The sequence below is a fragment of the Streptomyces ipomoeae 91-03 genome, from assembly GCF_000317595.1.
Taxonomy (GTDB): Bacteria; Actinomycetota; Actinomycetes; order Streptomycetales; family Streptomycetaceae; genus Streptomyces; species Streptomyces ipomoeae.
In genome coordinates this window covers 1-48169 of the sequence record NZ_AEJC01000113.1, presented here as the reverse complement: position 1 = coordinate 48169, position 48169 = coordinate 1, and the positions used below count along the sequence as shown (strand labels likewise).

General features: G+C 70.5%; 46 protein-coding genes and 1 pseudogene. 21 read left to right on the top strand and 26 right to left on the bottom strand.

The window, feature by feature from the left end; all coding sequences use genetic code 11:
- Window positions 1-21 precede the first annotated feature (21 nt).
- Both STRIP9103_RS07685 and STRIP9103_RS07680 read right to left on the bottom strand, forming a co-directional pair.
- Entirely contained in the window at window positions 22-360 is a 339-nt protein-coding gene (locus STRIP9103_RS07685) for a P-II family nitrogen regulator (protein WP_009302440.1), read from the bottom strand.
- Entirely contained in the window at window positions 357-1673 is a 1317-nt protein-coding gene (locus STRIP9103_RS07680) for an ammonium transporter (protein ID WP_048819889.1), read from the bottom strand. The genes STRIP9103_RS07685 and STRIP9103_RS07680 overlap by 4 nt, the downstream gene beginning before the upstream one ends.
- 165 nt (window positions 1674-1838) lie before the next feature.
- Between STRIP9103_RS07680 and era the strand changes: the two genes are divergently transcribed.
- On the top strand, window positions 1839-2801 hold the full coding sequence (era, locus tag STRIP9103_RS07675; RefSeq protein ID WP_086019234.1) for a GTPase Era: 963 nt from the start codon (window positions 1839-1841) through the stop codon (window positions 2799-2801).
- A 51-nt stretch (window positions 2802-2852) separates the two neighbouring features.
- Here the strand turns inward: era and STRIP9103_RS07670 are convergent, their stop codons facing one another.
- The 4 genes from STRIP9103_RS07670 to STRIP9103_RS07655 are packed head-to-tail and all read right to left on the bottom strand — an operon-like array spanning window position 2853 to window position 7999.
- On the bottom strand, window positions 2853-3308 hold the full coding sequence (locus tag STRIP9103_RS07670) for a DUF4913 domain-containing protein (RefSeq protein WP_009302495.1): 456 nt from the start codon (window positions 3306-3308) through the stop codon (window positions 2853-2855).
- 4 nt (window positions 3309-3312) lie between these two features.
- Window positions 3313-7290 carry a tetratricopeptide repeat protein gene (locus STRIP9103_RS07665; RefSeq protein WP_009302461.1) on the bottom strand — a complete coding sequence of 1326 codons (3978 nt, stop codon included), beginning with the start codon at window positions 7288-7290 and terminating at the stop codon, window positions 3313-3315.
- Between the two features lie 24 nt (window positions 7291-7314).
- On the bottom strand, window positions 7315-7623 hold the full coding sequence (locus STRIP9103_RS07660; RefSeq protein WP_009302465.1) for a trypco2 family protein: 309 nt from the start codon (window positions 7621-7623) through the stop codon (window positions 7315-7317).
- Window positions 7624-7678: 55 nt separating this feature from the next.
- A complete protein-coding gene (locus tag STRIP9103_RS07655; RefSeq protein WP_009302470.1) occupies window positions 7679-7999 on the bottom strand; it encodes an amidohydrolase family protein in 321 nt (106 codons plus the stop codon).
- A 198-nt stretch (window positions 8000-8197) separates the two neighbouring features.
- On the opposite strand from STRIP9103_RS07655, the gene STRIP9103_RS07650 reads away from it, so the two are divergent.
- Entirely contained in the window at window positions 8198-9019 is an 822-nt protein-coding gene (locus STRIP9103_RS07650; RefSeq protein WP_009302446.1) for a transthyretin-like family protein, read from the top strand.
- Window positions 9020-9031: 12 nt separating this feature from the next.
- On the opposite strand, the gene STRIP9103_RS07645 is transcribed toward STRIP9103_RS07650, so the two are convergent.
- From STRIP9103_RS07645 to STRIP9103_RS07635, 3 genes are all read right to left on the bottom strand, one after another.
- Window positions 9032-10360: a GH1 family beta-glucosidase gene (locus STRIP9103_RS07645; protein ID WP_009302479.1), complete on the bottom strand. Its 1329-nt coding sequence runs from the start codon at window positions 10358-10360 to the stop codon at window positions 9032-9034.
- Window positions 10361-10439: 79 nt separating this feature from the next.
- Entirely contained in the window at window positions 10440-10706 is a 267-nt protein-coding gene (locus STRIP9103_RS07640; protein WP_048819885.1) for a protealysin inhibitor emfourin, read from the bottom strand.
- A 20-nt stretch (window positions 10707-10726) separates the two neighbouring features.
- Window positions 10727-11800: a M4 family metallopeptidase gene (locus STRIP9103_RS07635; protein ID WP_009302452.1), complete on the bottom strand. Its 1074-nt coding sequence runs from the start codon at window positions 11798-11800 to the stop codon at window positions 10727-10729.
- Window positions 11801-12230: 430 nt separating this feature from the next.
- Here STRIP9103_RS07635 and leuA point away from each other — a divergent pair, with 430 nt between their 5' ends.
- Complete coding sequence (gene leuA / locus STRIP9103_RS07630) at window positions 12231-13952, top strand: 2-isopropylmalate synthase (protein WP_009302481.1); 1722 nt, start codon at window positions 12231-12233, stop codon at window positions 13950-13952.
- Between the two features lie 184 nt (window positions 13953-14136).
- Window positions 14137-14877: a tellurite resistance TerB family protein gene (locus tag STRIP9103_RS07625; protein ID WP_009302485.1), complete on the top strand. Its 741-nt coding sequence runs from the start codon at window positions 14137-14139 to the stop codon at window positions 14875-14877.
- Between the two features lie 398 nt (window positions 14878-15275).
- Here the strand turns inward: STRIP9103_RS07625 and STRIP9103_RS07620 are convergent, their stop codons facing one another.
- From STRIP9103_RS07620 to STRIP9103_RS07615, 3 genes are all read right to left on the bottom strand, one after another.
- Window positions 15276-15506: a hypothetical protein gene (locus STRIP9103_RS07620; RefSeq protein WP_009302455.1), complete on the bottom strand. Its 231-nt coding sequence runs from the start codon at window positions 15504-15506 to the stop codon at window positions 15276-15278.
- Window positions 15503-15811 carry a hypothetical protein gene (locus STRIP9103_RS49820; RefSeq protein WP_141583308.1) on the bottom strand — a complete coding sequence of 103 codons (309 nt, stop codon included), beginning with the start codon at window positions 15809-15811 and terminating at the stop codon, window positions 15503-15505. The genes STRIP9103_RS07620 and STRIP9103_RS49820 overlap by 4 nt, the downstream gene beginning before the upstream one ends.
- Before the next feature lie 186 nt (window positions 15812-15997).
- Window positions 15998-16714, bottom strand: a complete 717-nt coding sequence (locus tag STRIP9103_RS07615) for a GntR family transcriptional regulator (RefSeq protein WP_009302475.1) — start codon at window positions 16712-16714, stop codon at window positions 15998-16000.
- A gap of 54 nt (window positions 16715-16768) precedes the next feature.
- On the opposite strand from STRIP9103_RS07615, the gene STRIP9103_RS07610 reads away from it, so the two are divergent.
- The 4 genes and pseudogenes from STRIP9103_RS07610 (at window position 16769) to STRIP9103_RS07595 (ending at window position 21113) form a co-directional block, all read left to right on the top strand.
- Window positions 16769-17584 (top strand): class I SAM-dependent methyltransferase, encoded by an 816-nt coding sequence (locus STRIP9103_RS07610; RefSeq protein ID WP_048819883.1) that lies wholly within the window; start codon window positions 16769-16771, stop codon window positions 17582-17584.
- A gap of 186 nt (window positions 17585-17770) precedes the next feature.
- Window positions 17771-19874 (top strand): annotated as a pseudogene (locus tag STRIP9103_RS07605) (MMPL family transporter).
- Between the two features lie 200 nt (window positions 19875-20074).
- A complete protein-coding gene (locus STRIP9103_RS07600) occupies window positions 20075-20545 on the top strand; it encodes a DUF7134 domain-containing protein (protein ID WP_009302490.1) in 471 nt (156 codons plus the stop codon).
- 70 nt (window positions 20546-20615) lie between these two features.
- Window positions 20616-21113 carry a GNAT family N-acetyltransferase gene (locus STRIP9103_RS07595; RefSeq protein ID WP_048819888.1) on the top strand — a complete coding sequence of 166 codons (498 nt, stop codon included), beginning with the start codon at window positions 20616-20618 and terminating at the stop codon, window positions 21111-21113.
- A 9-nt stretch (window positions 21114-21122) separates the two neighbouring features.
- Here the strand turns inward: STRIP9103_RS07595 and STRIP9103_RS07590 are convergent, their stop codons facing one another.
- From STRIP9103_RS07590 to STRIP9103_RS07570, 5 genes are all read right to left on the bottom strand, one after another.
- Window positions 21123-22046: a dihydrodipicolinate synthase family protein gene (locus tag STRIP9103_RS07590; protein ID WP_009302467.1), complete on the bottom strand. Its 924-nt coding sequence runs from the start codon at window positions 22044-22046 to the stop codon at window positions 21123-21125.
- 36 nt (window positions 22047-22082) lie between these two features.
- Window positions 22083-23150 carry an oligopeptide/dipeptide ABC transporter ATP-binding protein gene (locus tag STRIP9103_RS07585; protein WP_009302486.1) on the bottom strand — a complete coding sequence of 356 codons (1068 nt, stop codon included), beginning with the start codon at window positions 23148-23150 and terminating at the stop codon, window positions 22083-22085.
- Between the two features lie 62 nt (window positions 23151-23212).
- Window positions 23213-25189 (bottom strand): dipeptide/oligopeptide/nickel ABC transporter permease/ATP-binding protein, encoded by a 1977-nt coding sequence (locus STRIP9103_RS07580; protein ID WP_009302433.1) that lies wholly within the window; start codon window positions 25187-25189, stop codon window positions 23213-23215.
- Between the two features lie 11 nt (window positions 25190-25200).
- Window positions 25201-26160: an ABC transporter permease gene (locus STRIP9103_RS07575; RefSeq protein WP_009302477.1), complete on the bottom strand. Its 960-nt coding sequence runs from the start codon at window positions 26158-26160 to the stop codon at window positions 25201-25203.
- 13 nt (window positions 26161-26173) lie between these two features.
- A complete protein-coding gene (locus tag STRIP9103_RS07570; protein ID WP_048819880.1) occupies window positions 26174-27802 on the bottom strand; it encodes an ABC transporter substrate-binding protein in 1629 nt (542 codons plus the stop codon).
- 278 nt (window positions 27803-28080) lie between these two features.
- Between STRIP9103_RS07570 and STRIP9103_RS07565 the strand changes: the two genes are divergently transcribed.
- Window positions 28081-28821, top strand: coding sequence for a FadR/GntR family transcriptional regulator (locus STRIP9103_RS07565; protein ID WP_181800458.1), 741 nt, complete (start codon window positions 28081-28083; stop codon window positions 28819-28821).
- A gap of 7 nt (window positions 28822-28828) precedes the next feature.
- Entirely contained in the window at window positions 28829-29275 is a 447-nt protein-coding gene (locus tag STRIP9103_RS07560; protein WP_009302494.1) for a protein-tyrosine phosphatase family protein, read from the top strand.
- Window positions 29276-29284: 9 nt separating this feature from the next.
- On the opposite strand, the gene STRIP9103_RS07555 is transcribed toward STRIP9103_RS07560, so the two are convergent.
- Entirely contained in the window at window positions 29285-29857 is a 573-nt protein-coding gene (locus STRIP9103_RS07555) for a class I SAM-dependent methyltransferase (RefSeq protein ID WP_009302500.1), read from the bottom strand.
- A 56-nt stretch (window positions 29858-29913) separates the two neighbouring features.
- Here STRIP9103_RS07555 and STRIP9103_RS53050 point away from each other — a divergent pair, with 56 nt between their 5' ends.
- Entirely contained in the window at window positions 29914-31053 is a 1140-nt protein-coding gene (locus STRIP9103_RS53050; RefSeq protein ID WP_009302478.1) for an AraC family transcriptional regulator, read from the top strand.
- Window positions 31054-31139: 86 nt separating this feature from the next.
- On the top strand, window positions 31140-31691 hold the full coding sequence (locus tag STRIP9103_RS07545) for a hypothetical protein (RefSeq protein WP_141596122.1): 552 nt from the start codon (window positions 31140-31142) through the stop codon (window positions 31689-31691).
- 213 nt (window positions 31692-31904) lie between these two features.
- On the opposite strand, the gene STRIP9103_RS07540 is transcribed toward STRIP9103_RS07545, so the two are convergent.
- Window positions 31905-32561 (bottom strand): M15 family metallopeptidase, encoded by a 657-nt coding sequence (locus tag STRIP9103_RS07540; protein WP_009302454.1) that lies wholly within the window; start codon window positions 32559-32561, stop codon window positions 31905-31907.
- Between the two features lie 361 nt (window positions 32562-32922).
- Window positions 32923-36096: an AfsR/SARP family transcriptional regulator gene (locus tag STRIP9103_RS07535; protein WP_408995638.1), complete on the bottom strand. Its 3174-nt coding sequence runs from the start codon at window positions 36094-36096 to the stop codon at window positions 32923-32925.
- A gap of 455 nt (window positions 36097-36551) precedes the next feature.
- Here STRIP9103_RS07535 and STRIP9103_RS07530 point away from each other — a divergent pair, with 455 nt between their 5' ends.
- From STRIP9103_RS07530 to STRIP9103_RS07520, 3 genes are all read left to right on the top strand, one after another.
- Window positions 36552-36788, top strand: coding sequence for a hypothetical protein (locus STRIP9103_RS07530; RefSeq protein WP_009302483.1), 237 nt, complete (start codon window positions 36552-36554; stop codon window positions 36786-36788).
- Between the two features lie 83 nt (window positions 36789-36871).
- Window positions 36872-37618 (top strand): DNA repair protein RecO, encoded by a 747-nt coding sequence (recO, locus tag STRIP9103_RS07525; protein WP_048819878.1) that lies wholly within the window; start codon window positions 36872-36874, stop codon window positions 37616-37618.
- A gap of 112 nt (window positions 37619-37730) precedes the next feature.
- Window positions 37731-38567, top strand: a complete 837-nt coding sequence (locus STRIP9103_RS07520) for an isoprenyl transferase (RefSeq protein ID WP_009302488.1) — start codon at window positions 37731-37733, stop codon at window positions 38565-38567.
- A gap of 112 nt (window positions 38568-38679) precedes the next feature.
- Here the strand turns inward: STRIP9103_RS07520 and STRIP9103_RS07515 are convergent, their stop codons facing one another.
- From STRIP9103_RS07515 to STRIP9103_RS07500, 4 genes are read right to left on the bottom strand one after another with little or no spacing between them, the layout of a single operon-like run.
- Entirely contained in the window at window positions 38680-39096 is a 417-nt protein-coding gene (locus tag STRIP9103_RS07515) for a Fur family transcriptional regulator (RefSeq protein ID WP_009302435.1), read from the bottom strand.
- A gap of 58 nt (window positions 39097-39154) precedes the next feature.
- On the bottom strand, window positions 39155-40099 hold the full coding sequence (locus tag STRIP9103_RS07510; protein WP_009302498.1) for a metal ABC transporter permease: 945 nt from the start codon (window positions 40097-40099) through the stop codon (window positions 39155-39157).
- Between the two features lie 13 nt (window positions 40100-40112).
- Entirely contained in the window at window positions 40113-40880 is a 768-nt protein-coding gene (locus STRIP9103_RS07505; RefSeq protein ID WP_009302448.1) for a metal ABC transporter ATP-binding protein, read from the bottom strand.
- A gap of 28 nt (window positions 40881-40908) precedes the next feature.
- Entirely contained in the window at window positions 40909-41874 is a 966-nt protein-coding gene (locus STRIP9103_RS07500) for a metal ABC transporter substrate-binding protein (RefSeq protein WP_009302442.1), read from the bottom strand.
- Between the two features lie 204 nt (window positions 41875-42078).
- On the opposite strand from STRIP9103_RS07500, the gene STRIP9103_RS07495 reads away from it, so the two are divergent.
- The gene (locus STRIP9103_RS07495) at window positions 42079-43461 is read left to right on the top strand and encodes a glycine--tRNA ligase (RefSeq protein ID WP_009302482.1); all 1383 of its coding nucleotides are present in this window, start codon (window positions 42079-42081) and stop codon (window positions 43459-43461) included.
- A gap of 114 nt (window positions 43462-43575) precedes the next feature.
- On the opposite strand, the gene STRIP9103_RS07490 is transcribed toward STRIP9103_RS07495, so the two are convergent.
- Together STRIP9103_RS07490 and STRIP9103_RS07485 are read right to left on the bottom strand one after the other, a co-directional pair.
- On the bottom strand, window positions 43576-44043 hold the full coding sequence (locus STRIP9103_RS07490) for an endonuclease/exonuclease/phosphatase family protein (RefSeq protein ID WP_009302439.1): 468 nt from the start codon (window positions 44041-44043) through the stop codon (window positions 43576-43578).
- Window positions 44019-45320, bottom strand: coding sequence for an RNA-guided endonuclease InsQ/TnpB family protein (locus STRIP9103_RS07485; protein WP_048819877.1), 1302 nt, complete (start codon window positions 45318-45320; stop codon window positions 44019-44021). Before STRIP9103_RS07485 ends, STRIP9103_RS07490 begins: the two co-directional genes overlap by 25 nt.
- A gap of 28 nt (window positions 45321-45348) precedes the next feature.
- Between STRIP9103_RS07485 and STRIP9103_RS07480 the strand changes: the two genes are divergently transcribed.
- The 5 genes from STRIP9103_RS07480 (at window position 45349) to STRIP9103_RS07465 (ending at window position 48104) form a co-directional block, all read left to right on the top strand.
- The gene (locus STRIP9103_RS07480) at window positions 45349-45498 is read left to right on the top strand and encodes an Arc family DNA-binding protein (protein WP_009302491.1); all 150 of its coding nucleotides are present in this window, start codon (window positions 45349-45351) and stop codon (window positions 45496-45498) included.
- 326 nt (window positions 45499-45824) lie between these two features.
- Complete coding sequence (locus tag STRIP9103_RS49810; protein WP_009302459.1) at window positions 45825-46085, top strand: hypothetical protein; 261 nt, start codon at window positions 45825-45827, stop codon at window positions 46083-46085.
- A gap of 41 nt (window positions 46086-46126) precedes the next feature.
- On the top strand, window positions 46127-47149 hold the full coding sequence (locus STRIP9103_RS07475) for an aldo/keto reductase (RefSeq protein ID WP_048819876.1): 1023 nt from the start codon (window positions 46127-46129) through the stop codon (window positions 47147-47149).
- A gap of 26 nt (window positions 47150-47175) precedes the next feature.
- A complete protein-coding gene (locus STRIP9103_RS07470) occupies window positions 47176-47766 on the top strand; it encodes a TetR family transcriptional regulator (RefSeq protein WP_009302472.1) in 591 nt (196 codons plus the stop codon).
- Between the two features lie 125 nt (window positions 47767-47891).
- Entirely contained in the window at window positions 47892-48104 is a 213-nt protein-coding gene (locus STRIP9103_RS07465) for a hypothetical protein (RefSeq protein ID WP_009302489.1), read from the top strand.
- Window positions 48105-48169: the final 65 nt, after the last annotated feature.

Below are 48169 nucleotides of genomic sequence, written 5' to 3'. Positions count from 1 at the left end.
CCCTCAGCCCGGTTCGCCGACTCAGAGCGCGTCGGGACCGCGCTCGCCCGTCCGCACCCGTACGACCGTGTCCACCGGCAGGGCCCACACCTTGCCGTCGCCGATCTTGCCGGTCTGGGCGGCCTTCACGATCGCGTCGATGACGTCGTCGGACTCCGCGTCCTCGACGACGACCTCGATACGGACCTTGGGGACGAGGTCGACCTGGTACTCGGCGCCGCGGTACACCTCGGTGTGGCCGCGCTGCCGGCCGTAACCGCTGGCCTCGGTGACGGTCAGACCGTGGACGCCCATCTCCTGGAGGGCGGTCTTGACCTCGTCGAGGCGGTACGGCTTGACGATCGCGGTGATGAGCTTCATGCCTGGGCCTTGGCCTTCTGCGTGGAGGACGTGGACGGGAGGGACGAGGTGACCGGGGCGCCGTGGCCCAGGACGCCGTGATCGTATGCCGTCTCGGCGTGGACCGTAAGGTCGAGGCCGGTGTGCTCGTGCTCCTCGTCCGCGCGGAAGCCCATCGCCCTGTCGATCAGCTTGGCCGTGCCGTACGTCACGAGGAAGGCGTACGCCCCGACGGCGACCACGGCCACCAGTTGCTTGCCGAGCTGGGCGAGCCCGCCACCGTGGGCAAGGCCCTCGGCGCCGCCGGTCATCGACTCGACGGCGAAGACGCCGATCAGGACCGTACCGATGATGCCGCCGACCAGGTGGACGCCGACGACGTCGAGGGAGTCGTCGTAGTTCAGTTTGAACTTCCAGCTCACGGCGTAACTGCAGACGACACCGGCGGTGAGGCCGATGACCAGGGCGCCGAACAGGGAGACCGAGCCGCAGGACGGGGTGATGGCGACGAGGCCCGCGACGGCGCCGGAGGCCGCGCCCAGCGTCGTCGGGTGGCCGTCGCGCTTCTGTTCGACGAAGAGCCAGCCGAGGAGGCCGGTGCAGCCGGCGGCGAGGGTGTTGAGGAACGCGGCGGCGGCCAGGCCGTTGGCGCCGAGCGCGGAGCCGGCGTTGAAGCCGAACCAGCCGAACCAGAGCAGACCGGCGCCCAGCATCACCATGGGGAGGTTGTGCGGACGCATCGCGTCCTTCTTGAAGCCGAGGCGCGGGCCGAGGACCAGGCACAACGCCAGTCCGGACGCGCCGGAGGTGATCTCGACCGGCAGACCGCCCGCGAAGTCGAGGGCGCCGAGGCCGTTCAGGATCCAGCCGTTCGGCCCCCACACCCAGTGCGTGACCGGAACGTATACGAGCAGCGCCCACACCGGTACGAAGACCAGCCACGCCGCGAACTTCGCGCGGTCCGCGATCGCACCGCTGATCAGCGCGGCCGTGATGATCGCGAAGGTCAGCTGGAAGGTGGCGAAGAGGAGGGTGGGAACGGTGCCCTGGACGCTGTCGGGGCCGAGGCCGCTCATGCCGATGTGTTCGAGGCCGCCGATGAGGCCGCCGAAGGCGTCGTCGCCGAAGGCCAGGGAGTAGCCGACGGCCAGCCACACCACCGTGACCAGCGCGATCGACACGAAGCTCATCATCAGCATGTTGAGGACGCTCTTCGTCCTGACCATGCCGCCGTAGAACAGGGCCAGGCCCGGGGTCATCAGCAGCACGAGGGCGGTGGCGGCGAGCAGCCAGGCGGTGTCGCCGGTGTCGACGCCTTTCGCGGCGAGGTTCACGATCGTCTCCAACGGGGCGGGGGCTCGTCAGAGGGTCACCGGCGTGCGTTTCCGGACGCGTACGGATGTGTTTCGGCGATGTTTCGTTGCGCGGGGGTTTCCGAAAGCTCACCGCGCCGGTGCCGGCTGGATCGCTGTACGGCCGGGCTCTGTGGATCAGGGACAATGGGCGCCATGAGCGTTCGTACCCAGTCACCAGAGAAGTCGGCCGAGGCCGCCCACCGCGCCGGCTTCGCCTGCTTCGTGGGGCGCCCCAACGCGGGCAAGTCCACCCTCACGAACGCTCTGGTCGGCCAGAAGGTGGCGATCACCGCGAACCAGCCGCAGACGACGCGGCACACGGTGCGCGGCATCGTGCACCGGCCGGACGCCCAGCTGATCCTGGTCGACACCCCCGGCCTGCACAAGCCGCGCACACTGCTGGGCGAGCGCCTGAACGACGTGGTGCGCACGACGTGGGCCGAGGTCGACGTGATCGGCTTCTGTCTCCCGGCGAACGAGAAGCTGGGCCCCGGTGACCGCTTCATCGCCAAGGAGCTGGCGTCGATCAGGAAGACGCCGAAGATCGCGATCGTCACCAAGACCGACCTCGTGGACAGCAAGCGGCTCGCCGAGCAGCTGATCGCCATCGACCAGCTCGGCAAGGAGCTGGGCTTCGAGTGGGCGGAGATCGTCCCCGTCTCGGCGGTCGGCGACAAGCAGGTGGACCTGCTGGCCGACCTGATCGTCCCCCTCCTCCCGGAGGGCCCCGCCCTCTACCCCGAGGGCGACCTCACCGACGAGCCCGAGCAGGTCATGATCGCCGAGCTGATCCGCGAGGCGGCCCTGGAGGGCGTACGGGACGAACTCCCGCACTCCATCGCGGTGGTCGTCGAGGAGATGCTCCCCCGCGAGGACCGCCCCGCCGACAAGCCCCTCCTCGACATCCACGCCTTCGTCTACATCGAACGCCCCAGCCAGAAGGGCATCATCATCGGCCCCAAGGGCAAGCGCCTGAAGGAGGTCGGCATCAAGTCCCGCAAGCAGATCGAGGCCCTGCTCGGCACACCGGTCTTCCTCGACCTGCATGTGAAGGTCGCGAAGGACTGGCAGCGCGACCCGAAGCAGCTGCGGCGCCTGGGCTTCTGAGCCTCGGGAACGCCTCTCCGGCCGGCCCCTCCGCGCCGGATCCCGGTCGGTTCAGTCGAGGGCCAACGGGTTCCTGGAGTCCGGCCCTCGTTGGTCCCAGAAGAGCCCTTCCGGGGGCGGCTCCATGGGCAGCGGCAGGGAATCCTGATGGCCTTCGGCGCAGTGGACGAACGGCCCGGTGACGGGATCCATGAGGGCACGCATGTTCGGGTCGAGATGGTGGGCCCACCAGGTCGACATCCCCAGGCCGGGATCCCAGCGCAACGCCTCCCAGGCACGCCATACGGAGTCCAGACGGGAGAGCGCCTCGCCGTGCCGGTACCACTCCGGGCACCACACCCGCCCGGAGCCCGGGGCGGGACGCGAGACGAAGTGGACGAGCCGATCGGAGACGAACTCGGCGACGTTCGGGTAGTAGAGCGCCGCCGGGCGGGCGGCGTCCTCCTCGTCCCGCCGGATGTCCTCGGCCGATTCGTCCCGCTCTCCGTCGTGGGCCGGTGATGCCATGACGTCATGCTCCTCTTCGTAGCCGTACTTCGATGGCCTCGGGGTGACGGCCGACGCGTTCCAGCACCTTCGCGAGGGTGGCCGCGGCCCATCTGAGGTTCGCCTGTTTGCTCGGGTCCTGATCCACCAGGCGCCGGTGCAGGCGGATGGCACGCCGCGCCGGTTCCAGCGCACGGGCGGCCCGCCGGCAGTCGTGCCGACCGCACAGACTCAGGGTCTCGGCCAGCCGCATGAGGAGCCACGCCGTGGGGTCCGGTTGCGCGTCGGCGTTCTCGGCCAGCGCCAGGCAGGCCTTCTCCGCCTCCAGCGCGGTGCGCCAGGCCGCGGCCGTCCGCCCCGCCATGGCGCGCCCGTTGGCCAGCCGCAGGAGCGCGTAGCACAGATTCCGCTCCGTCCGGTCGCGCCGGTTCTCGTCGAGCAGCCGGCGCCGAATACGTACCTCGTGCTCCGCGACGCGGACGGCCTCGGGATAGCCGCTCGTCTCCAGCAGCGCACGGGCCAGGTCCATGCAGGTGTCGGCCACGTACACCTCATGCGCCGGGTCGTCGGCCGACAACTCCATGTGCAGCTCGTACGCCTCCCGCAGCAGGGGAACCGCCCGGTCGGCCGTCGCCCAGGACGACGCGTAACTGGAGCCGAGGTCCTGCAGACAGAAGGCCAGGTTCTTGCGCTCCTGCGCGGTGACGAGCGGCAGCCTGCGGTAGAGCTGGAGCGCCTGGCGCAACTGGATGCGCTCCGCGACCCGCCGGTCGTGCCTCCGGTACAGGTAGGAGAAGTCATGGAGGGCGGTGGCATAGCCCTCCGCGTAGAAGTCCGGGCCGTACTCACTGAGGCGGCGCAGGATGTCGAGGGCCTGGTTCTGGGCGGCGAGTGCTTCCTGAGGCCGACCCAGGGCTTCGTAGGAGAGGGCGAGGTCCTGGGAGGTCTGGGACTGATTCCTCAACTGGCTCATGCTGAGCGGGAGTTTCGCGTGCGCGTAGATTTCCAGGGCCTCCGTGTAACCCTCGACCGCTGCCTGGTGGTCTCCCGTGGTCGCCCGGAAAGTGGCGAGTGTGCTGACCGACCGGGCCAGTTCGGGCGCCCCGAGCCCGCACGGATCGCGGGCCAGGGCTCGGCGATGCCGGAGGGCTTCTCCGAGGGACTCCCACGCCGTCGAGTGATCTCCCGCGTCGAACTGATCCCAGGCGAGGTTGTGCACCAGCTGCGCCAGGTCGGGCAGATGGACCCTGGGAAGATCGTCGGCCAGCGGGCGTATCAGTTTCACCGCCTCCTCCACCAGCGGCAGCACCTCGGCACGTGGCCGCGAGGTGTTGCTGTAGTCGACATGCAGGCCTTTCAGGGCGTTCGCGAGGTCGGCGGTGTAGGCGTCGGGGTTCTCCCCTGCCAGGCGGCGAGTCGCCTCGACCGCCTCCTCGCTCAGTGACAAGGCCTCGGTGTGCCGTCGGAAGCGCCAGAGTGTCGCGCCCCGTGCGGTCAGCGCCTTGGGGAGCAGGAGAGGGTCAAGATCGGGACGTCGGGTCACCAACCGGCGCGCGTGTCGGACGGCCTCGGCCGTGTGCTCGTCGGACCTTTCGATCGTGTCGAAGGGGATCGCGCTCGGGTCGAGCCGCCAGACCACCTCCGACTGGTTGATGAGCGCCCGCACCAGGCCTCGCTCATGCTTCTCCGACTCCTCCCCGCCGTCCTCCGTCAACTCGCGGAAGAGCCGCAGCGCCTGTTCCCCGGCGTCGTACGCCTCCCGCAGCCGTCCGGTCATGCGCAGGGCGCGCGACAGAGCCAGCAGCGAGTCGCCGCGCTCCGCGCGATGTGTCGCCGCCCCGGCGTCCACCACGTGTGCGCCGATCGCCACCGCCTCACCGGCGGCCTCCCGGGCCTCCTCCCAGTCACCGACCGCCAGATGCCGCACGGCGAGGTTGTGCAGCGCCCAGGCACGGTCGTGGTACGCCTGTGGGCGGTCGTCCGCGGTGTCGCGGTACAGCCGGCTCAGTTCGCGGGCGACGTCCAGCGCGTAGTCGCGCAGCACATGGGACTGTTCCGGCAGCGTGCCGGAGTGCCTGCGGAGCATGTCGGCGGTCAGGGGCACCTCGGCGGGGACGGAGCGCAGGGCCTCGCGCAGCCGGTCGACGACGCGGTACGCCCGTTCGGCGCGGCCCTCGTTGGCGTGGGCCACGGCGGACCGGGCCAGCACGGTGAGGGTCTGCACCCGCTGGTGGTCCGGGGCCCGGGCGAAGAGCCTCCCGAGCAGCCCGGGATCGTCGATGATCTGCTCGGAGGCCTGGTACTCCGCCAGCCGGTCCGGCTCCAACTGGCCCCAGCGGCGGTCCTCGGCGGGCGGGTACAGATCACGCAGCCAGACGGCGATGTCGGCGATCAGCTCCGACGACGCGCCCGGCAGCAGCCGGGAGAGGGTCGCGTGCGCCTGGTCCTCGTCCCGGGCGGGGCACAGTACGGCCGCCGCCACCGCCCTCTTGAGCAGTCCCTGCTCCCGCGGCCCCATCCCCCAACCGCGGGCGGTGTCCCGCCAGTACTTCTCCTCGTGCTTGAGGAGTTCGGCCTCCAGCGGGACTCCCGGCCGCTCGGGCGTCCGCCCCCGGCGCAGCAGCGTGGCGAGGGCCGCCATCTGCACGGTCAGGGCTGTCTCCGTGCCCCGGCCGCCGTTCGCGTACCCGGTGACCGGGAGGGAGCCCGCGAGTCCGGGCCAGTCGACGTCCTTGTCGTCGGTCGCCTCGGCCAGCCGACGGGAGAGGTCCCGGGCCGCAGTCCGGAACGCCTGCTCCCGTTCGGCGGGGCCGGGGCTGAGCGTGTGCAGCCTGATCTCGCTGTCTCGGAGGTCTCCGATCGCCCTGGTCTGCCAGGAGCCGAGCGAGCGGGCCAGCAGCAACAGGCGTACCGGGTGCCTGACTTCCTCCGCCTGCTCCCACAACCGCCTGACCAGCTCGGGCCGGCTCTCGGCGTAGTCGACCACCAGGAGCAGCGGGTGCTGGAGGGTGCGCAGCCTGTGCAAGCCGCCCGGTTCGTCGCGCACTTCACCGGCCACCCAGCCGAGGTCCCGCAGCCGTGCCATCAGCCGGCGCGCCAGCCGGGTCTTGCCCTGACCGCCCTGCGCGGTGAGCACCCGGACGGAGGGGAGGCCGTCCGCGTCCGTCAGGCACCACCGCTCCAGTTCGGCGAGGGTGTCCTCCCGGCCGTGGAACGACACCACCTCGGCGTCGGCCCGCAGCAGCATGGTGGGCGAGGTCAGGTCCCGTCTGGGCGGCGCCGCCTTCAACAGACGGACGAACCCGGCCGGTTCGGGCTGTGGGTCGATCGAGGTCGCCTCACGGAGCACCTCGCGGAAGTCGGCGCAGTCCAGCAGATCCGCGCTGCTCGTGACCGTGAGCCGAGTGCCGTGGCGTGCTCGGCGGTCCTTTCGCACCACACCGAGCAGCAGGTCCTCGCCCTCCGGGAAGACGGCCGCACCCGACATCCCCGACCACGCGGTGGTGTTCGCGGCGGTCTCGTCGTCGAGCCCCGAGAGGTCGGGGTTCAGCTGTCCCATGTCGTCGACGATCTCGAAGCGCGCGCCACCCAGGCGCCGCACGCGGAAGACCAGTTCCTCGGCGCCTCGACCGTCCCGCCTCTTCTGCTGCCGCGGGAAGCCATGGGCGGCGACCGGGATGTCGCTTCCGCTCGTCACGAACCGGCCCCAGCGCTGCGGGCTGCGACCGCGGGCACCGCCCAGTGATTCGGGTACGGTCCACCCCGGGGCGTCGGCCGGGATCTCCAGCAGGGCGGCGTCCACGATGCCGTCCCGCCGCCGCCACCGCACCCGCGCGGGGGTCCGCACCTCCGACCCCGGGAAGGCGACGGTGATCTCTCCTGGTTCACCTTCCGCGTCTTCCGGTGGCAGCAGATGCTCGGCGGTCAGAACGAGCCGCGGCGCGATCAGATAGCCACTGCCGAAACGGGGCGTGCGGATTTGGACGACCTGCCCCTGCTGCATCGGTTCACCCCCGTACGGCTCGGCCTACTCGACGTCGCCCACGGCCACGTCCCCGCCGCCGCGCTGCTCGGGCTTCAGAAGCAGGGTCACCCGCTGCGTGGACCGGGCCGAGCGCTCCCGACGGGCGTCGGCCTCCACCACACCGAACCGCAGCGCCCCGCCACCGTTCCGCGTCCGCACCAGTTCCACCTCGAACTCCGCGGTGATCTCGCCCAGTACGAAGCGAAGGGGGGAACCCTGGCCCCGGCGCTGCGCTTCCGACAACTGGGTGCGCAGCACCTCGATCGCGTCGGCCAGGTCCAGCCAGTCCTCGTCCTGCCCACCGATCGCCATGCCGTCCCCCCACCGTCACCACGTCATCGTGCGTATACATGGTAAGGACCGTGCGTCACGGCGTCAGTGGGGTGATCGATGTCCGGTGAGCAGGTTCTGAGGAGTGGATGTGGGAATTGTGTCGACGAACGCCTCCCCTGCCCGCTGGGAGGGCGGTGTTGCGGACCGACCCGCTCTGTTCGGTCACCGCCCCCTTCGTCAGCGCGGCGACGGTGTGCGGGACACCGCCGCCGACGACGGTGCCCAGCCGGTCGGACAGGCCGAGGGCGCGGGCTCCCCGGGCGGTGGCGGAGCGCAGGGCCTCGTACGGGCTGACGCCGTGGCGGACGGTCGCGCCGTGCCGGGCGACGAAGGCGAGTTCGGCGGACAGGTCCATTCCGCTCTGTTCGCGATCTGCAGACTCCCCTTCACAAAGAGCGGTCTCTGCAAGGAAGTTGACGCCCCGGGGCGAAGCGGAACGACCCCGTCATACAACCGCGAGTGGTGTCTCGTGAGTCAAACCGGTGCCGTTGGCACAGCGGCCACGCAATGGACGACACGACGACTCACCGACCACCACACCCATGGAGTTCACGTGCGCAAGCATCCGCCGACGGCTCGCCTGACCACGACCGCCGTCCTCGCCCTGGCCGTCGCCGCCGCGGGCATGCCGCCCGCCCACGCAAACGACCGCGCGGCCGGCGACGCCGCGGACGCGGGCTATCGGCTGGACATCTCCGCCGACAGATTCACGACCGACTACGACGAGCGGACGGTCGATCTGACCGGTGTGCTGACCCGGGCCGACGGCACCCCTGTGGCCGACGCGCCGGTCGAGCTCGGGCAGTCCGTGCTCTACAACACCTGGAACCCGTGGGGGGACCCCATCGACCCGACCGAGCGGGAGACCCGGAGCCTCGGGACCGTGCGGACGGATGCCGAGGGGCGGTTCACGCTCTCCGGGGTGCCGGCGGATCGCTGGGAGCAGAAGCCGAGTCTCTTCCTGAATCCCCGCCATGAGGTGGAGTTCTACGCCTCCTACGACCCGGCGGAGGACCCGACGGACCACGACATGCTCTTCGCCCGCGCGGGGGTCGCCGTCAAGCCCGTCGTCAGCGGCATCACGTACAAGGTGAACAAGTCCAGCGTGCGTGCCGGGGACACGCTCGTCGTGACCGGGAAGGTGACCTGGCCCGCCGGACACGGGCCGGTCGCCGGTACGCGGGTTTTCCTGCGGACGTACTTCGAGAGCCAGTACAACGCCCGGACCACGACCGACGCCAAGGGCAACTTCACCCTCCGGGCCAAGATCCGGGGCTACGACAGGGAATTCGTGATCTTCTCGGCACCCGCGGACTACTACATCGCCAAGGCGAGCAAGGCGCTGCCGGTGCGGAACGTCACGCCCACGCCGTAGCCGGGTGCGGTGTCATCGTCCCTCGGCCTGCGCCCGCAGCAGCTCCCGATACCAGCCGTACGACGCCTTCGGTGTCCGCTCCAGCGTCTCGTAGTCCACGTGGACCAGACCGAACCGGCGGGCGTAGCCCTCCGCCCACTCGAAGTTGTCCAGGAGGGACCAGACGAAGTAGCCGCGTATGTCGACGCCCGCTTCCGAGGCCCGGTGCAGGGCACGGACGTGGCCGTCCAGGTAGGCGATGCGGTCCTGGTCGTCGACGCCCTCGTACGAGCAGCCGTTCTCGGTGATCACGACGGGCGGCAGCCGGTCCCCGTAGCGTTCGCGGAGGCCGGTCAGCAGCTCGGTGAGGCCCTCGGGGACCACCGGCCAGCCGAAGTCGGTCGTCGGGACGCCCTCGATCTCCTTCACGGTGAAGGGGAGTTCGGCGGGGATGGTGACGCCGCCGAACTCGATGTCCGCGCCCTCGGGGGCGCCCACCCGGGTCGGGGCGTAGTAGTTGACGCCGTACCAGTCGATGGGCTCGGAGATGACCTTCAGGTCGGACTCCACGTCCTCGCCCGGCATCAACTCGCCGATACCCTCCGGGTATTCGCCCAGCAGGACCGGTTCCGCGAACAGACGGTTCAACAGCAGGTCGTAGAAGGCCGCCGCCTCCACGTCCGGCTGTTCCCCCGACGCCGGCCACGTGGGACCGTGCGAGTTGGCGATGCCGATGTCCGTGGCCCCGGCCGCGCGCAGCGCCCGTACGGCGAGGCCGTGGCCCAGCAGCTGGTGGTGGGCGGCGGGGAGCGCGTCGAACATCAGCTGCTCGCCCGGCGCGTGGGTGCCGAGGGCGTGGCCCAACAGGGTGTGTTCGGCGGGCTCGTTGATGGTGATCCACTTGGTGACCCGGTCCCCGAGCCGGGCGGCGACGACGGCGACGTACTCGGCGAAACGCTCGGCGGTGTCCCGGTTCAGCCAGCCGCCCGCCTCCTGGAGCGACGACGGCAGATCCCAGTGGAAGAGGGTCGGCACCGGCCGTACGTCCGCCGCGACCAGCTCGTCCACCAGACGGTCGTAGAAGTCGAGGCCGTTCGGAGTGTTCACCCTCGGCCAGGAGACGGAGAAGCGGTACGCGCCCACGCCGAGGTCGCGCAGCAGGGCCACGTCCTCGGGGTAGCGGTGGAAGTGGTCGCAGGCCACCGCCGCCGTCGAGCCGTCCTTGATGCGGCCCGCCTCGGCCGAGAAGGCGTCCCACACGGACGGCTCGCGCTCGTCCACGGCGCCCTCGATCTGATGGGCGGAGGTCGAGACGCCCCACAGGAAGCCGGCCGGGAACTGGGGTATCGGGTTCGTCGCCATGGGCGGATCATCCGTACCACCGGTAACGGAAGTCAACGCCCAAGGGCGAGCGACCTGTTACCGGGTTCGGGTGCCAGGGCTACGCCCCCTCTTTCAGTACCCGCGAGACCAGCTTCCGCTGCTCCTCCGTCAGCCGGGGATCCGCGCAGTACACGGTCCTCGCGTCCACCGTGATCTCGTACGAGAAACCGTCCGGCACCCCGAGCGGCGGAGTGCCCCGGCCGGCGGCGAGTGCCCGCTCGGCCAGGGCACGCCATTCCTCGGCATCGGGCCGCCCCGCGGTGTTCACCACCGCGTGCCGCTCGATGCCCGCGAAACCACCCGTGCGCCGCACTTCGATACGCATGGGTCATGTCTAGTACGGAACTACAGCGTCCGCACGCCCACCTGCTCCCAGGCCTTCTGTACGGCCGTCAGCTCGTCGCCCTGCCCGTAGCGGTCCTTGGCCGCCTTCACCGTCAGCGTGGCGAAGTCGACGAACAGGGCCTGCTCCTTCAGCTCGCCGCCCGTGAGGACGTCGTACCAGATCTGCCCGGCCCGCTCCCAGGCGTGGCCGCCGAGGGCCATGGCGGTCAGATAGAACGCGTGGTTGGGGATGCCCGAGTTGATGTGCACACCGCCGTTGTCGCGGCCGGTGCGGACATAGCCGTCCATCGTCGCCGGCTGCGGGTCCTTGCCGAGGACGTCGTCGTCGTACGCCGTGCCCGGGGCCTTCATCGAGCGCAGGGCGGTGCCCGTGACGCGCGGGGCGAGCAGGCCCGCGCCGATCAGCCAGTCCGCCTCGGCGGCGGTCTGGCCGAGCGTGTACTGCTTGATCAGGGCGCCGAAGACATCCGACATCGACTCGTTGAGCGCGCCCGGCTGCCCGAAGTACGTCAGGTTCGCCGTGTACTGGGTGACGCCGTGGCTGAGTTCGTGGCCGATGACGTCGATCGGGATGGTGAAGTCGAGGAAGATCTCGCCGTCGCCGTCGCCGAACACCATCTGCTCGCCGTTCCAGAAGGCGTTGTTGTAGTCCCGGTCGTAGTGCACGGTCGCGTCCAGCGGCAGCCCGTTGCCGTCGATCGAGTCCCGCTGGAAGGACTTCCAGAACAGCTCGTAGGTGGCGCCGAGACCCGCGTACGCGCGGTTGACCGTGGCGTCCTTGCCGGGCTCGTCGCCCTCGCCGCGGACCTTCCTGCCGGGCAGGTCCGTGCCGTGGCGGGCGTCGTGGATCGTGCGATGCGGTTTGCCCGCCTCGGCGTCGTCCGGTGCGGCGACCGCGGGGGCGCCGATGACCGTGGTCAGGCGGCGGCGGGTGCGTTCGAGCGCGTCGCGCTCCAGGGTGCGGCGGGCGGCGTTGGCGAGTGCCGAGTCGTCGGCCCGGGAGAGCTTGTCCAGGACGTGTGGCGGGACGACGGTGCAGAAGATGGGCTCGTGGCCCCCGTTTGTGGTGGTCATCCCCGCACGATTGCACTCCGTTAGGGGCGTGTCACTAGGGGCAACCTTGATTGGTGAAATGTGGCCGTTCGGGTTGCGTTTCGTGGTCGCCGTGTTGCTTGCGGTTGAGTTCGGGCTGCGGGTTGTTGGTGGTTGCTCGCGCCGGCGTGGTGGAGCCACATGTGCCACAGTCCCGCGCCCCTTGAGGGGTGCTCCCCGTGCCCTGTGTGAGCTTGTGCACCTTTTGCTCCTGTTTCCTCCTCGGTCCCGCATGCTGATACAGGACCCCGTGCGGCGCGCGACTCGGCTACTCTGCTTCGCATCATGCGTTTCGGGCTGCTTCTTCTTAGCTGCCGCGGCGAGGGCCTGTAGTCCAGGTCGACTCCCTCCCCGCGGAGCTTTGCGTTGCGTGTCGGCCGTCCATTCGGACATCCAGAGGAGCCCCGCACTCATGGCGAACCGCCAGCAGCCCAGTTCCATGCCGACCCACAAGTACGGTCAGTACGAGCAGGTCGACATCCCCGACCGCACCTGGCCGGACAACCGGATCACCGTCGCCCCCCGCTGGCTCTCCACCGACCTGCGTGACGGAAACCAGGCCCTGATCGACCCGATGTCGCCCGAGCGCAAGCGCCGGATGTTCGACCAGCTGGTCAAGATGGGCTACAAGGAGATCGAGGTCGGCTTCCCGGCGTCGGGGCAGACGGACTTCGACTTCGTACGGTCGATCATCGAGGAGCCGGGGGCCATCCCGGACGACGTCACCATCTCCGTACTGACCCAGGCCCGCGAGGACCTGATCGAGCGGACCGTGGAGTCGCTGAAGGGCGCCAAGCGCGCCACCGTCCACCTGTACAACGCCACCGCGCCCGTCTTCCGCCGGGTCGTCTTCCGCGGCTCCAAGGACGACATCAAGCAGATCGCCGTCGACGGTACGCGGCTGGTGATGGAGTACGCCGAGAAGCTGCTGGGCCCGGAGACCGAGTTCGGGTACCAGTACAGCCCCGAGATCTTCACGGACACCGAGCTGGACTTCGCGCTGGAGGTCTGTGAGGCGGTCATGGACGTCTGGCAGCCCGGCCCGGGCCGCGAGATCATCCTGAACCTGCCCGCCACGGTGGAGCGTTCGACGCCGTCCACGCACGCGGACCGCTTCGAGTGGATGAGCCGCAACCTCTCCCGCCGCGAGCACGTCTGCATCTCCGTCCACCCGCACAACGACCGCGGTACGGCCGTCGCCGCCGCCGAGCTGGCGCTGATGGCCGGTGCCGACCGCGTCGAGGGCTGTCTGTTCGGGCAGGGCGAGCGCACCGGCAACGTCGACCTGGTCACCCTGGGCATGAACCTGTTCTCGCAGGGCGTGGACCCGCAGATCGACTTCTCCGACATCGACGAGATCCGTCGCGTGTGGGAGTACTGCAACCAGATGGAGGTCCACCCGCGCCACCCGTACGTGGGCGACCTGGTCTACACGTCCTTCTCCGGCTCCCACCAGGACGCCATCAAGAAGGGCTTCGACGCCATGGAGGCCGACGCGGCCGCCAAGGGCGTCACGGTGGACGACATCGAGTGGGCGGTGCCGTACCTGCCGATCGACCCGAAGGACGTCGGCCGGTCCTACGAGGCGGTCATCCGCGTCAACTCGCAGTCCGGCAAGGGCGGGATCGCGTACGTCCTGAAGAACGACCACAAGCTGGACCTGCCGCGCCGGATGCAGATCGAGTTCTCGAAGATCATCCAGGCGAAGACGGACGCCGAGGGCGGCGAGGTCACCGGCGCCGACATCTGGGCGGTGTTCCAGGACGAGTACCTGCCGAACCCGGAGAACCCCTGGGGCCGTATCCAGGTCCGCAACAACCAGTCGACCACCGACACCGACGGCGTGGACACGCTGACCGTGGAGGCCGAGGTCGACGGCATCGAGACCACCCTGGTCGGCACGGGCAACGGCCCGATCTCCGCGTTCTTCCACGCGCTGCAGGGCATCGGCGTCGACGCCCGTCTGCTGGACTACCAGGAGCACACGATGAGCGAGGGTGCCTCCGCGCAGGCCGCCTCCTACATCGAGATCGCCATCGAGGACAAGGTCCTGTGGGGCATCGGTATCGACGCGAACACCACGCGCGCGTCGCTGAAGGCGGTCGTCTCGGCCGTCAACCGCGCGACGCGCTGACCAGCCCGACCGGCGGTTTGAAGGCCCCGTTCACCGTGTTTCGGTGGGCGGGGCCCCGTCGTTTACCGGCCAAACCCTGTGTGAGTACCGGGAAGGCCTCGTCCGGAGTACTGACTGCGCCTCGACAATGTGGCTAACATCACGCAAGCGCGGCGATGTTGCCGTGGGGTTACGGAGGTGCGACGTGCAGCCAGGACGGGGACCACGGGGACCGATCGACCGTGTCACCGGGTTGTCGCGCGCCGGAGCGATCGGCCGCGCCGCCGGCCTCTCCCGACTCGTCGGCACCCGCACCGCGTGGACGGGCGTCGGCGACGGCGAGTTCTTCTGCCCCGGCTGCGGAGGCGACCGCAACTACCAGCGCCTCATCGGCCGCCGCCGCTTCACTCTCCTCGGGGTGCCGGTGCTGCCGCGCGGTGAGACGGGCCCGGTCGTCGAGTGCGCCGCCTGCCGCCACCACTACGCGACGGACGCCCTGGACCACCCCACCACCACCCGCTTCTCGGCGATGCTCCGCGACGCCGTCCACACCGTCGCCCTCGCCGTCCTCGCCGCCGACGGCACCTGCGGCCGTACGTCCCTGTCGGCCGCCGCCACCGCCGTCCGCGCCGCCGGCCTCGACGACTGCACGGAGGACCAGCTGGGCGCCCTGGTCGAGGCGCTCGCCGCCGACACCGGCCGCCTCTTCGGCGAACCCTGCGGCGCCGGCCTCGCCATAGAGCTCCACGAGGCCCTGGACCCCCTCGCCCCCCACCTCGCCCCCACCGGCCGCGAGGCAATCCTGTTGCAGGGCGCCCGCATCGCGTTGGCCGATGGCCCGTACACCCCCGCCGAACGCGACGTCCTGTCCACGGTCGGCTCGGCCCTGACCATCTGCGCGGACGACGTGACCCGCTTGCTGGCGACGGCACGTACGCCGTCGTAGCGATCCTTCCGGCGCCGGCGCGGGTCCCTTGCCGAGGGTGATCACCAGGGTGACGCTGGGGGCTCAGCGGCCTGTCGCTGGGTCGACTGATGCGGGACCCTTTTGCACGGCCGCTTGTGCAGGTGGACCGTGGGAGCCGCAGCCGATGGCGAGGCCGGGATGTAACGTCGTGCAGTCCTCGTCGGGACCGATGGGCCTGTGGCAGGCGCCGCAGGTCCGGTTGATGCGCCCTCCTGCGCGGGCGTCGCGCTTTACCTGGCGGTACTCCTCCGCCAGGGCGTCGAGCTTTGGGCATTGTCCCGTGGACTTTCCGCCTTCGTCTCGGAACTCCCGGCAGTCCAGGCATTCGGCCCCGTGCGTGAGCAGCGCGGCGTATGCGGCTTCGGCCGCGGGCGTCATCACGGGCGTTCCCCCCTCGACCGGGCGTTGGCCGCCGCCACACCCGCGCTCAGGGCCTCGGTGAGTGTCAGCCGCCTGAGGCTGTCCGGACGGGCGTCCCACTCCAGGCCGCCGCCGATCGGCCGCAGCTGCACGTACGGCCCCTCGAACCCCATGACCTTGCCGAATCGCCTGGACTTGGTGTCCTCGACCGTGTCGCCGGGCTTCGGCCTGTACTCGGTCGTCGTCACCAAGCCCTCCTCAGCGGGGAGGCCAGGCAAAGGGTCTGCTCATCCTCGTGCAGTACGTACGCGCGCACGAGGGCGTCGTTGATCGAGTCGTCCTCGATGGCGGGCAACTCGGGAGACGGCCACAGGTGCGGGGCCCGGCGGCGACGCGCCGCCGCGAGGGTCGCCCCCCACATGCCCGGCGACGGATAGGGGACCGGCGTGGTGCGACCGGCCTCCGGGCCCGTGCAGCGGGTGCCGCGACCGCACTCAGGCGGTCCGAACAGGAGTGCTCTTACCCATGCGAGGGCGTGTGATACAAGGTGCATTGTCGGTCTGCTCCGCTCAGGTCGGCCGCGCCCTGGGACCGTGGCATCGGTCGCCAGGGTTCGTCTTGTGTCGGCAGCCGGGCATGGCGCGACCGCAACACATGGCAGGCTCGCCCGGCATCAAAAGACTGGACCGGTGGACCGGTCCAGTCAAGCGAGCGCCAGTTCGTATGTTCGTCAGTTCGCTTACCGCATCGGGTAGTTGTCGATCTGTTCGAACACATGCGACGGGGTGACGCCCTCTTCGCACACAAGTGCTTGGCGATCCTTGTCGAACGCCGTGTGCAGCACCACGGCCACTGCTGTGGGCTGCTCCACCTCCAGCAAGTGGGCCTCATCCTCCGTGGCCAGTCGAACGGTCACATCGACGCCCTCTGCCGGGGAGCGGCCCGTCTCACGCCTGACGTAGTGCGTGGTGCCCTCGGCGATCGGCCCCTTCATCGCCAGTCGCGGAGCAGCGTCCGCGATCGACGGCGGGAACCAGGCCGTCACCAAGCTGTGTGGCACTCCGTCGTCGAGCAGCACCAGCCGGATGCGCCTCAGCGCCTGCTCACCCGGCTTCAACCCCAAGGCCTCAGCCACATGTGAGGGAGGCGCCGTACGGTCCGGGACGCCGAGGCGTCGGTACGGTGCGCCGCCGGATACACGACTGGAGTCCGTACGGCGTCCGCCCGCAGGCCGGGCGATCGGTGTCTCCACGACGGTGAAGCCGGCGCCTTGCCGGGCGACCACCAGACCGTCATTGCGCAGCACGTCGTAGGCCTTGACGACGGTAGCCCTCGACACGCTCCACTGCTCGGCAAGGTCGCGGCCGGAAGGCAGCAGGTCGCCGGGGCCGAACTCGCCGTTCGCGATGCGTGTGCGCAGATCTTCGGCGATCTGCTCGTACTTCAGCAGCGGCATGGGGCACTTCCGATTCACTGGACTGGTCCACCGGTGAGTCACCACAATGCCCGTATGACGAGCCCTGAGGTAGCCCCGGAGATCGTGAGGTTCTACACCGAGACCATCGACGAAGCGGACCGGCTGACCGCGACAGCCGAGGGCCGCCTGGAGATGGTACGCACGCAGGAACTGCTGCGCCGTCACCTTCCCACGCCGCCGGCCCGGGTCCTCGACGTCGGCGGCGGCCCGGGCGCCCACGCCCGATGGCTCGTCCAGGACGGCTACGCCGTGCACCTCGTCGACCCGATCCCCCGGCACATCGAGCAGGCCAAGCAGACCGGCGCCACCGTGGAACTCGGGGACGCACGCCGACTCCCGTCCGAGGGCGCCTCGTACGACGTCGTACTCATGCTGGGCCCCCTCTACCACCTCATCGCACGCCCCGATCGTGACCAGGCACTCCGTGAGGGCTACCGCGTGCTCAAGCCGGGCGGCCTACTGGCTGTGGCCGGAATCAACAGGTATGCCTCGCTGTTCGAACACACCGCGTTCGCCCATCTTTACAAGGAACCGATGCAGAAGAGCATCGGCGGCATCCTCGCGACGCAGATCCATGACGGGAAGAAGGCGTTCACCGCCGCCTACTTCCACAGCGGCGAGCAGCTGCGCGACGAAGTGGACGCGGCCGGATTCGACGGTGCCGAGGTGTTCGGCATCGAGGGGCCGGCCTGGTCCATGCTCGCAGCGGCTGAGCGAAACACCGGCCAGTCCTTCCGCGACTCGGCCTTGTTTGAATCGGCGTTGACCGCCGCGCGCATGGCCGAGCCCTATCCAGAGCTACTGGCGGCGAGTTCCCACCTGCTGGCGATCGGACACCGACCGGCGTGACGCGCTTGCCCGCAGCGGCCCGCACGCCGTCGTGAGCCCGGCCCGGATACTCCCCAGGGAGTAATCCGGCCGCCGTGTCGCCCCGGGCGGTACGGATCAACTCGCTCTCCCGCGCGACGACTCGCCCCCGCCCCGCCGGGAGTCTGGTGGACGTCCAGACACCCGTTGAGGAGGGGGGACCCCGGAATGGGGGTCGGAGAGACACGCGTGCGGAGTCGGCGGCGAGGTGTGCCGTGGCTGGTGTTGGGGTTGTGGGTGGTGTTGCTGGGCCTGGTGGGGCCGTTCGCCGCCAAGTTGTCGGAGGTGCAGCACGACAGGGCGGTGGATTATCTGCCGGCCAGTGCCGATTCGACGCGGGTGGCGAAGATCCAGGAGCAGTTGCCCGGGGGCGAGACGACCGAGCTGGTGCTTGTGTATCACCGGGACGGTGGGCTCAGTGCCGCCGATCGGGAGGCCGCCGCCGCTCAGGTCGCCGAGATCGGGGAGCGGGATCGGCTGGTCGCCGAGCCGCGGGGGGGTGCCGGCGGAGGACGGGGCCACCCTGATGTACCCGGTGGCGAGCAATGGGCCGGGGACGGACGAGAAGCTGCGGGACGCCTTCGTCGAGCGGGTGCGGGAAGTCGCCCGCAGCCGGGGCGGGTTGACGGTCGAGGTGGGTGGGCCCGGTGCCCTCGCCGCTGATGCGGGCAAGGTGTACGAGTCGCTCGGCGGGCCCTTGCTGTACACCACCGTGGGTGTGGTGGCCGTACTGCTGATCCTGATCTACCGGAGCCCGGTGCTGTGGCTGGTGCCGCTCGTCGTCGCCGGGGTCGCGGACTTCCTGTCGATGGGGGTGGCGTACGGGCTCAACCAGGCCTTCGGGACGAGTGTCTCGGGGCAGAGCTCGGCCATGATGACGATCCTCGTGTTCGGGGCGGGCACCGACTACGCGCTGCTGCTCGTCTCCCGGTACCGCGAGGAACTGCGGCGCGTCGAGCGGCCGTACGAGGCCATGAAGGTCGCCCTGCGCGGCTGCGGGCCCGCCGTGCTCGCCTCCTCCGGGACCGTCGCCGCCGGGCTGCTGTGTCTGCTCGCCGCCGACCTCAACAGCAGCCGGGGCATGGGACCGCTCGGCATGGTCGGGGTGCTGTGCGCGCTGCTCGCCATGCTCACCCTGCTGCCCGCGACCCTCGTCCTGCTGGGGCGGCGGGTGTTCTGGCCGCTCGTACCGGCGTACGGCAGCGAGCCGAAGGCCCGTCGGTCGCTGTTCTCGGCGATGGGGTCCTCCGCCGGGCGCCGGCCGCTGACCGTGCTCGCCGGCGGTGCCGTCCTGCTCGGCGCCCTCGCTCTCGGCACGCTCGATCTGCCCGGATCGCTCAAGCAGGAGGACTCCTTCGTCGACAGGCCCGAGTCGGTCGCGGCGATGCGGACCCTCGCCGAGGCCTTTCCCGGGCAGGGCACCCAGCCGATCTCCGTGATCACACCGGCCGGGCGGACCGAGGCCACGATCGCCGGGATCCAAGGGCATGAGGGGGTCGCCGCCGTCGAGCGGGGGCGTACGGGAGACGGCTGGACCGAGTTGTCCGTCATCGCCAAGGGCGCGCCGCAGTCGGCCGCCGAGACCGCCACCATCGAGTCCCTGCGGGACCGGCTGCCGGAGTCGTACATCGGCGGGCCCAGCGCCGAACAGCTCGACCTCAAGGACACCAACGCCCGGGACCGGCTCGTCGTCGTACCGATCGTGCTCCTGTCCGTCCTGCTGATCCTCGTCGCGCTGCTGCGGAGCCTGGTCGCACCGTTGCTGCTCGTCGTCGCCGTGGTCGCGGTGTGGGCGGCCTCGCTGGGGATCGGGGGGCTCGTCTTCGGACCGGTGTTCGGGTTCGAGGGCACCGATCCGGGGCTCGGACTGCTGTCCTTCGTGTTCCTCGTCGCCCTCGGCGTCGACTACGGCATCTTCCTCATGCACCGGATGCGTGAGGAGTCATTGGCCGGCGCGGAACCTGCCGCCGCCGCGCTCACCGCGCTGCGGACGACCGGCGGGGTCATCGCCTCCGCCGGCCTCGTCCTCGCCGCGACCTTCGCCGTGCTGCTCAACATGGGGCTGGTCCAACTCGTCGAGCTGGGCTTCGTGATCGCGGTGGGGGTGCTGCTCGACACGTTCCTCGTGCGTACGTATCTCGTGACCAGCGCGAGTGTGGCGCTGGGGAGGAAGGTGTGGTGGCCGGGGCGGCTGTCCCGTGAGCCGGCGGGGCCGGTCGAGCAGCCGCCGGGGGAGACCCCGCCGAGCCGGGAGCGGGTGGCTGTGGGCTGAGAGCCGGGCGGTGACCGTGGGCTGAGAGCCGGCCGGTGACCGTCGGTCGAGTGCCGGGGGAGCGTGCCGGTTCGCCGAGAGCCGGTACGGCCGGGGCGTCTCTCTCCCGCAGGGGCGCCCTCCTGACGGAGGATGAGCGGGTGACGGGGAGCGGGGGCGGCGCTGTGGGGGCCGGGACGGCGAGGGGGCTGTCGGGGTGAGTGGGGTGCGGGCCGGGGCTCTTCGAGTGGGTTCGGACGGCCGCCGGGGGCGACTCCCCGCGGTTCGACGCGTACGTCGCCGTCGCCCTGACCGTCTTCGACTGCGTGACCGCCGTGCTGATCACCGGTGACGGGAACGTGCCGGACACGTTCGGCTTCGCGCTGCTGATCGGCGTCCATGTGCCGCTGGTGTGGCGCCGGAGGCGGCCGATGCCCGCGCTGTGGGCGCTGGTGGTCTTCGTCGCCCCGTACCACGCGCTCGACTACAACCACCCCGCCGCCGTCGCCCCGGCCATGCTGGCGCTCTACACGGTCGCGGTGAGCGGCACGGCCCGCCGTACGCTGCTCACCGGTGTCGCCGTCGTGGGGATCACCCTGGTCGTCAACGCGCTGACGACGCTCCACCGGATCCCGGAGTTCCTGCGGATCTACGGCTGGATCGTCGCCGTGCTGGTCTTCGGCGGCTGGTGACACCGGGGGCGGGGGCGGGGTCCGGCTGAGGGAGTGGACGCGGGCCGGCGCGGTGGCCGATGATCACGGCATGATCAGGGCCGCCACTGAGAACGACATCGCGCAGATCCTCGCCATGATCCGCGAACTCGCCGCATACGAAAGGGCCGTTGAACAGGCCAGAGCCACGGAGGAACAGCTCCGCGAGGCGCTGTTCGGTGAGCATCCGGCCGCCTTCGCACTGATCGCCGAGGACGACGGCACGGGCGAGACCGTGGGCTACGCCGTGTGGTACCCGCGCTTCTCGACCTGGACCGGCAGCGGCGGCATCCATCTGGAGGACCTGTACGTACGGCCGCACGCCCGGGGCGGCGGCCACGGCAAGGCGCTCCTCGCCTCCCTCGCCGCGATCTGCGAGCAGCGCGGCTATGAGCGCTTCGAATGGTGGGTCCTCGACTGGAACGAACCCGCGATCGGCTTCTACAAGTCCATCGGCGCGGAGCTCCTGGACGAGTGGACGGTCTGCCGCGTCACCGGTGAACCCCTCAAGGCCCTCGCCGCGCAGGCGCCGGGGACCACCACCTCGTAGCACCAGCCCCTACGACAGCCCCGCCGCGGCCAGGTACTTGCCCACCCGCTCGACCTCGTCCTCCGACAGCGGGACCTGCGGCTCGGCCGTGGCGGCGCACGCGATGACGCCGCGCAGGCGCAGCGCCGCCTTGAAGGCACCGATGGCCGAGGCGGTGCCGCCCATGCGGGCGCCGCCGACACCGATCATCCCGAACAGGGCGCACAGGCGTTCCTGTTCGGCGCGGGCGCGGTCCCAGTCACCGGCGCGGCAGAGCCGGTCGAGACGGACGTAGCCGACGGGGTCGACGTTGGACAGGCCGGGGACGGCCCCGTCGGCGCCCATGGCCAGCGCGGCGTCGATGAGGAGTTCGGAGCCGGTGAGGACGGTGAAGTCGGTGACGGCACGCACACCCGTCACGACGGCGCGGAAGCCGGCCAGGTCGCCGCTGGAGTCCTTGAGGCCGACGACGACCCTGTCCGCCGCGAGCTCCAGGACGACATCGGTGGGCAGCTTGGTGTGGACGGCTGCCGGGATGTCGTACGCGAGGACCGGCACCGGGGAGTGGGCGGCGAGCAGACGGTAATGGCGGGCGATCTCCGCCGGGTGGGTGCCGGTGTAGAAGGGGGCGGTCGCCACGACCGCCTGCGCCCCGGCGGCCGTGACGGCGCGCACATGGTCCAGTACGCGCGGGGTCGTCATGTCGATCGCCCCGGCCAGCACGGGCACCTGGCCCGCCACATGCCCGACCACCGTCTCCGTCACCAGCCGCCGCTGCTCATCGGTCAGATACGCCGCCTCCGACGTCGAACCGAGCACGAACAGCGCGTCCACACCACCGGCCACCAAGTGGTCGACGAGGCGGATCAACGACGGTACGTCCACCTCGCGGTCCGGTGTCAGGGGGGTGCAGACGGGCGGGACGACTCCGGTCAGCGGGGTGGGGATGGTCATCTTGGCTCCCTTGGCGCGGGTACCCGTCGGGTACCGCTAGGTATCTCGTACGGCTCGATCGGTCCGATCCTCGACGGCCATGGCGGTGGCCGGGGAAACGGATGCCGACGCGGTCGCGGCCTCGGCGACCAGGTCGCGCGTCGACTCCGTCTCCTGCACAGGATGGTGGCAGCGGAAGCGGTGTCCGGGCGCCGACGCGGCCGAGAAGTCCGGCATCTTCTCCGCGCACACCCCGTCCGCCTTCCAGCATCGGGTACGGAACGGACAGCCGCTCGGCGGCCGGGTGGCCGACGGGACCGGATCCACCAGGGGGATCGGCTCGATCGGGTCCAGCAGGCCCGGGGTGGCCGAGAACAGCGCACGGGTGTACGGGTGCCGGGCGCGGTCCGTGACCGAGTCGGCCGGGGACTCCTCCACGATCCGGCCCAGATACATGGTGATCACCCGGTCGCTCATCCGCCGTACCGTCTGGATGTCGTGCGACACGAAGACCAGCGCCAGACCGAGCCGTTCCCTCAGGTCCAGCAGGAGGTTGAGGATCTGCGCGCGGACCGACACGTCCAGCGCGCTCGTCGGTTCGTCCGCGACCACCAGGTCCGGGTCGAGCGCCAGGGCACGGGCGATGGCGACACGCTGGCGCTGACCGCCCGACAGCTGACCCGGCAGCGCCTCCGCCAGCACCGGGGGCAGACCGACCAGGGACATCAACTCCCGTACGCGGTCCTCCCGTTCGGCCGATGTGCCGCGCCGGTGCACGTCCAGGGGGTCGCGGAGGATCCGGCGGATCGACAGGCGGCGGTTCAGGGCCGTCGACGGGTCCTGGAAGATCATGCCCGTACCGCTGCCCACGGTCACCCGGCGCTCGGCCGGCGACATGGACCACAGGTCCCGCCCCCGGAACGACACCGTCCCGGCCGTCGGCCGCTCCACCCCCACCAGCACCTTCGCCAGCGTCGACTTCCCACACCCCGACTCACCCACCACGCCCACCGTCTCACCGGGCGCGATGAAGAGATCGGCGCCGGTCAGGGCGTAGACCCGGTCACGCGTGAACAGCCCGCCGGTGCGGGCCCGGTGGACGACATGGGCGTCGGAGACCTCCACGAGTGCGCTCGACGCGCCGGACACGCCTGCCGTGGTTGACGCGTCCGGCGCTTTCGGTGTGCTCACTGCGCCACCTCCCGTTCCGTCGCGACCAGATCCACCGCCGGGTGGTGGCAGGCCGCCTTGTGCGTGGGCGGGCCCAGCAGGTCCGGTGCCGTCGTACGGCAGACCTCGCTCGCCCGTGGGCAGCGGTCGGCGAAGCGGCAGCCCGCCGGGAAGTCGGCGGGGGCGGGGACGACGCCCCTGATCTGCGTCATCCGCTCGGCCGCCGACTCCAGCGACAGCACGCTGCCCAGCAGACCGCGCGTGTAGTGGTGGGCCGGCGCCTCGACCAGGTCCGCCGTCACCCCCGTCTCGACGATCTGACCGCCGTACATCACGACGACCCGGTCGGTCACGTCCGCCACCAGCGCCAGATCGTGCGAGACGAGGATCAGCGCGAAGCCCAGCTCCTCGCGCAGCCGCAGCAGCAGTTCGATGATCTGGGCCTGGACGGTCACGTCCAGCGCGGTCGTCGGCTCGTCGGCCACGATCAGCTTCGGGGTGCGGGAGAGCGCCATGGCGATCAGGACGCGCTGGCGCTGGCCGCCGGACAGTTCGTGCGGGTAACTGCGCAGGGTACGTTCGGGGTCGAGGCCGACCATGCCGAGCAGTTCGGTCGCTGAGCGTTTGCCGCCCCTGCGGACGACCTGCCCCAGCTGGGCACGGACGGTCATCGCCGGGTTGAGGGAGGAGAGCGCGTCCTGATAGATCATCGCCATCTCGTGGCCGAGCAGTCTGCGGCGTACGCGCATGGGCTCGCCCACCAACTGCCGCTGATCGAACCGGACCTGGCCGCGCACCTTGGCGCCCTTGGACTCCAGGCCCATCACCGTGAGTGCGGTCAGCGACTTGCCGCAGCCCGATTCGCCGACCAGCCCCAGGACTTCACCGGGGTGCACGTCGAAGCTGATGCCGTCGACGATGTTCACCCCCCGGTGCCGGTTCTCGAAAGAGACGGCCAACCGCTCGACGGACAGCACCGGTTGACCACCGGGCAGGGGACGGGCCCGCGACCGCAGTCGCAGAGCCGCCTCGGTCAGCCCCGGCAGCTCGGTGACCGTGCCGCTGCCCGGCTCGGCGGCCTCCAGCCGGTCTTCCTCCTCGCGTGGCTCCACATCCCGCCCGGCCGGTGCCGCCCACGCGTCGGAGACGCCCTCGGAGAGGATGTTGAGGGAGAGGACCGTGACCAGCATCAGCAGGCCGGGGAAGACGGTCGCCCACCAGCCGCCGGTCAGGACCATGTTCTTGCCGTCGGCGATGACGCTGCCCCAGGACGGGTCCGGGGGCCGTACGCCCGCGCCGATGAAGGACAGGGACGCCTCGAAGACGATGGCCTCGGCGACCTGCACGGTGCAGAACACCAGCACGGGGGCGGCGCAGTTGACGGCCACGTGCCGGATCACGATGTGCGGGGTGCGGGCTCCTGTCACCCGCTCGGCGGTGACGTAGTCCTCGCCGTACTGGTCGAGGACGTTGGCCCGTACGACCCGTGCCACGGGCGGAGTGAAGAGGAAGGCGATCGCGCAGATCAGCACCTCGATGCCGCCGCCGAAGACGGCGACGAGCACGGCGGCCAGCGCGATGCCCGGGAACGCCATGACGATGTCCAGGCAGCGCATCAGCGTCTCGTCGACGGCCTTGCGCGAGGTCGCGGCCAGGGCCCCGATGAACGATCCCGCGACGAGCGCGAGCGCGGTGGCGCCGAGGCCGATCGCGAGCGACCAGCGGGCGCCGTACATCAGCCGGCTCAGGATGTCCCGGCCGAGGCTGTCCTGGCCCATCCAGTGCTCGGCGGAGGGCGCGCCGGTCCCGCCGACCAGGGCCTGCTGGTCGAGCGGGTCGTGCGGGGCGAGCACGGGCGCGAACAGGGCCGTGAGCACCACGACCGCGAGGAAGCAGACCGCGACCCGCGACAGCACCGGCAGCCTCCGCCAGGACCGCGGCCGGACACCGGGCCGGGACAGGGCCTCCGTGAGCCGCTTGCGTGTGGTCACCATGGGCCCGGACATCAGCCCGCCCCCCTGAGCCGTGGGTTCACCAGCAGATAGAGGATGTCGATGACGAGGTTGACGACCACGAAGCCGGCGGCCGTGGTCAGGACGACGCCCTGCACGACCGCCGGGTCGCCGTTCTTCACGGCGTCGATCATCAGCTTGCCCATCCCCGGCAGCGAGAAGATCGTCTCGATGACGACCGCGCCGCCGAGCAGATAGCCGACGCGCAGCCCGAGCACGGTGAGCGGATTGATCAGCGCGTTGCGCAGCACGTTCCGCCCGACGACCACCCGTGGCGGCAGTCCGCTGCCGATCGCCGTCCGTACGTAGTCCTTGTCCAGCTCCTCCACGACCGCCGTGCGCACGATCCGGGTGAGCTGCGCGGCCACCGGCAGCGACAGCGCGAACGCGGGCAGCGTCATCGTCTTCAGCCACCCGGTGAAGGAGTCCGCCGGATTGACGTACCCACCCGTCGGGAACCACCCCAGGTCCACCGCCAGGTACTGGATCATCAGCAGCGCCAGCCAGAACCCCGGCGCCGCGACCCCGGTCAGCGACACCACCCGGATGATCTGGTCCGGCAGCCGGTCCCGGTGGATGGCCGCCGTGACCCCGCCCACCAGCGCCAGCACGACCGCGATGCCCAGCCCCAGGAAGGTGAGCTGGAGGGTGAGCGGCAACGCGGTCATCACCTGATCGACGACGGGGGTCCGGGTCAGCGCGCTGATCCCCATGTCCCCCTGCAGCAGATCACCGACGAATCCCGCATACCGCACGGGCAACGGATCGAGCAGGCCGTTCTCCTCCCGGAACTCATGCAGCTGCTCCGGCGTCGGATTGGCCCCCTGGAAGAACGCGGACGCCGGATCGACATCGGAGAACCGCATGACAAGGAAGACGAAGAGCACGATCCCGAGCATCAGGGGAACGAGCAGGGCGATACGACGGAGAAGGATACGGAGAACGGCGATCACGTACCGGTTCCCCCTAAACCCACTTCGCCTGCAGCAGATTGATCCCCGGATACGGCTGCGCCCTTATCCCCGTGAGCCGTTTCGGATCCCAGGCCGTCATCAATTCGGTGTGCACCACCGGATAGAGCACGGCCTGCTCGGCGACGATGTCGATGTAGTCCTGCACCATCGTCTTCTTCCTGTCCGCGTCCGGCTCCCGGGTCGCCTGCTCCATGTCCCTGAAGAGCCCCTTGGCCACGCTGTTGTCGGCCCATCGCGCGTACTGCATCCACAGGTTCTGCGGCCCGTAGTTGTAATGCATGATCAGATCGGCGTCGAGGCCGAACTGATTGGGATTCGATGCCGCGGCGACGACCTGGTAGTCCTGCTTCTGATCCATCTTGGTGAAGACCGCGGTGGTCTCCTGCGGGGAGAGGGTCGTCTCCACCCCGATCGCGTCCCACGACGCCTTGATGGTCGGCAGACAGTCGACGATCCAGCTCACGTTCACGGCCAGAATCTCGATCCTCAGCCCGCTGACCCCGGCCTCCTTCAGCAGCGCCTTCGCTTTTTCCGGGTCGTGGCCGTACACCGTCTTCGCGGGCCGATAACTCGGATTCCCCTCGTTCAGGAAGGAACTCGCGGGCTTTCCGTGCCCCTTCAGCGCCACCTCGATCATCTTGTCCCGGTCGATGGCGTAATGCAGCGCCTGCCGTACCCGTACGTCGTCGAAGGGCTTGTGCCTGGTGTTGAACATCAGGAAGAGGTTGTTCATCCCGGAGCCGCCCTGGACGGTCAGCCCGCTCTTCTCCAGCTGCCCGATATTGGCGTACGGGATGTTGTCGGCGATCTGCGCGCCCGCACTGGTCCCGGAGATCTTCGCGACGCGCGGCGCGGCGTCCACGATGGTCAGCCAGTTCATCTTCTTGAAGGCGGGCGGGCGGGGCCCGTTGTAGTCGGCGTACGCCTCGAACGTCGTGTTGGACTTCGGGTGGTGCGCGGTCTGCCGGTACGGTCCCGAACCGATCGCCTTGCCCTTGATGGCGTCCTCCCAGGCACCCGGCCGGGAGAAGACGTGCTTCGGCATGATCTTCGCCAGCGTCAGCCGTGAAATGCCCTCGGGGAAGGGGAACTTCAGCACCAGCTCGACGTTCCGCGCGTCGATCTTCTTCACTTCCTTCAGCCAACTGGCGAAGAAGCCCTTGGCGAGGGTCTGGGTGTCCGGGTCGAGGATCCGGTCGTAGACGAAGACGACGTCGTCGGCGGTCACCGGCTTCCCGTCGTGGAAGGTGGCGCCGGCGCGAAGCTCGAACTTCCACGACGTACCGCTGAGATCGCTCGGCACCGCCGTCGCCAGCGCCGCGTACGGCTCGCGGGAGATGGGGTCGGTGTCGAGGAGGCCTTCGTAGATGTGGTTGTTGGCGGCCATGCAGAAGGCGGACGCGGTCTGGGTCGGGTCCCAGCTGCCGTCGTTGCCGTAGCCGATGACGGCGGTCAGCGTCCCGTTCTTTCCGCCGCTTCCGCCGTCGGTGTCATTGGTGGACTCCGGTCCGGCCGAACACGCGGCGAGCGACGACGAGACGGCGGCGGCGCCCAACGCGCCGGAGTACTTCAGGAACGACCGGCGGGCCGGCATCGGGGCGTCAGGGGTCACATCGCGCACGGTTCCTCCAAGGAGGCAGCGAGGGGGGAGATACGACGTCCTACGTCCTACAGGGGGCAGCGTGACCATAGGAGGGCCCGTGGGGGCGGTCAAGGGATCGCACACGAATGGCTCACCTGCCAGAGGTGCGACCAATGGCGATGTGAAACAAGGACAGTTGACGGTCCGGCAGGGCATAATTTCCCAGGGAGATCACCGTGCGTTCACCCGGCGTTCCCCTGATCGGTTCACTCGGTTTCCGTCCGGAGATGGGACGTCGGATGTCCGGCGAGCGTACGATGCGGCGCATGTCTCAGGAGAGCGGCAGTCGGCGCCGGCCCGAGCGGCGGGTGAGCAGCCAGATCCAGCACGAGGTGATGCAGCTGATCCTCGACCGCAAACTCCAGGCGGGAGCGCCCCTGCCCACCGAGACGGAGCTGATGGAGGACCTCGGCGTCAGCCGCAACTCCGTCCGCGAGGCGCTCAAGGCCTTGCAGGCCCTCGACATAGTCGACATCAGACACGGCTACGGCACGTATGTCGGCCAGGCCTCCCTGACCCCCCTCATCGACGGCCTGACCTTCCGCACCCTCGCCCGCCACGACGGGGACACCGCCGCGCTCGCGGAGATCCTCCAGGTCCGCGAAGTGCTGGAGGAGGGCCTGGTACGACGGGTCGTGGGCATCCTCACAGACGCGGAGCTGGACGATCTCGCGGCCATGGTCGACCGGATGGAGGCGGCCGGCAAGGCGGGCGAGTCCGTCGCCGAACTCGACCGCGACTTCCACGAACTCCTCTACGCCTCCCTCGGCAACTCCCTGGTCCCCCAACTCCTCGGCGCCTTCTGGACCGTCTTCCTCCGTGTCGCCGGCGCCCGTGGCTGGAACGACGACCCCACCCCCGAACTCACCATCCGCCGCCACCGCGCCATCGTCGCCGCCCTCCGCGCCCGTGACGTCGAGGGCGCGCAGCGGGCGATGACCGACCACTTCCGGGGCATCGAGACACGGGCGGCACAGGCGACGCGAGGAGTGGGGTGACCCGGGGATGACGTCGACCGCGACCGAGCCCTGGGACCCGGCGGCCCCCGGTGTGCTGCGGCTGCCCTCCGGCCGGCTGGTACGGGGGCGGGGCCTGCGGCGCCCGCTGCCCGACGGCCCGACCGCCACGTACGCCGTCCACCTCCTCGGCAAGGAGCCGCCCGAGGTCCCCTGGGAGTCGCACTGGCTGCGCTGGCCGGACTTCCGGCTGCCCGCCGACCGGGTACGGGCCGAGGAGGTCCTGCGGGACGCCTGGCGCCGGGCGGCCGACGAACGCGTCGAGTTCGCCTGCGGCGGCGGCCGGGGCCGCACCGGCACCGCACTGGCCTGCCTGGCGGTCCTGGACGGCGTACCACCGGAGGAGGCCGTGGCGTACGTACGCCGGCACTACGACCGGCACGCGGTGGAGACACCGTGGCAGCGGCGGTACGTACGGCGCTTCGGCAGCACTTGATCGGCTGCGCTACGGTCGTCGCGCGCGGAAGCGGAGGCTCCCGCCCAGCTCGTGCAGGTCCACGGACACCTCCGTGAAGCCCGCCCGTTCCAGGCGGGAGGGCAGGGTCGCCGCCTCGACGATGTTCATCGTGTCCCGCAGGTGGAGGAGCCGGAAGCGGAAGCTGTACTGGCTGTCGCTGCCCGCGAAGACCCCACCGGGCCGCAGTACGCGGAACGCCTCCGCGAAGATCCCGTCCTGCTGCTCGGCCGTCGGCACGTGGTGCAGCATGGTGAAGCAGACGACCGAGTCGTACGACGCGTCCGGCAACGGCATCGCGGCCCCGTCCGCGTGCACGACACGGGCCCGCTCGCCCCAGGCGACGTCCAGCAGCCGGGCGGTGTCGGCGTCGATCTCGACGGCGGTCAGACGCGGCACCTGTTCGACGAGAACGCGCAGATTGGCGCCGTAGCCGGGCCCGATCTCCAGGACGTCCGTGCCCAGTTCGACACCGTCGAGCGCCCAGGGCAGCAGCTGTTCCCGTGTCGTCCGCGCCCACTTCTCGGAGCTGCACAACTTCCGGTGGATCTGATTCATCGGCATGGCCCCGACGCTAGGTCCGGCCCTCCGCTGTCCACCACGGGCTAGGCTGCCGTCCCATGTCGCCAAACGGACAGCGGGGTGGGAAGACCGAGGGGGCCGTCGCCGCCCGGGGCGGTATCGAGAGCCGGGGCGACACCAAGAGCGAGGGCGAGGGCGGGGACGAGGGCAGGGTCGAGAGCGAGCCGGACTCCGGCCGGGGTGCCGAGCGGAGCCCTGGCCGGGGTGCCGAGCGGAGCCTTGTCCGAGGCGTCGAGCGGAGCCCTGGCCGGGGTGCCGAGTGGAGCCTTGGCCGGGGTGCCGAGTGGAGCTCTGGCCGAGGCGTCGAGTGGAGCCCTGGCCGGGGTGCCGAGCGGAGCCCTGGCCGAGGCGTCGAGTGGAGCCCCGGCCGAGGTGCCGAGCGGAACCCGGCCGCCACGCTCGACCGGTACCCGGCCGCCACGCTCGACCGGTACCTCCGCGGTCACCCCACCGCGATCTTCATCGGGCACTTCACCATGCCGCGTGGCACCTCCTACGCCCGGCACTGGCACCCCGTGCACCAACTCGCCTGGTCCGCCAAGGGGTTGCTGCGCGTCACGACCCGGCAGGGCTCCTGGCTCCTGCCGCCCACCCTCGCCCTGTGGATTCCCGCCGGCGTCCCCCACATCACCGAGTCGGCCGGCGACACGGTGATGCGCAGCCCGTACGTGGCCCCCGAGAGCTGCCCGACGGTCGACTGGCAGGAGCCCACGGTCGTGGCGGTGGGCCCGCTGCTCCGCGCCCTCATCGACCACCTCGTACGCACCGACCTGACCGCCGGGGCCCGGTCCCGGGCGGAGGCCGTACTCCTCGACGTCCTGGACCCCGTTCCCGTCACCAGTGTCTCCGCGCCCGAGCCGCGTGACCCGAGGGCCCGCGAGGTGGCCCGCGCCCTCGCCGCGAACCCGTCCGACCCCCGCCCGCTCGACGCCTGGGGCACCCAGGTCGGCGCCGGCGCCCGCACCCTGGCCCGCCTCTTCGTCACCGAGACCGGCCTCACCTTCGGCCAGTGGCGCGAACAGACCCGTATGCGCGCCGCCATGCCCCTCCTCGCCGAGGGCCTCCCGCTGGAATCCGTGGCCCACCGCGTCGGCTACGCCTCCGCGAGCTCCTTCGTCGCGGCCTTCAGACGAATCATCGGAGTGACGCCACGCGAGTACTTCCCGGTACACCGATGAACCACGCGCCGCGTGGCCGACAGCGGCCGGCGCCCCGCCCGAAAACCAGGCGACGCGCCCCGCCCACCCATGTGACCCTGACCCGCGTGACTCTGCCGAACACGACCCCGTACGACGCCGACCGCGCCGCCTTCTCGCACGAGGCCCTGGCCCGCCTCGCCCTGTCCTACGAGGCGATGGAGGCCTCTGAGCTCGCGAAGGACGTGGTGGCGACCCGCTACGACGCCGTCACCGGCCTCGGCGGCCGGGCCAGTGAGGCGGCCGGACTGGTCGAGGCCGCCGCACGGGTTCTGGCGCGGGCGGTGGTGTACGAGCGGGAGCGGGGCGCGAGCTGGGAGCAGATCGCGCACTATCTGGAGATCGACCCGGCCGAGGCCGAGGCACGCTTCGCGCCCGAACTCGCGCGCTGGAAAGAGGCGTTCGAGGTCCCGTACCGCCTCGACGACACCGGCCGCAAGCGCGTCCCGCAACTCCCCACGGCGGCGTACGACCCCCTGTTCGCCATCCGGCAGCTGGACACCTGGGCGGGGCTCCACGTCAACCGGGGAAGCTGGCAACTGGTCAGCGAGGGACTGCACGGGCACGCCCCGACGGACGACCATGACCACAACACCGATTCCGGCACCGGCGACGAGTGACCGGACGGGGCCGGGCTCGCAACGTCCGCCCTTTCCTGGACGTACTCGCCCGCTGCGTCACCCACGACAACCCCGCCACCTCTGCCCGTCCCATCCGCAGGGTGCTGCCCTCGGCCCCCGCTACGGGGTTTGCCGCTCCAGGCGACAACGGGGGACGGGGTGCAGCCCTCGGGGATGGGACGGGTAGGGGTGGCGGGGCCGGCGCCGGACGGGTCAGCGGACGGTTTCCCTGGGGCCGTAGAGGGCGCTGGGGGCGCCCGTCATGAGGGCCCAGTAGCGGTCGCCGTAGGACCAGTGCCACCACTCGGTGGGGTAGTTGACCAGCCCGGCCGTGGTCAGGGCGGCCGACAGGGTGCGGCGGTTGCGGCGGGCCGTGTCGGAGATGTTGGGCGCGTCGGTGTAGCAGGCGTCGTCGCTCTCCTCGGGGCTGGCATCGACCCGAGTCCCCATGTCCAGCTCCTCCCCGGACGCCGTGCACAGGGTCAGATCGATCGCGGCACCGGCGACATGCGGCCCGATCTCCGGCGGGGAGAGGGAACGGCTGGTCTGCTCCCGCAGATACTCCTCCGACCAGTCGGGGTTGTCCCGGCGCAACTCGGCGGCGTACGACTCGAAGTACTTGATCTGCAGCGCCAGCGGCCGGTACCCCTCGGTGACCAGCAGCCGCAGCCCGTCGGGCAGCAGCCGGGACGCCCGGGCCAGCCGCCAGGCGATGCCCTCGCGGATGTGCGCGTAGGCACCCTCCGGGTCGGCCTGCCGGGAGTCGACCACCAGGAACGGCAACTCTCTCAGGTCGACGAGAGGTTCACCGCATTCCCGCACCGGGACGCGGGCGACCTCGGGGTCGCTCATGAGGATGATCGGAGGCATGCGTCGTCTTCCACAGGGTCCACGAGTTACGGGTGACTCGTACGAGAGATACGAGAGAGGTGGGGCTGCGGGGTGCGTGGCAGCACCCCGGGGAGGGACCTGATCCCCTGATGTCCCTCCCCGGGGGCTTCCCCCCTTGAGTGGTGGTCTGTGGCCCGGCACCGGGCGTTCCCCCGACCCGCCCGGCCCGTCCTGCTGTTCCGATCCCACTGTTGTCACGTTCCCACCGGTCCGTCCCCCGCGCGCTCCGGTGGGCCGACCGGCCGGGCGGTGGTCGCCCGGCCGATCCGTTGTTCCCCCGAGAACAACGAGAATGGCGCACTCCGCTGGAAGTTCTCTGCAAGTCCGCCGTAAGCGGGTTTCAGTCAGGCCACGGCTCGTACCGTTCGCGTGCCTCGCACGCCGTGAACACCTCCATGGCCTCCGCCCGCAGCGCCGCGGCGCCCTCCGCGTCACCGAGGGCGGCGCGTACGGCGGAGAGGTTGCGCAGGGCTCGGGCGCGGGGGAGGGGGAGGGCGAGGACGCCCCAGAGGGCGGCGGAGTCGGTCAGGAGCCGGTCCGCGTCCGCCAGGCGGCCCTCGGCGAACGCGCACTCGCCGAGCGTCCGCAACGTCAGGGCCTCGCCGAAGCGGTCCTCGTGGACCCGGCAGACGTCGAGGATCTCGCGCAGCTCCTTCTCCGCCTCCCGCGTGTACCCGAGCCGCAGCCGGGCCTTGGCCCGGGCCCGCAGGGCGTACGCCGCCATGTGCGGGTCGCCGAGGGAGCGCAGGATCTCCAGCGCCTGCTCGGCCGTGCGCGCGGCCTCCTCGTACGCGCCGAGGGAACGGTGCACCATGCTGAGCGTGCGCAGCGCCAGCGCCTCGCCGCGCCGGCTGCCGAGCCGCCGGTACGCCGCCAGCGACTCGTCGAGCAGGGGCAACGCCCCTTCCTGGTCGCCGAGTTCCAGGCGTACGGAGCCGCCGTACCGGCAGGCCACCCCGATCCCGGTGTCGTCGCCGACCTGCCGGAAGCCCTCGGCGGCCTCGGCCAACGCCCGCTCGGCGGCGCGCAGTTCACCCACCTCGCGGCAGGCGCTGCCGAGTCCGGCGAGCGCGGCGGAACGGCCGCGTACATCGCCGAGTTCCGTGCAGATCCGCTCCGCCGTACGGAAGTACTCCTGGGCCTCGGCTATGCGGTCCTGCTCGTAACGGAGTTGACCCAGGCCGATGATCAGCAGGGCCTCGCCCGAGCGGTCCTCCGCGCGGCGGGCGGCGGCCAGCGCGGCGTCGTGGCTGCGCCACCAGGCGTCGAAACGGTTCTTTATGGCGAACGAGGAGGAGCACAGCGCGGCGGCGGCCTCGCAGGCGAGGGTGTGGAGGCCCATGGCTGCGGCTCGCTCCACCGCCGAGGTGAGGGTGTCCGCTTCCGTGTCGAACCAGGAGAAGGGGTCTGAGAGGGCGCGGTGGGTTGTTCGTTCGCCTACCGGGGTGGGGGATTCGGCTGGTTCGCGGCTGTCGGTCGGTTGTGGTTGATCGCGCCCACGCGGCGGAGTCGCACCTGTATCGGCCCCGCGCCCCTTCAGGGGCGCGGCTGCCCCGGGCCCATGGCGATGCGCCGGCCCTTCGCGATGTTCCCTGTCGAAGCCCTGCCGCAGAATCACCGCACCCGACGGCGCCTCCTCCGTCACCCGGTCCATCAGCCACAGCCCCGCCGCCAAGGCGCGGCCCACCGCCGCCGTGCGGTCCTCCGGTGGGTCCTCGGTCTCCGCGCGCTCGGCCGCGTAGACGCGTACGAGGTCGTGCAGGCGGTAGCGGGGCTGGCCCACCTGGTCGGTGCCGGGGCAGTCGGTCAGCTGGGCGTCCAGGAGGCGTTCCAGGATCTCCTCGGCCTCGTCCTCGGTGGTGTCGGCGAGGGCGGCCACCGTCCAGACGGCGACGTCGGCGGAGCCGAGCGTGGCGATGCGGCGCAGTACCCGGCGGGCGGACTCGTCCAGGGCCCGGTAGCTGAGGCCGAGGCCCGCCCGTACCTCCAGGTCGCCCACGGCGAGCTCGTCGAGACGGCGGTGCTCGTCGGCCAGGCGCTCGGCGAGGACGCTGGGCGTCCAGTGCCGCCGGGTCGCGAGGCGCGCGCCCGCGATGCGCAGGGCCAGCGGCAGTCCGCCGCACAGCTGGACGATCCGCCGCGCGGCGGCCACCTCGCGCGGATCGTCCGGGGTCCGCTCCGGCCCCGTGACCCTGGTCAGCAGCTCCAGTCCCCGTACGTGGTCCAGGACGTCGAGGTCGGTACGACGGGCCCCGACCAGGCCGCCGAGCCGGGCCCGCGAGGTGACCAGCACCCCGCAGGTGGCGCTGCCCGGCAGCAGGGGCCGTATCTGCGCCTCGCCGCCCGCGTCGTCCAGGACCAGCAGAATCCGCCGCCCGGCGACCAGGCTCCGGAACAGATCGCCGCGCTCGGCCGTGTCCTCCGGCGGGTCCGCGCCGAGCGCCCGCAGCAGCCGGCCCAGTACCTCGGCGGGCGGTACGGGCTCGCTGAAGCCGTGCAGTTCGGCGTAGAGCTGGCCGTCGGGATACTCGCCCGCCAGCCGGTGCGCGGCCTGCACGGCGAGCGCGGACTTCCCGACCCCGGCGGTCCCCGACACCACCACGACGGGCATCGCCTCCCGTTCGCCGGTCAACCCGGCGACGACAGCGGCCAGTTCCTCCTCCCGCCCGGTGAAGTCCCCGATGGCGGGCGGGAGCAGGGACACGGTTCGCGGAACGCCGGCCTTGTCCCGGGGCGCGGGAGCGGCGGCGGATGCCAGCAGGGTGGGATCGGCGCGCAGGATGGCCTCGTACAGGCGGTTCAGTTCCGGTCCCGGATCGAGGCCCAGTTCCTCGGCGAGCACGGCCCGCCCCTCGGCGTACACGGCCAGCGCGTCCGCCTGCCGCCCCAACCGGTAGAGCCCGAGCATCAGTTGCCCGCGCAGCCGCTCCCGCGTCGGATGCGCGCCGACCAGCGCGGTGAGCTCGGTGACCAGCTCCGCCTCCCGGCCGCCGGCCTCCAACTCGGCGGCCAGACGCTCCTCCAGGGCCGCCTGCCGGGCCTCCTCCAGCCGTACGGCCTCACCCCGCAGGGCCTCCCCGACGCCGCCGAGCGCGGGGCCGCGCCACAGCTCCAGCGCCGCGCGCAGCAGCCGGGCGGCGCCGTCGTGATCCCCGGCCGCGGCGGCCTGGCGCCCCTGTGCCGTCAGCCTCTCGAACTCGGCCAGGTCGACCCGTCCGACCCCGGGCCGCATCAGATACCCCGGCGGCCGGGTCTCGATCGCCTCCGCGGCCTCGTCGGGCAGGGCCCGCCGCAGCGCCGACACATAGGTCTGCACGAGGGCCCGCGCGGTGTCCGGGGGGTCGTCCCCCCAGATGACGTCCACCAGCGCATCCGCGGGCACCACCTGCCCGGCCCGCAGCAGCAGCACGGCCAGCAACGCCCTCGGCTTCGGCCCGCCCAGCCGCACAGGTCTGCCCGCGTGCCACGCCTCGACCGGACCGAGCAGTCGGAATTCCAGCTCCACGGGACCCATCTTCCGTGCCGTCGGACCGCTGGGACAGCGGTTGCTCACGCAACGTTCGACGCTCATGCACGCCGAGTGGTTTCCCAGGGCGCGTGATGCGCCGGAGAGTTGCCGGAAAACGGGGGAACCGGAGGGCATTCTAAGTGCGCCGCGCGGAGATTTCGGAACCTGCTGTGGGGCATCTGTGAGGATTTCGTGCGGCCATCCCGCCGGTAATGGCCGCCGAGTGCGCTCCCGCGCCCGGACAGGACAGACTCCTGCCGAGTCTAGGCACAGAAGGTCACCGAGGAGATGCGAAGCGTGAAATTCGGTGGGCGGGGGGAGCACCGTGGGGTCAGTTGGAGATGGCTCGGGGGACGGGACTCGGCGCGGTGCGCCGAAGAGGCGGAGGAAGCGGTGCAGGAAACGGCGGCGGAACCGCGGCGGGCGGTCGCGGGGGCCGGAATCGCGGTGGCGGCCCCGCGATGAGCGGCAACGGAAACGGGAAGCGGCCGGCGGTCGGAACGTACGCGGTCGACACCCGCACCGGGAAGGTCGGCCGGGTCATGGGACACGTCGGCCCCTACATCCAGCTGAGACCGGTCGGCGGGGGCAAGGAGTGGGACTGCGCCCCCGAGGCCGTACGACCGGCGACCACGATAGAGCGGCTGCGCGCGGCCACGGCGTACGAGAACGCCCGCAGCCGCGGCGAGGTCCCTTGAAGGTGTCCGCGGCGACGGCCCTTGAAGGCGCCCGGTCCCCCGAAGGTGTCCGGGTGGTGGCCGCCGTAGGCGAGAATGAACCCATGAGCCTGTTCCGCGACGACGGCATCGTGCTGCGCACCCAGAAGCTGGGAGAAGCGGACCGGATCATCACCCTGCTCACCCGGGGGCATGGGCGGGTGCGGGCCGTGGCCCGTGGTGTGCGGCGGACCAAGTCCAAGTTCGGCGCCCGGCTCGAACCCTTCTCGCATGTGGACGTGCAGTTCTTCGCGCGGGGCGGCGAACTGATCGGGCGGGGGCTGCCGCTGTGCACGCAGAGCGAGACGATCGCTCCGTACGGCGGCGGCATCGTCAGCGACTACGCCCGCTACACCGCCGGGACGGCCATGCTGGAGACGGCCGAGCGGTTCACCGACCACGAGGGTGAGCCCGCCGTGCAGCAGTACCTGTTGCTCGTCGGCGGGCTGCGCACCCTCGCGCGCGGCGAGCACGCGCCGCATCTCGTTCTCGACGCCTTCCTGCTCCGCTCGCTCGCCGTCAACGGCTACGCCCCCAGTTTCAGCGACTGCGCCAAGTGCGGCCTGCCCGGCCCGAACCGGTTCTTCTCGGTCGCGGCCGGCGGCTCCGTCTGCGTGGACTGCCGGGTGCCCGGCAGCGTCGTACCCTCTGCGCAGGCCCTGGAACTCCTCGGCGCGCTGCTGACGGGAGACTGGGAGACCGCGGACGCGTGCGAGCCGCGGTACGTCAGGGAGGGGAGCGGACTGGTCTCCGCGTACCTGCACTGGCATCTGGAGCGCGGGCTGCGCTCCCTGCGTTACGTAGAGAAGTAATACGTAGAGAAGCAAGTAGAGAAGTAAGCGGACAAGCAGGACGACAGGCCGGGAGCACCGGCCGGCAGGCGCACCGCCCGGGCGCGCTGCTCAGCGAGGAGACGAGAAGCACATGGTGGTACGCGGGATCCTGGGACGCCAGCGCCGCGAGTACAGCACGCCGACGCCGCACCCGTCCGGCGCCCGCGCGCCCAAGCTCCCCGGCGAACTGGTCCCCGAACACGTGGCGATCGTCATGGACGGCAACGGCCGCTGGGCCAAGGAGCGCGGTCTGCCCCGCACCGAGGGCCACAAGGTCGGCGCCGAGCGCGTCCTCGACGTCCTCCAGGGCGCCGTGGAGATCGGCGTCCGCAACATCTCCCTCTACGCCTTCTCCACCGAGAACTGGAAGCGTTCACCCGACGAGGTCCGCTTCCTGATGAACTTCAACCGCGACTTCATCCGCAAGACCCGTGACCAGCTCGACGAGCTCGGCATCCGGGTGCGCTGGGTGGGCCGGATGCCCAAGCTGTGGAAGTCGGTCGCCAAGGAGCTCCAGGTCGCCCAGGAGCAGACCAAGGGCAACGACCGGCTCACCCTGTACTTCTGCATGAACTACGGGGGTCGTGCCGAGATCGCCGACGCGGCGCAGGCACTGGCCGAGGACATCCGTGCCGGACGGCTCGACCCGTCCAAGGTCAATGAGAAGACGTTCGCGAAGTACCTCTACTACCCCGACATGCCGGACGTCGACCTGTTTCTGCGCCCCAGTGGTGAGCAGCGCACGTCCAACTATCTGCTCTGGCAGAGTGCCTACGCCGAGATGGTGTTCCAGGACGTGCTGTGGCCGGACTTCGATCGGCGGGACCTGTGGCGGGCGTGTGTGGAGTTCGCCTCCCGCGACCGCCGCTTCGGCGGCGCCATCCCCAATGAGGAACTCCTGGCCATGGAGGGCCACCAGAAGCCCTGACCTCCGGAAGCCCCCCTTGTGTGTGGTTGCTCGCGCAGTTCCCCGCGCCCCTTCAGGGGCGCGGGGCTGTGTCGATTTGCGGCTCCGCCGCGTGGGCGCGAGCAACCCCCGCTCAGTCGCCGGAGGCGTTCGCGCAGTCCGCGCACGTACCGAAGATCTCCACCGTGTGCGCCACGTTCACATAGCCGTGCTCCGCCGCGATCGCGTCGGCCCACTTCTCCACCGCCGGTCCCTCGACCTCGACGGCCTTGCCGCACACCCGGCACACCAGGTGGTGGTGGTGCTCTCCGGTGGAGCACCGCCGGTACACGGACTCGCCGTCGGAGGTGCGCAGCACATCGACTTCACCGGCGTCGGCAAGGGACTGCAACGTGCGGTACACCGTGGTGAGCCCGACGGAGTCGCCTCGGTGCTTGAGCATGTCGTGGAGCTCCTGCGCGCTGCGGAACTCGTCGACCTCGTCGAGGGCCGCAGCCACGGCTGCCCGCTGCCGAGTGGAACGACCTCTTACGGGTCCGGCGGTCGTCACCTTGCCTCCTCACGTCGCGGTCTTGCCGGGCCATTGTGCCAGCCCGGCCAGACCCGAGTCAGACGCCGACCCCGTCGGAGGAACCCCGGCTGGCCGGAACCCTCTCCTCCGCCCCGGCGTCCACCCTGGGCGCGCCGGCTTCCGGGATCACGCACTCCGTCGGGTCGCCGGACACCGCCTCCAGCGCCCTCGCACGGCGCCTGGCCAGCGGCGAAGCCAACGCCGTCAACACCATGAACGCGGCGATGGCGAGCAGCACGATCGTCGCGCCGGGCGGTACGTCCTCGTAGTACGAGGTGATCGTGCCGCCGATGGTCACGGACACGCCGATGGCCACGGCGATCGCGAAGGTCGCCGCGAAACCGCGGGTCAGTTGCTGTGCCGCCGCCACCGGCACCACCATCAGCGCGGACACCAGCAGCAGTCCGACGACGCGCATGGCGACCGTCACGGTCACGGCCGCCGTGACCGCCGTCAGCAGGTTCAGCGCGCGTACCGGCAGCCCGGTGACCCGCGCGAACTCCTCGTCCTGGCTCACCGCGAACAGCTGTCGGCGCAGCGCCAGCGTCATCACGATCACGAACGCGGCGAGGACGCAGATCGCGGTGATGTCCTCCTGCGACACGGTCGACAGCGAGCCGAAGAGGAAGGACATCAGGTTGGCGTTGGTGCCGCCGGGCGCGAGGTTGATGAGCATCACACCGCCCGCCATGCCGCCGTAGAAGAGCATGGCGAGCGCGATGTCGCCGCGCGTCTTGCCGTACCAGCGGATCAGCTCCATCAGGACCGCGCCCAGTACGGACACCAGCGTCGCCATCCACACCGGCGACCAGGAGAGCATGAAGCCGAGGCCGACGCCGGTCATGGCGACATGGCCGATGCCGTCGCCCATGAGGGCCTGGCGGCGCTGGACGAGGTAGATGCCGATCGCGGGGGCGGTGATGCCGACGAGGACGGCGGCGAGCAGGGCCCGCTGCATGAAGGCGTAGTTCAGGAATTCCATCGTGATCGCCTTCTCAGCTCAGCAGACCGGTGCGGACGGGCTCGGTGCCCGGGGCCGCGTGCGGGTGGACGTGGTCGTGGCCGGGCAGGGCGTGCTGGCCGACGGCCTTCGGGGGCGGCCCGTCGTGCGCGACGCAGCCGTCGCGGAGCACCACCGCGCGGTCGATCAAGGGCTCCAGCGGGCCCAGTTCGTGCAGGACCAGCAGGATCGTCGTACCGCGCTCGACCTGCCCGCGCAGTGTCTCGGCCAGCACCTCCTGGCTGGCCAGGTCGACGCCCGCCATCGGCTCGTCCATGATCAGCAGTTCGGGTTCGCAGGCGAGGGCGCGGGCGATAAGGACGCGCTGGTGCTGGCCGCCGGAGAGGGCGTTCACCGAGTCCTTGGCGCGGTCGGTGAGGCCCACGAGGTCGATGGCCCGGCGGATCGCCTCGTGGTCCGCCTTGCGCAGGATGCCGAAGCGGGTGCGGGAGAGCCGGCCCGAGGCCACCACCTCGGTGACCGTCGCCGGGACGCCGCCCGCGGCCGTCGTGCGCTGCGGTACGTAGCCCACGCGCCGCCAGTCGCGGAAGCGGTGCCGGGGGGTGTCGAACAGTTCGATGTCGCCGGCGACGGCCGGCACCTGGCCGATCACCGTGCGGACGGCCGTGGACTTGCCGGAGCCGTTGGCGCCGAGCAGCGCGACGACCTCACCGTGGCGCACGGTGAGGTCGATGCCGCGCAGGACGGTGCGCGAGCCCAGTTCGGCGCGGACGCCGCGCAGCGAGATGACGGGCTCGGTCATGCCTGCTTCCTCCACGGGTCGAACAAGGTCACTTGGCTCCCAGGGCTGCCTGGAGGGCCTTGAGATTGGCTTCCTGCACCGAGAAGTAGTCCTTGCCGCGCGACTTCTCGGTGATGCCCTCGATCGGGTCGAGGACGTCCGTCTTCAGTCCGGCGTCTGCGGCGATGGTCTTCGCGGTCTTGTCGCTGACGAGCGTCTCGTAGAACACCGTGCTGACGCCGTCGGCCTTGGCCATCTTCTCAAGTTCCTTGACCCGCGCGGCACTGGGCTCGGACTCGGGGTCGAGGCCGGAGATGGCCTCCTCGGTGAGGCCGTAGCGCTCGGCGAGGTAGCCGAAGGCGGCGTGAGTGGTGATGAAGACCTTGGTGTCGGTGTTCTTCAGCCCGTTGACGAACTGGTCGTTCAGCGCGCCCAGCTTCTCGACCAGCATCTCGGTGTTCGTCTTGTACGTGGAGGCGTGGTCCGGATCGGCCTTCTCGAAGGCGGCGCCCACTCCCTTGGCGACCTCGGCGTACTTCACGGGGTCGAGCCAGATGTGGGGGTCCTTGCCGGACTCCTCCTCGCCGTGCTCGTCGTCGTGCTCGGCCGCGTGGCCGCCGACCTCGTTGCCGTGCTCCTCCAGGGAGGTCAGCGTGGCGGCGTCGATCTTCGTCTTGATCTCGGACTGGCCGACGGCGTCGTCGACGGAGGGCTGCAGACCCTTGAGGTAGAGGACCGCGTCCGACTCCTGGAGCTGCGCGGTCTGCTTGGCGCTGATCTCCAGGTCGTGCGGTTCCTGGCCGGGCTGGGTGAGACTGGTGACGTTCACGTACTTCCCGCCGATCTGCTCGGCGAGGAAGGCCATCGGGTAGAACGACGCGACGACGTCGAACTTGTCCGTGTTGCCCGCGGCGGCGCTGTCGCTGGAGCAGGCCGAGAGGGTGGTGAGGCTGAGGGCGGCGACCGCGGTCGCCGCCGCGGGTATCAGGAGTCGTCGTCGTACCACTACGTTCATGACAGTCATTTTCATCTTGTCTGGAAACGATTGTCAACAAGCCGGTGGGTAAGCCCTGGGTAAGGCCTATGTACCGGTCTGCGTGCGAACCGATTTGATTGAAGGGGAGCCTCCGCCGGTAACCTGAAGCATTCGCTCTGAAGCGCATCCGCTTCCCCCAGAGCGCACCGCTTCGTCGCCCGTCGTCGTAATGAAGAGAGCACCGTGGCCGCCGACAAGATCGACACCATCGTCAGCCTGAGCAAGCGCCGTGGCTTCGTATTCCCCTGCAGCGAGATCTACGGCGGTCAGCGCGCCGCCTGGGACTACGGACCGCTGGGTGTCGAGCTCAAGGAGAACATCAAGCGCCAGTGGTGGCGCTACATGGTGACGTCGCGCGAGGACGTGGTCGGCATCGACTCGTCCGTCATCCTGGCCTCCGAGGTGTGGGTCGCCTCCGGTCACGTCGCCACCTTCTCCGACCCGCTCACCGAGTGCACCTCCTGCCACAAGCGGTTCCGCGCGGACCACCTGGAGGAGGCGTACGAGGAGAAGAAGGGCCACGCCCCGGCGAACGGCCTCGCCGACATCAACTGCCCCAACTGCGGCAACAAGGGCCAGTTCACCGAGCCCAAGCAGTTCTCCGGTCTGCTCTCCACCCACCTCGGCCCCACCCAGGACACCGGCTCCATCGCCTACCTGCGTCCCGAGACCGCCCAGGGCATCTTCACCAACTTCGCCCAGGTGCAGACCACCTCGCGCCGCAAGCCGCCGTTCGGCATCGCGCAGATGGGCAAGTCCTTCCGCAACGAGATCACGCCCGGCAACTTCATCTTCCGCACCCGCGAGTTCGAGCAGATGGAGATGGAGTTCTTCGTCAAGCCGGGCGAGGACGAGAAGTGGCAGGAGTACTGGATGCAGGAGCGGTGGAACTGGTACACCGGCCTGGGTCTGCGCGAAGAGAACATGCGCTGGTACGAGCACCCGCAGGAGAAGCTCTCCCACTACTCCAAGCGCACCGCCGACATCGAGTACCGCTTCCAGTTCGGCGGCAGCGAGTGGGGTGAGCTGGAGGGCGTCGCCAACCGCACCGACTACGACCTCACCGCCCACTCCAAGGCCTCCGGCCAGGACCTCTTCTACTTCGACCAGGAGGCCGGCGAGCGCTACACCCCGTACGTCATCGAGCCCGCCGCCGGTGTCGGCCGCACCATGCTGGCCTTCCTGCTCGACGCCTACACCGAGGACGAGGCGCCGAACGCCAAGGGCAAGCTGGAGAAGCGGACGGTGCTCCGCCTCGACCACCGGATCGCCCCGGTGAAGGTGGCGGTTCTTCCGCTCTCGCGCAACCCCGAGCTGTCCCCGAAGGCCAAGGGACTCGCCGCCGCGCTGCGCCAGCACTGGAACATCGAGTTCGACGACGCGGGTGCGATCGGGCGCCGTTACCGGCGGCAGGACGAGATCGGGACGCCGTACTGCGTCACGGTCGACTTCGACACGCTGGACGACAACGCCGTGACTGTTCGTGAGCGGGACTCGATGAAGCAGGAACGCGTGTCGCTGGACCAGATCGAGTCGTACCTCGCCGGTCGGCTTATCGGCGCGTAAGTGAAGTGGGGCGGGTTCGCGCCCGCCCGGCTTGAGTGATTGGCCGGCTGCGGGTTGTTTGTGGCTGGTCGCGCAGTTCCCCGCGCCCCTTGACGGGGCCGGGGAACTGTTTGTTCACAGGTCCAGGTCCGCGAACAGGGCGGCGTGGTCCGAGGCCTGGTTCACCTTTGAGGTGACCGTGGTGAAGGAGTCGAAGGTTCGGGGGGCCCAGATTCCTCGGCGTTCGACGCCCACGTTCGTCACCCGGTCCCACAGCTGCGGGGAGAACATGAGGCAGTCGAGCTTCTGCTCGTCGCGTTTGCCGGTGCCGTGGGTGCCCGGGGCGCCGGTCCCGTAGCTCTCGTGGGTCATGGCCTCGCGGAGGCCGGTGTCGAGGAGGAGCTTGATGGGGGCACTGGCCATCGAGTCGTTCAGGTCGCCGGCGACCACGACCCGTGAGGAGCGTTCGAGGGCGTCCTCGTAGATCTCCCGGACGCGCTGGGCCTGGGCCTTGCGGCGTCTGTCGTTCTCGGCGGCGCGGCCGAAGCCCTTGCTCTTGAATTGACATCCTCCCCCTCTTAAAAGAGGGGGATTCCAGCCCATATGGGCTGAGGTTCACGGACGCTCTTGGACCGCATGGGCGGTGTCGTCCCTCCGGCACCGGCTGAGCGCCGGGGGCGGGGGATCCCGCCCTGTCCTGCCGCGACGTTGATACTGGCGTTGGTGTCCGCGTTGCAGGTGAAGCCGCAGGAGGAACAGACGAACTCGGCTTGGCTCTTGCGCGAGTTCTTGTCGATCCATCCGCAGGCACTGCACCGCAGGGAGGTGTACGGGGCGGGAACGTCCTCGACCCGGCCGGGGGCCTTGTGCTCGGTGCGCTGCCGCAGAAGACCCCAGCCCTGGGCGAGGATGGCTCGGTTGAGGCCGGACTTCTGGGCGACGTTCTTGCCGGGCTGCTCGACGGTTCCCTTCGCCGAGCGGGTCATGTTCTTGATGTTCAGTTTCTCGAAGCGCACCAGGTCGTAGGTGTGGGCGAGTATGGTGCTGGTCTTCTCGCACCAGTCCTTGCGCCGGTTGGCCTCACGCACCTTGAGTCTGGCGACCTTGGCGTACTCGGCCGCTTTCTCGGGACTGCTCTTCTTCGCCCGTGCCGCGCGCCGCTCGTGCTTGCGGATCTGGGCGCGTTCCTTGACGGTGAGCCGCGGGCAGTTCAGCTTGCGCCCGTCCGACAGGGCCGCCGTGATCGTCGCGCCCCGGTCGATACCGATGACCTCGCCTGTGCCGGGCGCGGGGGCCGGCTCGGGGATGACGGCGAAGGCGATATGCCACTGGCCGTTACGGAAGGTGACCCGGAACGTCTTCGCGTCGGGCGGCGCCGCGCCCTTGCCCTTGGCGCTGAGGCGGAAACGGACCCAGCCGCAGCCAGGGACCTTGACCTGCGCCCACCTGCGGTTGAGCTTGTGCACGACGACGGACCGCCGCATGACCTGCCTGCCGGTCTTGACGTTCAGCTTCGGCGAGCCGTCTTCGTTGTACTCGGGTATGCGGTCGGTGCCGATGACCCGGAAGCCCTCGTGCCGGAACTTCCTGCGCCAGGTCGGCTCGCCGAACCCGGAGGCGAAGCGGGCGTTCTTGGCCTTGGCGAAGTCCTTCAGAGCTTGTTGCTGCACGTCCGCGTTCCCCGCGCCCAGCCACTCGCTTTCCCGCCGAGCCTCGGTGAGCTGGCGGCACTGTTCGGCGAAACCCGGCGCTGACTTGCGCCACTGGCGCCAGTGCGAGTGCTGCTCGACGGCGAGGTTCCAGACGTATCGGGCGTGCGCGCAATGCAAGAGCATCTGCTCTTCCTGCTCGCGCGTCGGGTACATCCGGAAACGTGACATGCCGCCACCATAGTGGCACGATGGCGGCATGGTCAAAGTTACGGTTCGCTTCCCTGATGAGCTTCACGCCCGACTGGTCGCGCAAGCAGAGACCGACCGGCGGTCCCTCAACTCCGAGATCCTGCATCTGCTTGAGGTCGCCCTCACCACCGTGGAGGGAGACGACCAATCGCCCTGAAGGTGATCGCTCTTTCCTTGCCCCGCTACGCGGGAGTGGGCATTCCCCCCGGCCCTGAAGGGCCGGGGAACACCTTCGGTCGGCGGAAGAGGTTCTCGGCGCTGAAGGTGGCGATACGTAAGGCCATGCGCCCTCCCAGGGGCCCGCGTGCCGACAACTCGCATTCTCCGAGGGTGGATGAATGGTGTCCAACGGAGCGTCACAGAAACTTCCGTAGTTGCGGGAGATTTCTCCTACGACCCGCCAATCCGGGACTCGCCGCCGCTCCGAAGGAGAGGTCATACGGCCCGCAGAGGGCGGGCCGCGCATCTTCCACGGGGGCGTACATGCGCAAGCAGGCAGTCATCGGCGTACTCACCATGGCGGTGGCGATCGGGACGGTGGGCGCGGTCGGATCGGGGGTGCTCGACGGATCGTCATCGTCGTCGGCGTCCATGTCCGGTTCGGGGGCCGGGGCGTCCGGAACGGGGTCCGGTCCTTCCGGACCGGCGGGGAGCGGCTCTTCCAGTGCCGGTGCCGACATCGCCGGCGTCGAGTCCAAGGGCGGTGGTCCGGCGGGCGGAGCCCGGCCGCCGGCTGACAGATGACAGATATTGAAATCTGTCATCTGTCATGTCATGGTGGACGCATGACGATGCACACCCGATCCCTCGGAACCACCGGCCCCCAGGTCTCCGCCCTCGGCCTCGGCTGCATGGGCATGTCCGCGCTGTACGGCGAGGCCGATCGCGGCGAGTCCATCGCGACGATCCACGCGGCGCTCGAAGCGGGCGTGACCCTGCTGGACACCGGCGACTTCTACGGCATGGGCCACAATGAACTGCTGATCGGCGAGGCCCTGCGCACCGCGCCGGCGGCCCGTCGGGAACAGACGCTGATCAGCGTCAAGTTCGGGGCACTGCGCGGCCCGGACGGAGCCTGGGGCGGGTACGACGGCCGCCCGGCGGCGGTGAGGAACTTCCTCGCGTACTCGCTCCAGCGCCTCGGCACGGACCACATCGACGTCTACCGGATCGCGCGGGTCGACCCGGACGTGCCGATCGAGGAGACGGTCGGCGCGATCGCGGAGCTGGTGGAGAAGGGGTACGTACGGCACATCGGCCTGAGCGAGGTCGGCGCGGAGACGATCCGCCGTGCCGCCGCCACGGCCCCCATCGCGGACCTGCAGATCGAGTACTCCCTCATCTCGCGCGGCATCGAGGCCGAGATCCTGCCGACCACCCGTGAACTGGGCATCGCGATCACGGCGTACGGAGTGCTGTCCCGCGGCCTGATCTCGGGTCACTTCACCCGTGACCGGCAGCTGGGCCCGAGCGACTTCCGGGCGCGCTCGCCGCGCTTCCAGGGCGAGAACCTCCGGCACAACCTGGATCTGGTCGAGCGGTTGCGGAAGATCGCCGAGCAGAAGGGGGTGTCGGTCGCGCAGATCGCCATCGCCTGGGTGCTCTCGCAGGGGCAGCGCCACGACACGACCATCGTGCCGCTGATCGGCGCCCGCACCCGCGACCGCCTCACGGAGGCGCTGGCCGCGCTGGAGCTGACCCTGGACGCGTCCGACCTGGCGGCGATCGAGGAGGCCGTCCCGGCCGACGCGGCGGCGGGCGACCGCTACCCGGAGGCCCAGATGGCACACCTCGACAGCGAGCGCTGATCCGTTCTCCGGGTACGGTTCCCACCATGGCACCGACCTCCGAGACCCTGACCGCCGAGCGCATCCTCGAAGTGACCGAGGAGGTGCTGCGTCGCCACGGCCCGGCCAAGGCCACCGTGGTCGACGTGGCCCGCGCGCTCGGCGTCAGCCATGGGAGCGTCTACCGCCACTTCCGTACGAAGGCGGCGCTGCGAGCGGCGGTGACCAGGCGCTGGCTGGACCGTACGACGGCGACCCTGACCGCGGTGGCCACCGCCGAGGACCGCGACCCCGAGACCCGGCTGCGCGACTGGCTGACCATCCTCTTCGAGGCCAAGCGCCGCAAGGCCGACGGCGACCCCGAACTGTTCGCCACCTACCAGGTGCTGACCGGCGAGAACGTCGAGGCCGTCACCGAACACGTCGCCGACCTGACCGGCCAGCTGACCCAGATCGTCCGGTCCGGCGTCGACACCGGCCTCTTCACCGCCACCGACCCCGCCACCGCCGCCCGAGCCGTCTTCCACGCCACGGCCCGCTTCCACGACCCCGCCTACGCCCCGGCCTGGCGACAGCCGGACATCGAGGCCCAGTTCGAGGCGGTCGTGGATCTGGTGGTGCGGGGGTTGCGGGGCTGAACGGCCGGGGCACCGCCCGATGTCCCCTGCAACAACCCCTTGGATTTCCCCTGTTGATGTTGTTGTTCCTGCACACTCCAGACGGACAGGAATCGAACCGTCGACCGGAGTCGGCTGGAGACGTGATGTTGGAGATCAACACGAGCAGGGTGACCCGCTGGGACCAGCACGGGCGGGAGCACACCGTGCGGGTGCGGCGCTCGGGAGTACAGCGCACGATCAGATGCGATACGTGCGGCTGGCGCAAGGGGGCGCAGTTCCTGCCCTGGCTGAAGGCGGAGGAACACCTCGCCGAGGCGCATCAGGCGACGGTGGACCCGACGGCGACCGACTCATAGCCCCGCCGGTCCCCTCCCAGTCCCCTCCCGGCCCCCTCCCGGTCCCTTCGACGGTCAGGCCGGGT

Excerpts from the sequence above, each read along its gene's own strand:
- STRIP9103_RS07685 (WP_009302440.1), bottom strand. The coding sequence starts at position 360 with ATGAAGCTCATCACCGCGATCGTCAAGCCGTACCGCCTCGACGAGGTC.
- era (WP_086019234.1), top strand. The coding sequence starts at position 1,839 with ATGGGCGCCATGAGCGTTCGTACCCAGTCACCAGAGAAGTCGGCCGAG.
- STRIP9103_RS07670 (WP_009302495.1), bottom strand. The coding sequence starts at position 3,308 with ATGGCATCACCGGCCCACGACGGAGAGCGGGACGAATCGGCCGAGGAC.
- STRIP9103_RS07665 (WP_009302461.1), bottom strand. The coding sequence starts at position 7,290 with ATGCAGCAGGGGCAGGTCGTCCAAATCCGCACGCCCCGTTTCGGCAGT.
- STRIP9103_RS07660 (WP_009302465.1), bottom strand. The coding sequence starts at position 7,623 with ATGGCGATCGGTGGGCAGGACGAGGACTGGCTGGACCTGGCCGACGCG.
- STRIP9103_RS07655 (WP_009302470.1), bottom strand. The coding sequence starts at position 7,999 with ATGGACCTGTCCGCCGAACTCGCCTTCGTCGCCCGGCACGGCGCGACC.
- STRIP9103_RS07645 (WP_009302479.1), bottom strand. The coding sequence starts at position 10,360 with ATGGCGACGAACCCGATACCCCAGTTCCCGGCCGGCTTCCTGTGGGGC.
- STRIP9103_RS07640 (WP_048819885.1), bottom strand. The coding sequence starts at position 10,706 with ATGCGTATCGAAGTGCGGCGCACGGGTGGTTTCGCGGGCATCGAGCGG.
- STRIP9103_RS07635 (WP_009302452.1), bottom strand. The coding sequence starts at position 11,800 with ATGACCACCACAAACGGGGGCCACGAGCCCATCTTCTGCACCGTCGTC.
- leuA (WP_009302481.1), top strand. The coding sequence starts at position 12,231 with ATGGCGAACCGCCAGCAGCCCAGTTCCATGCCGACCCACAAGTACGGT.
- STRIP9103_RS49820 (WP_141583308.1), bottom strand. The coding sequence starts at position 15,811 with ATGCACCTTGTATCACACGCCCTCGCATGGGTAAGAGCACTCCTGTTC.
- STRIP9103_RS07615 (WP_009302475.1), bottom strand. The coding sequence starts at position 16,714 with ATGCCGCTGCTGAAGTACGAGCAGATCGCCGAAGATCTGCGCACACGC.
- STRIP9103_RS07610 (WP_048819883.1), top strand. The coding sequence starts at position 16,769 with ATGACGAGCCCTGAGGTAGCCCCGGAGATCGTGAGGTTCTACACCGAG.
- STRIP9103_RS07595 (WP_048819888.1), top strand. The coding sequence starts at position 20,616 with ATGATCAGGGCCGCCACTGAGAACGACATCGCGCAGATCCTCGCCATG.
- STRIP9103_RS07590 (WP_009302467.1), bottom strand. The coding sequence starts at position 22,046 with ATGACCATCCCCACCCCGCTGACCGGAGTCGTCCCGCCCGTCTGCACC.
- STRIP9103_RS07580 (WP_009302433.1), bottom strand. The coding sequence starts at position 25,189 with ATGGTGACCACACGCAAGCGGCTCACGGAGGCCCTGTCCCGGCCCGGT.
- STRIP9103_RS07565 (WP_181800458.1), top strand. The coding sequence starts at position 28,081 with ATGCGGCGCATGTCTCAGGAGAGCGGCAGTCGGCGCCGGCCCGAGCGG.
- STRIP9103_RS07560 (WP_009302494.1), top strand. The coding sequence starts at position 28,829 with ATGACGTCGACCGCGACCGAGCCCTGGGACCCGGCGGCCCCCGGTGTG.
- STRIP9103_RS07555 (WP_009302500.1), bottom strand. The coding sequence starts at position 29,857 with ATGCCGATGAATCAGATCCACCGGAAGTTGTGCAGCTCCGAGAAGTGG.
- STRIP9103_RS53050 (WP_009302478.1), top strand. The coding sequence starts at position 29,914 with ATGTCGCCAAACGGACAGCGGGGTGGGAAGACCGAGGGGGCCGTCGCC.
- STRIP9103_RS07540 (WP_009302454.1), bottom strand. The coding sequence starts at position 32,561 with ATGCCTCCGATCATCCTCATGAGCGACCCCGAGGTCGCCCGCGTCCCG.
- STRIP9103_RS07535 (WP_408995638.1), bottom strand. The coding sequence starts at position 36,096 with ATGGGTCCCGTGGAGCTGGAATTCCGACTGCTCGGTCCGGTCGAGGCG.
- STRIP9103_RS07530 (WP_009302483.1), top strand. The coding sequence starts at position 36,552 with ATGAGCGGCAACGGAAACGGGAAGCGGCCGGCGGTCGGAACGTACGCG.
- recO (WP_048819878.1), top strand. The coding sequence starts at position 36,872 with ATGAGCCTGTTCCGCGACGACGGCATCGTGCTGCGCACCCAGAAGCTG.
- STRIP9103_RS07520 (WP_009302488.1), top strand. The coding sequence starts at position 37,731 with ATGGTGGTACGCGGGATCCTGGGACGCCAGCGCCGCGAGTACAGCACG.
- STRIP9103_RS07510 (WP_009302498.1), bottom strand. The coding sequence starts at position 40,099 with ATGGAATTCCTGAACTACGCCTTCATGCAGCGGGCCCTGCTCGCCGCC.
- STRIP9103_RS07505 (WP_009302448.1), bottom strand. The coding sequence starts at position 40,880 with ATGACCGAGCCCGTCATCTCGCTGCGCGGCGTCCGCGCCGAACTGGGC.
- STRIP9103_RS07500 (WP_009302442.1), bottom strand. The coding sequence starts at position 41,874 with ATGAACGTAGTGGTACGACGACGACTCCTGATACCCGCGGCGGCGACC.
- STRIP9103_RS07490 (WP_009302439.1), bottom strand. The coding sequence starts at position 44,043 with ATGGGCTGGAATCCCCCTCTTTTAAGAGGGGGAGGATGTCAATTCAAG.
- STRIP9103_RS07485 (WP_048819877.1), bottom strand. The coding sequence starts at position 45,320 with ATGTCACGTTTCCGGATGTACCCGACGCGCGAGCAGGAAGAGCAGATG.
- STRIP9103_RS07480 (WP_009302491.1), top strand. The coding sequence starts at position 45,349 with ATGGTCAAAGTTACGGTTCGCTTCCCTGATGAGCTTCACGCCCGACTG.
- STRIP9103_RS49810 (WP_009302459.1), top strand. The coding sequence starts at position 45,825 with ATGCGCAAGCAGGCAGTCATCGGCGTACTCACCATGGCGGTGGCGATC.
- STRIP9103_RS07475 (WP_048819876.1), top strand. The coding sequence starts at position 46,127 with ATGACGATGCACACCCGATCCCTCGGAACCACCGGCCCCCAGGTCTCC.
- STRIP9103_RS07470 (WP_009302472.1), top strand. The coding sequence starts at position 47,176 with ATGGCACCGACCTCCGAGACCCTGACCGCCGAGCGCATCCTCGAAGTG.
- STRIP9103_RS07465 (WP_009302489.1), top strand. The coding sequence starts at position 47,892 with ATGTTGGAGATCAACACGAGCAGGGTGACCCGCTGGGACCAGCACGGG.